48 protein-coding genes and 1 riboswitch (2 of these 49 cut by a window edge) are annotated in these 57,671 nt (G+C 35.4%); of the genes, 23 read left to right on the forward strand and 25 right to left on the reverse strand.

Features of this window, described 5'->3' with window-relative positions; genetic code table 11:
- Nucleotides 1–690 carry the start of an anthranilate synthase component I family protein gene (locus tag D7004_RS19490; RefSeq protein WP_123207500.1) on the reverse strand. It extends 708 nt beyond the left edge of the window, so 690 of the gene's 1,398 nt are visible here — the first part of the coding sequence; it begins with the start codon at nt 688–690; its stop codon lies off the left edge, out of view.
- A gap of 464 nt (nt 691–1,154) precedes the next feature.
- A complete protein-coding gene (locus D7004_RS19495; protein WP_123207501.1) occupies nt 1,155–1,598 on the reverse strand; it encodes a cytochrome B in 444 nt (147 codons plus the stop codon).
- Nucleotides 1,599–1,712: 114 nt separating this feature from the next.
- On the opposite strand from D7004_RS19495, the gene D7004_RS19500 reads away from it, so the two are divergent.
- The 6 genes from D7004_RS19500 to D7004_RS19525 all read left to right on the forward strand — a co-directional run bounded on the left by D7004_RS19500 (nt 1,713) and on the right by D7004_RS19525 (nt 12,492).
- Nucleotides 1,713–4,742: an amidohydrolase family protein gene (locus D7004_RS19500; RefSeq protein ID WP_123207502.1), complete on the forward strand. Its 3,030-nt coding sequence runs from the start codon at nt 1,713–1,715 to the stop codon at nt 4,740–4,742.
- Entirely contained in the window at nt 4,732–6,054 is a 1,323-nt protein-coding gene (locus D7004_RS19505; protein WP_244214389.1) for an amidohydrolase family protein, read from the forward strand. The genes D7004_RS19500 and D7004_RS19505 overlap by 11 nt, the downstream gene beginning before the upstream one ends.
- A gap of 159 nt (nt 6,055–6,213) precedes the next feature.
- A complete protein-coding gene (locus D7004_RS19510; RefSeq protein WP_123207503.1) occupies nt 6,214–6,963 on the forward strand; it encodes a hypothetical protein in 750 nt (249 codons plus the stop codon).
- 232 nt (nt 6,964–7,195) lie between these two features.
- Nucleotides 7,196–10,399, forward strand: coding sequence for a TonB-dependent receptor (locus D7004_RS19515; RefSeq protein ID WP_123207504.1), 3,204 nt, complete (start codon nt 7,196–7,198; stop codon nt 10,397–10,399).
- A 104-nt stretch (nt 10,400–10,503) separates the two neighbouring features.
- The gene (locus D7004_RS19520) at nt 10,504–12,258 is read left to right on the forward strand and encodes an ABC transporter ATP-binding protein (RefSeq protein ID WP_123207505.1); all 1,755 of its coding nucleotides are present in this window, start codon (nt 10,504–10,506) and stop codon (nt 12,256–12,258) included.
- Nucleotides 12,259–12,273: 15 nt separating this feature from the next.
- The gene (locus D7004_RS19525; RefSeq protein ID WP_123207506.1) at nt 12,274–12,492 is read left to right on the forward strand and encodes a PLD nuclease N-terminal domain-containing protein; all 219 of its coding nucleotides are present in this window, start codon (nt 12,274–12,276) and stop codon (nt 12,490–12,492) included.
- A 767-nt stretch (nt 12,493–13,259) separates the two neighbouring features.
- Here D7004_RS19525 and D7004_RS19530 read toward each other — a convergent pair.
- The 6 genes from D7004_RS19530 to D7004_RS19550 form a co-directional block, all read right to left on the reverse strand.
- On the reverse strand, nt 13,260–14,543 hold the full coding sequence (locus D7004_RS19530; RefSeq protein WP_123207507.1) for an MFS transporter: 1,284 nt from the start codon (nt 14,541–14,543) through the stop codon (nt 13,260–13,262).
- Between the two features lie 89 nt (nt 14,544–14,632).
- Nucleotides 14,633–16,738: an ATP-dependent DNA helicase RecG gene (recG, locus tag D7004_RS19535; protein WP_123207508.1), complete on the reverse strand. Its 2,106-nt coding sequence runs from the start codon at nt 16,736–16,738 to the stop codon at nt 14,633–14,635.
- Between the two features lie 5 nt (nt 16,739–16,743).
- Complete coding sequence (locus tag D7004_RS19540) at nt 16,744–17,646, reverse strand: EamA family transporter (protein WP_123207509.1); 903 nt, start codon at nt 17,644–17,646, stop codon at nt 16,744–16,746.
- A 2-nt stretch (nt 17,647–17,648) separates the two neighbouring features.
- Nucleotides 17,649–18,029, reverse strand: a complete 381-nt coding sequence (locus tag D7004_RS19545) for a RidA family protein (protein WP_123207510.1) — start codon at nt 18,027–18,029, stop codon at nt 17,649–17,651.
- Nucleotides 18,030–18,041: 12 nt separating this feature from the next.
- Nucleotides 18,042–18,179, reverse strand: coding sequence for a DUF6728 family protein (locus D7004_RS21205; RefSeq protein ID WP_341867694.1), 138 nt, complete (start codon nt 18,177–18,179; stop codon nt 18,042–18,044).
- A gap of 99 nt (nt 18,180–18,278) precedes the next feature.
- Complete coding sequence (locus tag D7004_RS19550) at nt 18,279–19,643, reverse strand: OmpA family protein (protein ID WP_123207511.1); 1,365 nt, start codon at nt 19,641–19,643, stop codon at nt 18,279–18,281.
- Between the two features lie 172 nt (nt 19,644–19,815).
- On the opposite strand from D7004_RS19550, the gene D7004_RS19555 reads away from it, so the two are divergent.
- Nucleotides 19,816–21,105, forward strand: coding sequence for an aminopeptidase P N-terminal domain-containing protein (locus tag D7004_RS19555; RefSeq protein ID WP_123207512.1), 1,290 nt, complete (start codon nt 19,816–19,818; stop codon nt 21,103–21,105).
- Nucleotides 21,106–21,126: 21 nt separating this feature from the next.
- Here D7004_RS19555 and meaB read toward each other — a convergent pair whose 3' ends face one another.
- Nucleotides 21,127–22,029, reverse strand: coding sequence for a methylmalonyl Co-A mutase-associated GTPase MeaB (gene meaB, locus D7004_RS19560; protein WP_123207513.1), 903 nt, complete (start codon nt 22,027–22,029; stop codon nt 21,127–21,129).
- Nucleotides 22,030–22,100: 71 nt separating this feature from the next.
- Between meaB and D7004_RS19565 the strand changes: the two genes are divergently transcribed.
- Together D7004_RS19565 and D7004_RS19570 are read left to right on the forward strand one after the other, a co-directional pair.
- Nucleotides 22,101–22,979, forward strand: a complete 879-nt coding sequence (locus D7004_RS19565; protein ID WP_123207514.1) for a glycosyltransferase family protein — start codon at nt 22,101–22,103, stop codon at nt 22,977–22,979.
- Nucleotide 22,980: 1 nt separating this feature from the next.
- Nucleotides 22,981–24,033 carry a glycosyltransferase family 4 protein gene (locus tag D7004_RS19570; RefSeq protein WP_123207515.1) on the forward strand — a complete coding sequence of 351 codons (1,053 nt, stop codon included), beginning with the start codon at nt 22,981–22,983 and terminating at the stop codon, nt 24,031–24,033.
- On the opposite strand, the gene D7004_RS19575 is transcribed toward D7004_RS19570, so the two are convergent.
- Nucleotides 24,009–25,205: a glycosyltransferase family 87 protein gene (locus D7004_RS19575; RefSeq protein WP_123207516.1), complete on the reverse strand. Its 1,197-nt coding sequence runs from the start codon at nt 25,203–25,205 to the stop codon at nt 24,009–24,011. The two genes, D7004_RS19570 and D7004_RS19575, sit on opposite strands and share 25 nt — an antisense overlap.
- A gap of 174 nt (nt 25,206–25,379) precedes the next feature.
- Here D7004_RS19575 and D7004_RS19580 point away from each other — a divergent pair, with 174 nt between their 5' ends.
- On the forward strand, nt 25,380–27,215 hold the full coding sequence (locus D7004_RS19580) for an ABC transporter ATP-binding protein (protein WP_123207517.1): 1,836 nt from the start codon (nt 25,380–25,382) through the stop codon (nt 27,213–27,215).
- Here D7004_RS19580 and D7004_RS19585 read toward each other — a convergent pair whose 3' ends face one another.
- The gene (locus tag D7004_RS19585) at nt 27,216–28,355 is read right to left on the reverse strand and encodes a glycosyltransferase family 4 protein (protein ID WP_167459542.1); all 1,140 of its coding nucleotides are present in this window, start codon (nt 28,353–28,355) and stop codon (nt 27,216–27,218) included.
- Between the two features lie 195 nt (nt 28,356–28,550).
- On the opposite strand from D7004_RS19585, the gene D7004_RS19590 reads away from it, so the two are divergent.
- The gene (locus tag D7004_RS19590) at nt 28,551–29,354 is read left to right on the forward strand and encodes a DUF5672 family protein (protein WP_123207519.1); all 804 of its coding nucleotides are present in this window, start codon (nt 28,551–28,553) and stop codon (nt 29,352–29,354) included.
- Here D7004_RS19590 and D7004_RS19595 read toward each other — a convergent pair.
- Nucleotides 29,351–30,226 carry a glycosyltransferase gene (locus D7004_RS19595; protein WP_123207520.1) on the reverse strand — a complete coding sequence of 292 codons (876 nt, stop codon included), beginning with the start codon at nt 30,224–30,226 and terminating at the stop codon, nt 29,351–29,353. The two genes, D7004_RS19590 and D7004_RS19595, sit on opposite strands and share 4 nt — an antisense overlap.
- A 206-nt stretch (nt 30,227–30,432) precedes the next feature.
- Here D7004_RS19595 and glf point away from each other — a divergent pair, with 206 nt between their 5' ends.
- Both glf and D7004_RS19605 read left to right on the forward strand, forming a co-directional pair.
- The gene (gene glf, locus D7004_RS19600) at nt 30,433–31,557 is read left to right on the forward strand and encodes a UDP-galactopyranose mutase (RefSeq protein ID WP_123207521.1); all 1,125 of its coding nucleotides are present in this window, start codon (nt 30,433–30,435) and stop codon (nt 31,555–31,557) included.
- Nucleotides 31,544–32,359 (forward strand): DUF4422 domain-containing protein, encoded by an 816-nt coding sequence (locus D7004_RS19605; protein ID WP_167459543.1) that lies wholly within the window; start codon nt 31,544–31,546, stop codon nt 32,357–32,359. The genes glf and D7004_RS19605 overlap by 14 nt, the downstream gene beginning before the upstream one ends.
- 4 nt (nt 32,360–32,363) lie before the next feature.
- Here D7004_RS19605 and D7004_RS19610 read toward each other — a convergent pair whose 3' ends face one another.
- The 5 genes from D7004_RS19610 to D7004_RS19630 all read right to left on the reverse strand — a co-directional run bounded on the left by D7004_RS19610 (nt 32,364) and on the right by D7004_RS19630 (nt 39,249).
- The gene (locus D7004_RS19610; protein ID WP_123207523.1) at nt 32,364–33,452 is read right to left on the reverse strand and encodes an acyltransferase family protein; all 1,089 of its coding nucleotides are present in this window, start codon (nt 33,450–33,452) and stop codon (nt 32,364–32,366) included.
- Between the two features lie 333 nt (nt 33,453–33,785).
- Entirely contained in the window at nt 33,786–36,863 is a 3,078-nt protein-coding gene (gene infB / locus D7004_RS19615) for a translation initiation factor IF-2 (protein WP_123207524.1), read from the reverse strand.
- 62 nt (nt 36,864–36,925) lie between these two features.
- Entirely contained in the window at nt 36,926–38,170 is a 1,245-nt protein-coding gene (gene nusA, locus D7004_RS19620; protein WP_123207525.1) for a transcription termination factor NusA, read from the reverse strand.
- Nucleotides 38,171–38,234: 64 nt separating this feature from the next.
- The gene (gene rimP, locus D7004_RS19625) at nt 38,235–38,699 is read right to left on the reverse strand and encodes a ribosome assembly cofactor RimP (RefSeq protein ID WP_123207526.1); all 465 of its coding nucleotides are present in this window, start codon (nt 38,697–38,699) and stop codon (nt 38,235–38,237) included.
- Between the two features lie 121 nt (nt 38,700–38,820).
- Nucleotides 38,821–39,249, reverse strand: a complete 429-nt coding sequence (locus tag D7004_RS19630; RefSeq protein ID WP_123207527.1) for a hypothetical protein — start codon at nt 39,247–39,249, stop codon at nt 38,821–38,823.
- Nucleotides 39,250–39,267: 18 nt separating this feature from the next.
- Here D7004_RS19630 and D7004_RS19635 point away from each other — a divergent pair, with 18 nt between their 5' ends.
- A complete protein-coding gene (locus tag D7004_RS19635; RefSeq protein WP_123207528.1) occupies nt 39,268–39,612 on the forward strand; it encodes a phage holin family protein in 345 nt (114 codons plus the stop codon).
- Between the two features lie 114 nt (nt 39,613–39,726).
- On the opposite strand, the gene D7004_RS19640 is transcribed toward D7004_RS19635, so the two are convergent.
- The 4 genes from D7004_RS19640 to panC form a co-directional block, all read right to left on the reverse strand.
- On the reverse strand, nt 39,727–40,866 hold the full coding sequence (locus D7004_RS19640; protein ID WP_123207529.1) for an acyl-CoA dehydrogenase: 1,140 nt from the start codon (nt 40,864–40,866) through the stop codon (nt 39,727–39,729).
- A gap of 161 nt (nt 40,867–41,027) precedes the next feature.
- Nucleotides 41,028–41,996, reverse strand: a complete 969-nt coding sequence (locus D7004_RS19645) for a lysylphosphatidylglycerol synthase transmembrane domain-containing protein (RefSeq protein ID WP_123207530.1) — start codon at nt 41,994–41,996, stop codon at nt 41,028–41,030.
- Nucleotides 41,997–42,005: 9 nt separating this feature from the next.
- Nucleotides 42,006–42,356, reverse strand: a complete 351-nt coding sequence (gene panD, locus D7004_RS19650) for an aspartate 1-decarboxylase (protein ID WP_123207531.1) — start codon at nt 42,354–42,356, stop codon at nt 42,006–42,008.
- Nucleotides 42,357–42,461: 105 nt separating this feature from the next.
- Nucleotides 42,462–43,307: a pantoate--beta-alanine ligase gene (gene panC, locus D7004_RS19655; RefSeq protein ID WP_123207532.1), complete on the reverse strand. Its 846-nt coding sequence runs from the start codon at nt 43,305–43,307 to the stop codon at nt 42,462–42,464.
- A gap of 149 nt (nt 43,308–43,456) precedes the next feature.
- Here panC and D7004_RS19660 point away from each other — a divergent pair, with 149 nt between their 5' ends.
- From D7004_RS19660 to glmS, 3 genes are all read left to right on the forward strand, one after another.
- Nucleotides 43,457–44,281 carry a glycogen/starch synthase gene (locus tag D7004_RS19660; RefSeq protein WP_244214390.1) on the forward strand — a complete coding sequence of 275 codons (825 nt, stop codon included), beginning with the start codon at nt 43,457–43,459 and terminating at the stop codon, nt 44,279–44,281.
- Nucleotides 44,282–44,302: 21 nt separating this feature from the next.
- A complete protein-coding gene (locus tag D7004_RS19665) occupies nt 44,303–45,736 on the forward strand; it encodes a DUF4270 family protein (protein WP_123207534.1) in 1,434 nt (477 codons plus the stop codon).
- Between the two features lie 132 nt (nt 45,737–45,868).
- Nucleotides 45,869–47,707, forward strand: a complete 1,839-nt coding sequence (gene glmS / locus D7004_RS19670) for a glutamine--fructose-6-phosphate transaminase (isomerizing) (protein WP_123207535.1) — start codon at nt 45,869–45,871, stop codon at nt 47,705–47,707.
- A gap of 65 nt (nt 47,708–47,772) precedes the next feature.
- Here glmS and D7004_RS19675 read toward each other — a convergent pair whose 3' ends face one another.
- Both D7004_RS19675 and mutY read right to left on the reverse strand, forming a co-directional pair.
- On the reverse strand, nt 47,773–48,210 hold the full coding sequence (locus tag D7004_RS19675; protein WP_123207536.1) for a single-stranded DNA-binding protein: 438 nt from the start codon (nt 48,208–48,210) through the stop codon (nt 47,773–47,775).
- A 77-nt stretch (nt 48,211–48,287) separates the two neighbouring features.
- Nucleotides 48,288–49,331 (reverse strand): A/G-specific adenine glycosylase, encoded by a 1,044-nt coding sequence (gene mutY / locus D7004_RS19680; protein ID WP_123207537.1) that lies wholly within the window; start codon nt 49,329–49,331, stop codon nt 48,288–48,290.
- Nucleotides 49,332–49,499: 168 nt separating this feature from the next.
- Between mutY and D7004_RS19685 the strand changes: the two genes are divergently transcribed.
- From D7004_RS19685 to D7004_RS19705, 5 genes are all read left to right on the forward strand, one after another.
- Nucleotides 49,500–49,802 carry an HU family DNA-binding protein gene (locus D7004_RS19685; protein ID WP_056093708.1) on the forward strand — a complete coding sequence of 101 codons (303 nt, stop codon included), beginning with the start codon at nt 49,500–49,502 and terminating at the stop codon, nt 49,800–49,802.
- A 10-nt stretch (nt 49,803–49,812) separates the two neighbouring features.
- Nucleotides 49,813–50,685 carry a tetratricopeptide repeat protein gene (locus D7004_RS19690; RefSeq protein ID WP_123207538.1) on the forward strand — a complete coding sequence of 291 codons (873 nt, stop codon included), beginning with the start codon at nt 49,813–49,815 and terminating at the stop codon, nt 50,683–50,685.
- Between the two features lie 281 nt (nt 50,686–50,966).
- Nucleotides 50,967–52,517 carry an Rne/Rng family ribonuclease gene (locus D7004_RS19695; protein WP_123207539.1) on the forward strand — a complete coding sequence of 517 codons (1,551 nt, stop codon included), beginning with the start codon at nt 50,967–50,969 and terminating at the stop codon, nt 52,515–52,517.
- Between the two features lie 113 nt (nt 52,518–52,630).
- Complete coding sequence (radA, locus tag D7004_RS19700) at nt 52,631–54,010, forward strand: DNA repair protein RadA (protein WP_123207540.1); 1,380 nt, start codon at nt 52,631–52,633, stop codon at nt 54,008–54,010.
- A 345-nt stretch (nt 54,011–54,355) separates the two neighbouring features.
- The gene (locus tag D7004_RS19705) at nt 54,356–54,820 is read left to right on the forward strand and encodes a DUF4920 domain-containing protein (protein WP_123207541.1); all 465 of its coding nucleotides are present in this window, start codon (nt 54,356–54,358) and stop codon (nt 54,818–54,820) included.
- A gap of 87 nt (nt 54,821–54,907) precedes the next feature.
- On the opposite strand, the gene D7004_RS19710 is transcribed toward D7004_RS19705, so the two are convergent.
- Together D7004_RS19710 and D7004_RS19715 are read right to left on the reverse strand one after the other, a co-directional pair.
- Nucleotides 54,908–55,972 carry a branched-chain amino acid aminotransferase gene (locus D7004_RS19710; protein ID WP_123207542.1) on the reverse strand — a complete coding sequence of 355 codons (1,065 nt, stop codon included), beginning with the start codon at nt 55,970–55,972 and terminating at the stop codon, nt 54,908–54,910.
- A gap of 128 nt (nt 55,973–56,100) precedes the next feature.
- A complete protein-coding gene (locus tag D7004_RS19715; RefSeq protein ID WP_123207543.1) occupies nt 56,101–57,066 on the reverse strand; it encodes a tryptophan 2,3-dioxygenase family protein in 966 nt (321 codons plus the stop codon).
- Between the two features lie 64 nt (nt 57,067–57,130).
- Nucleotides 57,131–57,192, forward strand: a riboswitch (Fluoride riboswitch).
- An 18-nt stretch (nt 57,193–57,210) separates the two neighbouring features.
- Here D7004_RS19715 and D7004_RS19720 point away from each other — a divergent pair.
- Nucleotides 57,211–57,671, forward strand: the start of a protein-coding gene (locus tag D7004_RS19720) for a voltage-gated chloride channel family protein (RefSeq protein ID WP_123207544.1). The gene runs 829 nt beyond the window's last position; the window shows 461 of its 1,290 coding nt (coding positions 1–461); the start codon lies at nt 57,211–57,213; the stop codon falls past the right edge of the window.

Consider the following 57,671-nt stretch of genomic DNA (forward strand, 5'->3'; position numbering starts at 1 on the left):
CTGTTTAAAAGCTCTTGAGGGCACAATCTGAAAAACATCGCCACGATAAATATGCTTTTGAAGCTTTTCTACTAACTGAATAAAGCCCTCATCGGTTAGGTTTGAAGTTTCTTCGCCTTTGGTTTGAAATTTATATTCAGGGTAGTTTTTATTCTGAATCAGGTATTCCATTTTTTCCAAACCACCTTCTTCTTCACCATCAAATGTATTTCTGAATAAAGTAATTTCGTTTTTGAAATGATCAATTGCAATTATGTATCGGTACAAATGGTATTGCATTTCAGGAATTTCTTCACCTTCGGGAGTTTCAGAAACGAATTTAATATCTTCAAAATGTTGAACGGCGTTCCAGGTAAAATAACCGAATAAACCGCTTGTAATAAATTTTATCTCCGGTATTTCCGTTTCTATAAATTTGTTTTTAAACGCAGATATTTGTTCTGTTAGGTTGTCAGCATCGGTTATTTCAACCGATCCGTCTGGAAAATAACTTTCCAACCTATTGCCTTTTAAGATGATTCCTGCAACTGGGTCTGCACAAACAAAACTCATTGAATTTTCGCGACTATGGTAATCGGAACTTTCCAATAAAATACTGTTCGGGTAAACATCGCGTAAACGCAAATAAATGCTTACTGGTGTTGTGGTATCGGCAAGTAATTTTTTATAAGTGGTGGTTATTTTAAACATTTTTTCTCTGTTGTCGACATTGCAAAATAAAAAGCTATAACGAAATTATTAATAAATAAAAAGCCCGACGTGTGGTTCTACGCCGGGCTTTAATGGTTCTTTTAAGTTTTAGGTTGATAAAAATATTTTCCTCATACGCAGCCGGCGCAATTCTGTTTTGAATTACTTTGCCAAAGCCATGTATGTATATTGTTAATCATGTGCGACAAAAATATAAAGAATTTTGAAAAATGGAAATATTTATACAAATAAGTTGAGTGATATTTAACCGCAAAGGTAGCAAAGTAAAATCGCAAAGAACGCTAAGCGGGATTTCTAGAACCATTTTACCACAGAGAAAATAAAAAAGAGGCCCAAAGCACATTAAACTTATATATTTTTCGCTGTGCCCTCTGTGAAATCTTGGTGTGCTCTGTTGTAAAAAAATCTTTGCTCAACTTTGTGCGCTTTGCGATTAAATGCCTTTAAGAAACTCCAAAGAAACTTCTTCCAGGTACATCTTTAACCATTAATAAAATGGTTACGATAATTATAATCAATGCTAAGCCAAAAAATATGGAGATGGTTCGGTGTTTGGCAACAGCATCTACCAGTTTTTTTGATTTTGAATTGCCGATGGTAATTAAAATAATGGCAATAATCATCATGCTGATGTGTTCCATTTTCCAATAGCGACCAACTGCATTGCTGCTATCTACTTTGTACCAATCGCCCATAAAGTAGAGGGCTAAACCAATTAGCAATTGAATGTGAGCGCTTATTAAAGTAAATACATTTAACTTTCTATCGCCTTCTGTATAGGTTTTATTACCTAACCAACCCGATAATGCTTTGATTACAGCTACAACTAATAGAATAAGAACAATATAGCGCCATCCAGAGTGGGCACTTTTTAAAATTTGATACATAGTTATGATATTTTGTTGGTCAAAAGTAACGATTAATTGTAAAAAATAGGTTAACAAGCAACTTCAACATTAATTTATATTAGTTTTAAACAAAATAAACCCCCTAAACATATTATGAAGAAAATTTTACTCGCCTTTGTGCTGGTATTTTCCTCTACAATTCTGTTTGCGCAGCAAACTACCTATCCGGTTAATGGTTCTTACGACACCAGACCAGGTATGTTTGCCTTCACAAATGCAACAATTGTAGTTAATGCCAATCAAACTCTAACAAATGCAACATTATTAATCAAAGGTTCTACCATTCAGGCTGTTGGCTCGGGTTTGGCTGTACCTAAAGGTTATGTTGTTGTAGATTTAAAAGGAAAATTTGTTTATCCTTCGCTTATTGATGCTTTTACAAGCTACGGAATTCCTGAGGTAACTGTTCAGGGTCGTGGGTTTGCAGGTGGCGGTCAGCGTCAATCCATTTTTGTATCCACCAAAAAAGGTGCTTACGGCTGGAATGAATCCATCCGTCCAGAAACCCAAGTTAAATCAATTTTTACTGTTGATAGTAAAAAAGCTGATGATCTACGTAAGGCCGGTTTCGGAAGTGTAAATTCTATAAGTCGCGATGGTATTGCTCGTGGTGTATCAGCAGCTGTAACTTTAAATGAGGGTTCTGATAACAACGTGTTTTTAAAAGACCAAACCGCAGCAAACTATTCATTTAACAAAGGGTCATCATCAAATGATTATCCAACATCGTTAATGGGTTCAATCGCATTGCTGCGCCAAACCTATTACGATGCTCAATGGTATGGCAAGCAAAAGGAAGAGTACAATATTTCGCTTGAAGAATTCGGCAAACAGCAAACAATGCCTCAAATTTTCGAGGTTGATGGTTGGGCAAATGTACTTCGTGCTGATAAAATCGCTAAGGAATTTGGCAAACAGTACATCATCAAATCTACTGGCGATGAATATCAAAGGATTAAAGAAGTTAAAGCTACTGGTGCAAGTTTAATTATTCCATTGGTTTTTCCTAAAGCTTACGATGTGGAAGATCCTGCGGAAGCTAGAAACATTACTTTAACCCAAATGAAAGCTTGGGAAATGGCACCAACAAATCCTGCTGCATTAGAAAAAGCAGGAATTAAGTTTGCTTTAACTGCTTTTGGATTAGATAATACCCGTGATTTTTGGGGAAATATCCGCACTGCGATTGAAAATGGTTTAACTGAAAAACAAGCCCTATCATCGATTACAGAAATTCCTGCTTCATTTTTAGGTATTAGCGATAAAGTTGGTAGTTTGGAAAAAGGCAAAGTGGCTAACTTTTTAATCTCATCAGATAATTTATTCAAAAAAGAAAACATCATTTTCGAAAACTGGGTGCAAGGTAAACGTTACATCGTTAATAAAATGGATGTATCAGATGTTCGTGGAAATTACAACTTAATCGTTGATGGCATTAGCGGTGGCTTGTTATTAAAAATTACCGGAACTACTGGTGGCTCAACAGCAGCTATCGAAAGAAGCGGGGTTGATAGTGTTAAAACAACGGCAACTTTTACCAGAAATGGCGATTGGGTAAGCATCAATTTTAACTTAAAGAAAAACCCAAAAGGCGATGTTCGCTTGAGCGGTTACTTAACCTCTGCTAGTCCTTTAACTTTTAAAGGTGAAGCAGCATTACCCGATGGAACTTTTGGCAAGTTTACTGCAACATATAAAGATGCGGCAAAAGAAATGCCTAAACGCGATGAACCAAAACCAACTTTAGCAGTTGGTACTTTACTTTATCCATTTGGTGCTTTTGGAAATGCAGAATTGCCAAAACAAGAAAGTGTATTAATTAAAAATGCTACCGTTTGGACAAATGAAAAAGAAGGTGTTCTTCAAAACGCCGATGTACTTTTAGAAAACGGAAAAATTAAAGCTGTTGGTAAAAATTTATCTGCAGGAAGCGCAAAAGTAATTGATGGTACGGGCAAACACGTTACGGCTGGAATTATTGATGAACATTCGCACATTGCCGGTAGCGGTGGTATTAACGAAGGTGCGCAATCTGTTTCAGCAGAAGTTCGCATTTCAGATATTATCAACTCAGAAGATGTAAACATTTATCGCCAATTGGCGGGTGGTGTTACAACTTCTCAAATTTTACATGGTTCAGCAAACCCAATTGGTGGCCAATCTCAATTAATTAAATTACGTTGGGGTAAAGCGCCTGAAGAATTAAAATTTGCAGGTTCTGATGGTTTCATCAAGTTTGCATTAGGCGAAAACGTTAAGCAAAGTAATTTTGGTACAGGTGCACGTTTCCCGGTAACACGCATGGGTGTTGAGCAAACTTTTGTTGATGAATTTACCCGTGCTAAAGAATACGAAAAAGCGATGAAAGTTAAAGGCAACAGCGTTCGCAGAGATTTAGAATTAGATGCAATCGTAGAAATTTTAAATAACAAACGCTTTATTACTTGTCACTCTTATGTGCAAAGTGAAATTAACATGTTAATCCATGTTGCAGATAGCTTGGGTTTCAAAATCAATACGTTTACACACATTTTAGAAGGTTATAAAGTAGCCGATAAAATGAAAGCTCATGGTATTGCAGGTTCTACCTTTTCAGATTGGTGGGCTTATAAAAATGAAGTTGCAGAAGCTATTCCTTTCAACGGAAAAATTATGCACAACGTTGGTGTAACAACTGCTTTCAACTCTGATGATGCTGAGATGGCTCGTCACTTAAATCAGGAAGCTGGAAAAGCCATTCTGTATGGTGGCGTACCGGAAGAAGACGCATTAAAATTTGTGACTCTAAATCCTGCCCGCATGCTTCATATTGATGATAAAGTAGGAAGTTTAAAACCAGGAAAAGATGCTGATGTGGTAATCTGGTCGGCAGCACCGCTTTCTATTTATGCAAAAGCAGAAAAAACTTTTGTTGATGGCATTGCCTATTGGGATATGGAAAAAGATGCTATAACCATCAAAACGCAACAAGCAGAGAAAGCTCGTTTAATTCAGAAGATGTTGGATAGCAAAAGCAGCGGCGTTCGCACACAACGTCCGTTTGGGAATGCACCACGCCTTTACAATTGCGAAACTTTAGAAGAATATTCAGCAGAATTAAATGAGAAAGAACATGCAAACTAACATAAAATATTTACTGGGTTTAGCTTTATCAGCATCAAGTCTGATGTGTTTTGCTCAAGCCAACATATCGCCTGCAAAAAAACAAACCAAAACCATCGCGATAACTGGCGCAACTGTACATGTAGGCAATGGAACAGTCATCGAAAATGGCACAATCCTTTTTGGTAATGGAAAAATTATATCGGTTACTGCCGGCGGACAAGTACCACAAGGTGATGTTATGAATATTAATGCGTCTGGAAAACACATTTACCCGGGCTTAATTGCGGCGACAACAAACTTAGGTTTAATCGAAACAGAATCGATAAAAGCAACTTTAGATTATCAGGAAATTGGTGATTACAATTCACACATTCGTTCTATTGTTGCGTATAATACCGATTCGAAAGTTCCGGCTACTTTAAGAAGCAACGGTATTTTGATGGCGCAACCAACACCTCAAGGCGGAACAGTTTCAGGAAGTTCTTCGGTTGTTCAGTTGGATGCCTGGAATTGGGAAGATGCTGCTGTAAAAACAGATGACGCCATGCACATGACCTGGCCAGTTACACCACGTTTTAGAGGAGGATTTGGTGGTTTTGGTAGAGGCCCGGCTACATCACCAGAATTGCTAAATGAACGTACACAAGCTGCAATTAGTCAACTAAATTCATTTTTTGCAGAAGCCAAAGCGTATTCAGAAATGGGCAAACCTGAGGTAATTAATAATCGTTTTGATGCCATGAAGAAAGTTTTTTCTGGCGCAGAAAAATTATTTATTGCTGCTGAAAGTCAGAAAGACATCGTTGCTGCTGTCAACTTTGCCAAAAAATTCGGCATTACTCCGGTAATTACCGGGGCTGATGAAGCTTATTTAGTTATCGATTTCTTAAAAGACAATAACATTTCTGTTGTGGTTAAACAACCTCATGCTTTACCAAACAATAACGATGATGATGTAAATATGCCATACAAAAATGCTGCTGTTTTAGCAAACGCAGGCTTAAATGTAGTACTGAGCATTGATGGTTACTGGCAACAACGCAACCTTCCGTTTATGGCCGGTACGGTTACCGCTTGGGGTTTGGATAAAGAAAAAGCTTTATCAACAATTACCCTAAATGCTGCAAAAGCAATGGGTATTGATAAAACTACCGGAAGTATAGAAACCGGAAAAGATGCTACTTTATTTATATCTGCAGGTGATGCTTTAGACATGAGAACCAATAAAGTTGAGCAGGCTTTTATTCAGGGAAGAGATATTAACCTGGATAATTTGCACAAACAATTGGATAAAAAATTCAGTGATAAATATACCGCTGAGAAAAAATAGATTTGATTTTTCTAATTTAAAAAACCTTCATCGATTAGTTTTGATGGAGGTTTTTATTTTATAAATTTAAAAACCAAAAGCTTATCACAAGAACTATTTATTATCTTCTTTAATTTCCTTCTCACTCTTCATTTTCTACAAATTTCAATCAAAAAAACAATGGAAAACCAAATCGCTAAGATGCAGAAGGAATTATCATTACTAAAATGGTATGCCGTTATTTTAACATTCACCTTTATTGCTAGTGGACTACTTGCCTTCAAAAAATCTGGAATGCAACATTTTGAGGAAATATCAGCCGAAAGAATTAACATAGTTGAAAAGAATGGAGCATTGAGAATGGTTATTTCCAATAAAAGCCGTTCGCCTGAAGTATTGGCCTACGGTAAAGGCTTTACGCCACCTATTCCCGGCGGAACACGTCCCGGTCTTATTTTCTTTAATGATGAAGGCACTGAAAATGGTGGACTCGTTTTTATGGGTGGCAAAGACTCTACAGGTAAATATTCTGCCACAGGCCATTTATCTTTCGACCAATACAATCAGAACCAGGTACTTTACCTACAATATGCAGATAGTAATGGTGAGCAAAGTACTGGTCTGCATATTGATGATTGGCAAACTTCTCCTCCATTTTGGCAATGGCGGGCAGCTTATAAAAAAGCACAAACACTTCCCGATGGTAGTGAAAAAGAGGCATTGTTAAAGAAACTGATGGAGCCAAAAAATGGGCAAAAAGCTTACGCCCAACGCGTTTTCGTAGGCAAAGATGAGGAGAAAACGGCAATGGTTATATTAGCAGATCGTATGGGAAAACCGAGGTTAAAACTACTGGTAGATTCGAATGGAGTAGCTAAATTAAACTTTCTTGACCAAAATGGTAAAGTAACCTATAGCTTACCTAAATAATCAATCCAATCGGTTTAGAAATATTATTCTTTATCTAATGTAAACCTATATAAAAATGAAACATTGGGCTTGAATCAACTGACTGCAAAATTCCATCGATCAATTTCGATTTTGCTTTTTATTTTAACATTAAGCCATAAAACCTACAATTTCACAATCATTTCTTAATCTAAAATCGAACTTCAGTTAACACGGTAACATCAACTTTGCACCATAAAATCAGAAACTAATTATGGTCAAAAATTTACTATTCGCAGTATTAATGCTGTGTTTTTGTGTTTCTAGTTCCCTAAAAGCACAAACTACGCAAGCATCCATTTCAGGTATCGTAACCGATGAACAAAAGAAACCAATTCCTGGTGCTTCCGTTCAAGTAAGAAACAATTCCACTGGTTTTACAACCAGAACATCAACCAATGCACAAGGTGAGTACACCTTTAAAGAACTTCCTTTAGGTGGACCTTATTCAATCAAAGCGCAATTTGTTGGTTTTGGTGAGCAAACCAGAAGCGGCTATATGTTAAACCTTGGCGATGTGGTAAAAGTTACCATTTCTATGCAAGAAGCTTCGCAAAATTTAGAAGCGGTGCAAGTGGTGGCATCAGGTTTAAGAAACAAAGTTCAAAACTTTGGTGCTTCAACCGAAATCTCTGCCAAAACAATGAATCAATTACCAGTAAATGGTCGTAACTTCTCAAATTTGATGGATTTATCACCATTAAGTCGTGGCGGCGGTATATCTGGTCAATTGGGTTCTTCTACAAATTATACTATTGATGGTATGAATGCTAAGAATCCAACATCGGCGGGTAGTACAACCAGCAGAAGTGGTGCGCCTTATTCCATTTCAATTGAGGCAGTGAGAGAATTTAAAGTGGTTACAAATCAGTACGATGTAACATTAGGTAGAGCGGGTGGTGGTACCGTTACTGCCGTAACAAAATCAGGTACGAATGATATCAGTGGAAGTGCTTTCGTTTATGGTCGTGCAGATTGGTTAGCCAGTCCTTATGACATCAGAGGTATTAAACGTGATAATGAATTCTCAACTTATCAATATGGATTTACATTAGGCGGACCTATCATTAAAGATAAATTACATTATTTTGTAGGTTTAGATCATCAAAAGGATTCCCGCCCGTTAATCATTGCTGATATTAATGGCCCTGCTGATGAAGCTAGATTTAGAATAACCAATTCTACATTAGCTAATTTCTTGGCAATTGCACAAACAAAATATGGTGTTGCAAACACAGAGCAATACGGTTCGTTTGATAAAAAACGTGGTTCTGATGCAGCGTTTGCCCGTTTAGACTGGCAAATTAACGACAGAAATTTGTTAACCATTCGTGATAACTATACAAACGATAGAAATCCTTTGGGTTTAGCAGATAATACAGCAATTAACTTTTATGAGAGTTATGGTAATGATAAGAATGTTGATAACAGCTTATTGGCTACATTACGTTCGACAATTAATAGCAAAGTAACTAACGAATTAAAAGTTCAGCATTTATATACATATCAGGCGAGTACACAAAACGACCAACTTTCGTTTGCAATTCCAAGAGCAATTGTTGGTAACGTGCAATCTACTTTATCTGACGGTTCTGCTGCAAATACTGCTATTCAAATTGGTGGTCACCGTTTTGGCCAAGAAGGTTTTACCAATAACGTTTTCCAATTGGTTGATAACTTCTATTACAACACCGATAAAATCAAATACACATTTGGTGTTGATGTAATGTACACCAATGCAAAATCACTTTATGGTAGCGAGGTAAATGGTCGTTTCGAATATACCAATTCTACAACGGCTTCATCATTGCAAAACTTTAATAACTTGGTTCCAAATAGATTCTATCGTGAAGTTCCACTTGTTGCAGACCCAACCGTTAAAGCTGGAATTTGGAATGTAGCAGCTTATGGCCAAATGCAAACTAAATTGGCTAAAGGCTTAGATTTCGTTGGAGGTTTACGTGTAGATTATAGTATCTATCCAAAATCGCCTTTAAACCAAGCCTTATTTAATGCTATTGGTGTTAGAACTGATAATGAATTGAAACAGTTTTTGGTTCAGCCAAGAATTCAATTTAACTGGGATATCAATGAAAACAGAACAGACTTTGTTCGTTTTGGAGCGGGTATTTTCGGTTCAGATATAAATAATTACATGACCATTAATAACCTAACCTTCGATGGTAAACACTTCGCTACCGTTGATGCTTTTGCAGGGGATGTACCAACACCTAACTTTATTGGTTATAGAAATGGAACGGTTGCCACGCCAACTTTAACAGCTCAACAAGTTCCTACAATTAATACGTACGCAGAAGACGCAAAGGTGCCGGTGGTTTACAAAGCGAATCTTTCATACAGTAAATTACTTACAGATAAATTTAAAGTTGGTATTACTGGCTATGTTACCTTAGGCCGTAACAATTATATGTATGTTGATAGAAATATGGCGGCAAACCCATACTTCACTTTACCTAACGAAGCCAACAGAGGTGTATTTGTTCCTATAATACCAGCAAACGGTGCGGCAGATTGGAAAACAGGTCGTTTAAGTAACGCTTTCGGTCGTGTGTTAGAATTAAACAGCAAGGGTAGAGTAAATCAATTTGCTGTTGTATTAGATGCAACTTGGAATTATTTCAAGGATGGAGAAATCTCAGCAAGTTATACATACAATGATTCAAAAGATAACACATCTTATAATGGTAACGTAGCCAATACAGCAACTTTATCATTACCTGTGAAAGATGACCCAAGAGATTTAAGTAAAATGAGCTATTCTGATAATCATTTCAGAAGTAAAGTTGTTGTTTATGGAACTTTACCAACATTTTATGGCGTTACAATTGGTGTTCGTTACTCTGGAATTGGCGGCACACGTTACAGTCTATTATCTGGCGTAAATAATAACGGCGATTTTGTTGCTACTAACGATTTAGCTTTCATTTTCGACCCAAACAACACAAGCGTACCACAAAACATACGTACTGGTTTACAAACTTTACTAAACAACCCGGCCGCGAGTCAAAGTTTAAAAGATTATATCACAAAATACGCAGGTCAGATTGCGGAGCGTAATGGTGGTATAAATGATTTCTTTGGTATTGTTGATTTAAGAATAAGCAAAAAGTTTAAGATTTATAAAAACCATACTATTGAAGTTTCCGGAGATGTTTTCAACTTAGGTAACTTACTAAATAAAAAATGGGGTGTAAACGAAACTTTAGGAAGTCAGGCTTTATATGCATTAAATGGCACACCTTTAATTGCTGCAACACCAACTACACCAGAAATTCCTGCAGTTCCGAATTACAACGCAACTACAAGATCATTTAATTACCGTGTAAATAACGCTGGTATCGTAATCCCATCAGGTAATCCTTGGCAAGCACAAATTGGTTTGAGATACGGATTTTAATATAGAAAGTTACATCTGTATCTTTCTAAAAAGTCATAAAAAAGGGGAATGGATTTTTATCCGTTCCCTTTTTTTATGTTTGCATTAACAAACAACAAAACTTAATGGGATTATTATTAGACTACCTGAAAAACCACAAGTGGATTGTGGCCTTGGCGTTATTGCTTGCAGGTGTAAATATTGGCTTTTCTTTAATGGATCCTTACTTTACCGGTAGGATTTTAGATTTATACATTAACAAACGAGCATCATTCACAAGTAAAAGCACATACATCTGGGGCGCTTTAGGTTTCATTGGTTTAGCCATTGGTGCTGCAATGATTTCGCGTATTGCTAAAAACTTTCAGGATTATTTTACCAGCGTTATCGTACAAAAAGTTGGCGCCAAAATGTATGCTGATGGTTTGCAGCATTCCTTAAAATTACCATATCAGGTTTTTGAAGACCAGCGAAGTGGTGAAACCTTAGGCATTTTACAAAAAGTTAGGTTAGATTCTGAAAAGTTCATCACATCATTTATTAGTGTGCTTTTTGTAAGCTTAATTGGGATGGTTTTCGTAATTGTTTACTCCGTTTCCATCAGCTATAAGGTAACGTTAGTTTATTTCGCTGCAATTCCAATTATCAGCTTTGTAAGCTGGTTCCTAAGCAGAAAAATTAAAACCATACAACGCTCTATCGTTGGCGAAACAACTGCGCTTGCAGGTTCAACAACAGAATCTTTAAGGAATATCGAATTGGTAAAAAGTTTGGGCTTGGCCGATCAGGAAATTGAACGACTGAACAAAACCACTTACAAAATTTTAGGTTTAGAACTTAAAAAAGTAAAATATGTTCGAAGCATGAGCTTTGTTCAGGGCACAACCGTTAACCTGGTAAGGAGTTCTATGATTGTGGTACTATTACTTTTAATTTTCGACAATACCATTTCTCCCGGACAATACTTCTCTTTTTTGTTTTATTCATTTTTCTTATTTGGTCCGCTGCAAGAATTGGGCAATGTAATTTTAGCCTGGCGAGAGGCTGAAGTATCTTTAGGTAATTTCAAAAAGATTTTAAGTACATCGGTTGATAAAAAACCTGCCAACCCAATATCCATTAAAAAGATTAAAGAACTCGCTTTTAAAGATGTTAGCTTTAAACACTTAACTGCAAATAGAAATGCACTTGAAAACATTTCCTTCGATACACATAACGGACAAACCATTGCTTTCGTTGGTCCATCGGGTTCCGGAAAATCTACTTTAGTAAAGCTTTTAGTTGGTTTGTATCCTGCAAGAGATGGCGAAATACTCTACAATGGTACACGAAGTAACGATATTGATTTAGATGCCTTACGCGAGAAAATTGGTTTTGTAACTCAAGATACCCAACTATTTTCAGGAACAATTAGAGAAAATTTGCTATTCGTTAATCCAACAGCAACCGATGAAGAGTGTTATAAGGTATTGAATCAGGCGGCTTGCCAAACTTTATTAGCTAGAGCCGATAAAGGTTTAGATTCGTTAATTGGCGAAGGTGGCGTTAAAGTTTCAGGTGGAGAAAAACAACGTTTATCTATTGCAAGGGCATTACTTCGTCAACCTGATATTTTAGTTTTTGATGAGGCTACTTCATCTTTAGATTCTATTACAGAAGAAGAAATAACCAAAACAATCAGATCAGTTTCTGATTTGACTGATCACATTACAATTTTAATTGCCCACCGTTTATCAACCATTAAGCATGCCGATGTGATTTACGTTTTAGAAAAAGGTCATATCATTGAAAAAGGTAACCATGAAGATTTAATTGCTCAAAATGGGTTATATCAGGCCATGTGGCGCCAACAAATCGGCGAGAGAATTGTTGAAGCTTAATAAATCTTCATCGCAATGGTATTAGCACAAGTAGAAAGCAGCAATCAAATTGCAATTATTATAATTATCGCAGCCATACTTTGGTTAGCTCTTATAATAATTGCATTGTATCATATTTCAAAAAATGCATCAATGGCATTTCCAGTAAAAGTAATTTGGTTTGTAATCATTTTACTGGCGCCATTTATAGGTTCATTGGTGTATCTCGTTTGGGGAAGAAATAAAAGTTTTTAATTTTTTTGCCTTAAAGAACAGCCTTGAAAATTTGGAAAGCAATGACAGAAATACTTCGGTTTGTTTCTGCCCCGTTATTCCTCCAAGCGCTATGAAAAATAGCGGCTTTCCGTACTACCGGGTTTAGTTTGCAAGGTATTTCGCTTTTTTTAACGTTTTGAATGGCAGACGTAAATAATTATGCTGGGCTGTGTTAATTAAACCTGACTGTACGAAAATACTTTTTGCTGAACTAACGCTTCATTTTTATTGCAGGAATTACCCAAAAAGATTGTAGGGAAGGCAGGATTGACATTAATCTTGCTACTGTAATTGCTTTTCAAATAATTTATATAGAATTAACATTCGCTAGAAAACTACTTTTTAATACATCATTATCGTTTAATTTTTACCTTAAAGAATTGGAAAGCAATGACAGATATACTTCGGTTTGTTTCTGCCTCGTTATTCCTCCAAGCGCTATGAAAAATAGCGGCTTTCCGTACTACTGGGTTTAGTTTGCAAGGTATTTCGCTTTTTTTAACGTTTTGAAGGGCAAACGTAAATAATTATACTGAACTACGTTAATTAAACCTGACTGTACGAAAATACTTTTTGCTGAACTAACGCTTCATTTTTATTGCAGGAATTACCCAAAAAGATTGTAGGGAAGGCAGGACTGACATTAATCTGAATACTGTAACTGCTTTTCAAATAATTAATATAGAATTACAATTTTGCTAGAAAAAAAGCTTTTAATCCGTGATAACTAATCATGAGACACACAACTAAATCTTACTCGTATGCTCGTTTATATCCTGCAAACTTAATTTCGTAAGTGATTTTGTTTTAAACCAGGTAATAAAAGCAATTCCAATTGTCATACTTCCGCCAAATACCACAGCAGGAACAGTGCGCATTAGTTTTGCAGTTAAGCCCGATTCAAATGCACCGATTTCATTTGAAGAACCGATAAACATACTATTTACTGCTGACACCCTTCCCCTCATTTCATCGGGCGTAAGCAATTGCATAATGGTAGAACGGATGATTACGCTCACGCTATCAAAAGAACCTTCTAAGAAAAGGAAAAATAGCGTTAAGTAAAAACTTTTTGATAGTCCGTAACAGATAATACTCAAACCAAAACCGGTTACTGCAATTAGTAGGTTTCGCCAAGGCTTATTCATTGGTGAAAATCTGGTCATGGCAAGCATGGTGATTACAGAACCTGCAGAAGCTGCAGCTCGCATAAAGCCTAAACCCTCCGGACCAACCTTTAAAATATCGTTCGCAAAAACCGGAAGCAAGGCAACCGCTCCACCAAAAAATACCGAGAATAAGTCCAAACTCATTGCCCAAACCATCATTTTGGTTTTAAACACAAATTGAATTCCTTCGGTTAAACTTTTTACAATTCCTTCTTTAGGTATAAAAGATGGCGGGTGAACATTCAGAAAGAAAATGCAAATCAGTGCGATAAAAATAAATGTGATGATAACGACATAAGTTACGGTTATCCCGAAGAAACCATAAATCAATCCTCCGGCTGCAGGACCTAAAATGGAAGCCATTTGCCAGCTGGAACTACTCCAGGTGCTTGCATTTGGATACAACTCTTTAGGTAAAATTTGCGCCATGAGCGAAAAAGTTGCTGGTCCGAAAAAACCCCTAGCTAAACCAATACCGAAAACCATAGAGTACATAATTGGCACAATGTATCCAACCGGTACATATCTATGCATGTAAGTAGTTGTTACCGCCAACATAATTAATGAGCACAGGAAAACACCAGAAAATATTTTTAATAGTAAGCCTCTTTTTTCACTTTTATCTGCAATGTAGCCGCCATACAAAGCAATTGTAATGGCAGGAATAGCTTCGCAAAGACCGATTAAGCCTAATGCCAATGGGTCTTTCGTTAAATGATAGATATAAATACCAAGTACAACAGCTTGCATTTGATAAGCAAACGTAAAGAAAAAGCGCATGCCGAGGTAAGACCTAAATTCTTTATAACGCAATGCTGCGTATGGGTCGGGTTTAGTTAAAATGGATTTAGAATCTGCCAATGAAGTGTGTTTAAATGCAAAACTAAGCTTTGAAAAACAAATAATAGAACGGAATAATAAATTTGTACAATAGTTACTACAAAATGATATTATGATATTTTATCAAAAGAAATTCCTCTTTCCAATTTTTGCAAATGCGCTTTAAGTGAAGAATGTTCTTGTTTTTCCAATTGGGGATCAGTTTCAAAAAGTTCGATAACGGTATTTCTAGCTTCGGATAATATAATCTGGTCTTTAGCTAAATCAGCCAGTTTTAAATCCAGCACACCACTTTGCTGTGTTCCGGTAATGTCTCCCGGACCTCTAAGTTGCAAATCTATTTCAGAAATTTCGAAACCATTATTGGTTCTAACCATCGTTTCTAAACGAACTTTCCCTTCTTTGCTCAGTTTATTACCGCTCATTAAAATACAAAACGAATGATCAGACCCTCGTCCAACCCTTCCACGTAATTGGTGTAATTGCGATAAACCAAATCGCTCTGCATTTTCGATAACCATAACCGATGCATTGGGCACATTTACACCAACTTCAATTACCGTTGTTGCAACCATTATCTGACTTTTACCATCAATAAACTGCTGCATTTCGAATTGCTTATCAGCATTTGGCATTTGCCCATGCACGATGCTAATTTGATAATCTGGTCTTGGAAATTGATAACTTAATTGTTCAACGCCTGCTTCTAGGTGTAGCAAATCCAACTTTTCACTTTCTTTTATTAAAGGATAAACGATATAAACCTGCCTTCCTTTTGCAATTTCCTGCTTCATAAAGCCGAACATCCTTAATCTTTGCCCTTCGAATAAATGCCTAGTTTCAATAGGTTTTCTTCCAGCAGGCAATTCATCAATTACAGACACATCCAAATCTCCATATAGCGTCATGGCTAAAGTTCTGGGTATTGGGGTAGCGGTCATTACCAAAATATGCGGTGGAATCGTGTTTTTCCTCCATAGTCTTGCCCGTTGTTCAACCCCAAAACGATGTTGCTCATCTATAACAACCAAACCTAAATTTTTAAATTGAACTTTATCTTCGATTAAAGCATGTGTACCAATTAAAACATCAATCTCACCAGATTCTAATTGCTCGTGTAAAATTGTTCTATCTTTCTTTTTTGTGCTTCCGGTAAGTATGGCAACCTTCACCAAATCATCAGTTACCAATTCGGTAATAGAAGCATAATGCTGCCTGGCAAGGATTTCAGTTGGCGCCATCATACAAGCTTGGTAGCCATTATCATTTGCTAAAAGCATGCTCATCAATGCAACCGCTGTTTTTCCACTTCCCACATCACCTTGCACCAATCTATTCATTTGTACACCACGCTGTGTATCAATCCGAATTTCTTTAACAACACGTTTTTGTGCATTTGTTAATTCGAAAGGTAAAAACTCTTTGTAAAAGCGATTAACTTTCTCGCCAACTTTATCAAACTTTACGCCTTTAAATTTTAACTGACGCAGTTGCTTATTGTGTAGCAATTGCAATTGTATAAAAAATAATTCTTCGAATTTCAATCGCCGTTCAGCTGCATTTAAATCTTGCTGGTTTTTCGGAAAATGAATGTTGAGTAAAGCGGTTTTTTTATCGCAAAGCTGATACTTGCTTAATATATAGTGTGGTAAATTTTCTTCCACCTGCGGAATAACCTGATCGAGTAATCCTGCAATTATTCTTTGCAAACCTTTCGAATCTAACGTGAATTTTTTAAGCTTCTCGGTAGAATTATAAACTGGCTGCAAGGTTAGATTTCCCCTGCCCGCGATTTTGTTATGATAAAGCTCCATTTCAGGGTGAGAAATACTAAACGTCCCATTAAATAACGATGGTTTCCCAAATGCAACATAAGCAACGCCAACTGTGATATTATCTTCCACCCATTTTAAACTCTGGAACCAAACCAATTCCATTAGGCCGGTATCATCTTTAAAAACCGCTACAATTCGTTTGGTTCTTTTCTCACCTACAACCTTCTTACTAATTACTCTTCCAATAATTTGGATGTATTGCGAATCGAAATTTATCTCATTAATTTTGAAATATTTGGTCCTGTCGATATATCTGAAAGGATAATGGGATAAAATATCTTGATAAGTGAACAGACCAAGATCTTTTTTTAAAACATCAGCACGATTTGGTCCGATGCCTTTTATAAACTCAACGGGGGTATTTAATATCGAGTTATACAATGTGGTTACTGTTTCTTGTAAAAAACACTTTTAAGCAATTGCAAATTAAAAATAAAAATCGATAACAGTAAAAGCAAGTAAGCAAATAGCTGGTGGATATCAATTTTCTCTTTAAAATAAAAAAATGCAACTGCAAAAGCAACTATTGGATTTAGGTAAATTAAGATTCCTAAAGCGGATGATGGCATCCCGACCAGCGCATAAGAATTTAAAAACAAAGGAATGATGGTAAATACAATAGCGATTAAAAATATGTGCCACCAAAAAAAGGTTTCAGTTGGAAAAGAATTACTACTAAACAAATACATCGGCAGCATTATTAATCCTGATATGATTAATTGAACACCAAGGAAATTAAATTTATCTACATTTTGGATAACCTTAAGCGTAATTACATAAAGTGCATAAGATGATGCAATAACAATTGCCCAAATTACTTCCTGTAATGAACCCGTAGCCAATAAAATAATACTTGTAAATGCAATTACTATCGCGATTACTTTAGTTTTAGTTAAGCGCTCTTTTAGGATAAGAAAACCACATAAAGCGGTAAGCAGTGGGCAAACCATATAAGCAAATGCAGCCGCTTTTAGGCTTACACTATTTACAGCATAAATATAGGTAAACCAATTGCCGGTGATTAGTAATGCAGAAAATATAGTGAGCAATAAGAGTTTTCTCTTTCCTTTTGATGTAAGCGATTTAACGTAGCTTATATCTTTTTTAAGTGCTTCTTTTCTGAATATAAGAATGGTTGTCCACACCATTAGGATGGAAATAAATATTCTATAATATAAAATCTCCTGAGGTGGGAAATATTTTATACTTCGAAGCGGGATAGACATTGTTCCCCAGATGATATACGGAATAATGCCAGCAAGAAAGTATTTGCTTTTACTTGCTGCCAAAATTATTTAACTATGGCTATGACAGAAATTTCTACATTAACGTTTTTAGGCAAAACAGAAACTTGCACGGTTTCACGAGCAGGAAAATCAGCAGTAAAATATTGCCCATAAATTTCGTTAACCTGAGCAAAAGTACCCATATCACTTAAAAAAATTGTAGATTTTACAACATTATCAAACGTCAAGCCAGCCTCTAATAACACTGCTTTAAGATTTCTCATAACCTGATGCGTTTCATCATCAATATTATTGATGTTTAATTCTCCACTCTCTGGGTTGATGGCTACCTGACCAGACACAAAAAGGAAATTTCCAGCTTGTACGGCCTGACTATATGGACCTATGGGTGCAGGTGCATTTGTTGTTGTAATTATTTTTTTCATAAAGTATTGTAGTTATTTAGCAAGCCATGGAATAAGCTTGTAGATTATGCCGGCAAGAAATACAGAAATAGCCAATGCATTGATAAAATGCATTATTTTCAAATTAATGTTATCTGGCCTGTTCGGATCTTTTTTCCTGAAGAAGTACATAATACAAACTTAGGTAAAAACCTTTATACAGAAAACTAAAAGGCATAAAAAAAGTCCCGATTTGCATCGGGACTTTTTTATAAACTTTATATTGAAATACTAGTTTCTAGCAGTTTCAACACGACGGTTTTGGATACGACCTTCTTCAGTATCGTTAGAAGCAATTGGATTAGCTTCACCATTACCTTTAGTAGCAACTTGACTAGCGTTAACACCAGAGTTTACTAAGTAAGTTTTAACAGAATTTGCTCTGTCTTTAGATAATTTCATGTTATATGCAGCAGTACCTTCGCTTGAAGCGTAACCGTTTACAGTTACTTTACCACCGTTTTCACGTAACACTGAAGATAATTTATCTAAAGTTGGATAAGATTCAGTTTTTAATACTGATGAATTGAAATCAAAGTTGATTTTTTCGAAACCAGTTACATTTGAAGCACTATCAACTGGTGCAGTCATTTTTGGAAGTGGACATCCTGAACCATCAACAGCAGTACCAGCAGGAGTTCCTGGGCATTTGTCGAATTGATCAGCAACACCATCACCATCAGTATCTTTTTTCAAATCTTCAACAGATTTTTCAACAGCAGAAACACGGTTTTTCAATGCTTCAACTTCTTGACGTAAAGTTGGATCTTTTAAATCATCATACATTGTAGCTAATGGGTTAGACCATTCCAAACTAGGTTTAGCAGATGAACCTAAAGAGAATTCTAAACCAGCATAACCGTAAGAGAATTTATCTTTAGTAGTTCCTTGAGCATAGATACCATCTAAGTTATCAGCATCAACAAAGTTCATAGTGTAACCTAAGTTAAAGTTAACACGCTCAGAAACTTTGAATTTAACACCAACACCAACTGGGATATACATAGCTTTTACGTAATCTTTAGCCTCATGTGGATCTCCAACTGGACCAGTAGCTCTACCTTTCCAATCAACAACATTACCGTTAGTGTAAGTTACTTTTGGCGCATAAGCCATATAACCAGCACCAGCTGTAACGAAGAAACCTACTGAGTTCTCACGACGTAAGAAATCGATAGAACCAACATTAACAACACCACGTAAATCTACAGCATATTGTAATTCAGTTTCAAATTCTCTAGCAGTTGCACTTCCAGGAGCGATTGGGCCTGTAGTAGCATCATTAGAACCTGATACTTTACCACGTACACCGTTTAATTCTAAAGCGAATGAGTGACCTAATTGTTTACGGATGTTTAAACCGTAACCTAAGTTAACATCCCATTTGTTGAAGTCATTTGAACCACCGATTGCAACAACTGGCGCTAAAACACCACCATTAACACCGATTGACCAAGTTCTGTACTGTCCTCTTCCACCAAAAACTTTGGTAGAAGAAGTCGTTGCAGGAGTTTCCTGAGCGACAGCAAGAGAAGCAACTCCTGTTAATGCCACTAAAGAAAGTGCAACACTTTTCTTTAAAGTAGAATAATTCATAATCTTTTTTTCTTTTTAAGGGTTAAACAATTTAATTGATTAATTTTTTAGTAACTGCAAAATTAAACAAAATATTAAAATTTCAAACTTTTATACAAACTCCGTTCCAAACTTCTTTACATTTAATGATTTTCTTACATTTGGCCACTACCCAATTTACATTATATTAGTTATGAAATATCCACGAATCAATCAGGATTTATTTATTTTAAACAGAAATAACTTTGTTAAAAAGCTAAAGAACAACTCATTAGCTATATTTCAGTCAAGCGATGAATTCCCGCGTAGCGGCGACCAAAACTATATCTTTAAGCAAAATCCGGATTTATTTTATTTATCAGGAATCGACCAAGAACAGACAATCTTGCTATTATACCCTGATTGTCCTAACCCAATGTACAGACAAGTCCTGTTTTTAAGACAGACAAATGATCATATAAAAGTTTGGGAAGGTTATAAATATACAAAAGAACAGGCAAAAGCTACATCAGGGATAGAAGCAATTTATTGGTTAGAAGATTTTGATAATATTTTGCACAGCATTGTGAACTATGCAGATAACATCTACCTAAATACAAATGAAAATGATAGGTATGCACACTCAGTACCCTATCGTGATATCCGCTTTATCTCAGAAATGCGCTCTAAGTATCCGCTACATCATTATGAACGCTCTGCACCAATAATGCGAGATTTAAGATCTACAAAATCGGAGATAGAAATTGAACTAACTAAAAAAGCTTGTGGTTTAACAAGGGATGCATTTTTGAGGGTTTTAAAATTTACAAAACCAGGTGTAAAAGAATATGAAATCGAAGCTGAAATTATACATGAATTTATTCGTAATGGCGCAACCGGGCATGCTTACACACCAATTATAGCTTCAGGGCATAATGCAAATATTCTTCACTACAACGATAACAATCAAGTATGTAAAGATGGTGATGTAATTCTATTCGACTTCGGTGCTGAGTATGCGAATTACAATGCAGATATGAGTCGTTCTATTCCTGTAAATGGAAAATTTACTCAAAGGCAAAAAGATGTTTATAACGCGGTTTTACATGTTATGAAAGAAGCAACGAAATTAATCGTTGCTGGCACTGTATTAAGCACCTACCATGAGGCAGTTGGAGAAATTATGTCAGAACAATTGATAAATCTTGGATTGTTATCAACTGCCGATGTTAAAAGCCAAAACCCGGCGTGGCCTGCTTACAAAAAGTATTTTATGCACGGCACATCTCATCACTTAGGTATTGATGTGCATGATTTTGCCGGTCGCTATGCGCCATTTTCCGAAGGAAATATTTTAACGGTAGAACCCGGAATTTATATACCCGAAGAAGGTTTAGGTATCCGTTTGGAAAATAATATTCTGATTACATCAACAGGAAATATTGATTTAATGGCTCATATTCCTTTAGAGGCAGAGGAAATTGAAGATTTAATGAACAGTTAATAGATTCCGAATTAAATAACTCTAACTGTTCTTCTCAAACGCTTCAGAAAAACGGTAGATGTTAAAATCATCTTTTTTCATGGCTTCGTGGATACTTTCACGAAGCCTATTTTTATCAATGGGTTTCATTTTATTTTGCTGAATGATTTTCCAGGCTTTTTCTGCGAATAAAAACGCTCTTATGAACTTTTGATTTCCTTCAACAGGCTTTACAATCCAATCACACAGTTCTGCAATGCCTTCATTTTTATCTGCTACGGTTTTTAAAATCGGAATAACTTTAGCCCCTTGATGAACGATTTTTTTAAGATTGTTGGCAAAAGTTGCAGCACCATCTCTATCCGCTTTATTAATGACAAAGCAATCGGCAATTTCCATCAAACCAGATTTTATATTCTGAATTTCATCACCCGATTCGGGTACTAAAACAACAATGGTTTTATCGGCTAAACCAGCAATTTCTACTTCTGATTGACCTACACCCACCGTCTCTACCAAAATTAAATCAAAGTTGGATGCTTTTAAAACATCAACCATTTCAATGGTTTTTGCAGAAATGCCACCCAAAGCGCCGCGTGTAGCAAGCGAACGAATAAAAACGTTCGGATTATTAAATTGTGCAGCCATTCTAATTCTATCGCCTAGTAGCGAACCAAAATTAAATGGCGAAGTTGGATCGATAGCCAAAATCGCAACACGTTTACCATCATTGGTAAATTGATTGGTTATGGCATTAACCAAGGTACTTTTACCAGCGCCCGGTGGCCCTGTGATACCCATAACTGGGACATTTTTCAGACTATCTAAATCTTTTAAAATTAAGTTTGCCGGTGAAATATCATTCTCTACCAAAGTTAAAACCCTGGCCAAAGTCTTATAATTTCCTTGCTTAATTTCGTTTAAAAGAGTTAGATGGGTATTCATCAATAAAACTATATTTGTACAAATAAACAAAATTATAACCCGGATATAAGCCAAATCCGCAAGAAATTTAAATGAAAGTTACCGGATTTACATTTATCAGAAATGCCGTTTCAAATGATTACCCCATTAAAGAAGCAATACTTTCGGTTTTGCCGCTGTGCGATGAATTTATAGTTGCATTGGGTAATTCTACTGATGAAACTTCCGCCCTTGTTAAAAGCATCGACCCAAAAAAAATTAGAACCATTGATACTATATGGGACGAAAATTTAAGAGAAGGTGGACGCGTATTTGCAGCAGAAACCAATAAAGCATTGGCTGAGGTATCAAAAGATACAGATTGGTTGGTTTATATTCAAGGAGATGAAGCCATTCATGAAGATTATCTGCCATTAATTAGACAAGAAATGGAAAAAGAGCTTCACAATGACAAAATTGAGGCATTACTTTTAAAGTATAAGCATTTTTATGGTTCTTATGATTATGTTGCAGAATCGCGTAGTTGGTACAGGCGAGAAATAAGGGTTATTAAAAACCTACCTGGAGTTAAATCTTATAAAGACGCACAAGGGTTTCGTATTTTTGATAGGAAACTTAACGTTAAACTTATTGATGCCTACGTATTTCACTATGGTTGGGTAAAGCCACCTGCTGGTTTGGTTAGAAAAGGAATAAATTTCAATTTGTATTATGATAAAAATGCAGTACAAGTTGATGTTCCCTCAAACGCAGAGTTTGATTATGGCAATGCTGATAATTTAAAACTTTTTAAAGGCACTCATCCAAAAGTTATGTTAGAAAGAGTAAATGCATTGAATTGGAAATTCTCCTACGACCCAAGTAAGATTAAAAGCACACATTCTTTAAGAGTTAGAATTTTAAATAAGATTCAAAAATATACTAACATTAGAATTGGAGAGTATAAAAATTATAAGATAGTAGCTAAATAATATGAAAATTGTTTTTGATTGTGAGCGGATGAAATATCCCTATACCGGACTTTTTGAATATTGCCACAAACTTGCATCTGCACTTAAATCTGCAGCCTCAATAAATGATGATGTAGTGCTCTATCTTCAGCAGAAAGATCAACACTTTTTTTCACGTTCATTTGATTTCATAAATCAGAAGAGCTTTCATAAAGTTTTATTTCCAGCATTTAGTAAAGACATAAAACTATGGCATACAACACATCAAACATCGTGGTATATGCCGCCTGGCAATCGAAAAGTTAGAAGGCTAATCACAGTTCATGATTTAAATTTTATTTATGAGGAAGAATCAGAAAAGAAAAGAGGTAGAAAATTAAAGAAGCATCAAGAACTAATAGATAAAGCAGATCATATTGTAGCGATTTCTGAATTTACCAAGCAGGATATTTTAAAATATTTGGTTGTTAAAAAACCGATTTCAGTGATTTATAACGGATGTGATTTTGAGGTTTATCCTGAATTTAACATTCCTGTTTATAAACCAACTAATTCATTTATTTTTACGATTGGCACTGTTATTCCTAAGAAAAACTTTCACACACTACCGTGTTTATTGGTTAATAATAATTTTCAATTAATCATATCTGGCAAAGAAAATGAGGATTATGTAAAGGAAATACTCGCTGAAGCAAAAAGATATGATGTTTTAGATAGGGTACACATTACAGGACCAATATCTAAAGAAGATAAATACTGGTATTATAAAAATTGTAGCGCTTTTGCATTTCCATCACTAGCAGAGGGTTTTGGTATTCCTGTTATTGAAGCCATGAATTTTGGAAAACCTGTATTCTTATCTACATGCACCTCACTGCCGGAAATAGGTGGCGAACACGCATATTACTTTCCAAATTTTGAGCCTAACAGTATGCAAAAAGCATTTGACCAAGGCATGGAACATTACAAAAATACACAACCAGCCGAAAAAATTAAGCAGCATGCTCAGCAATTTAGTTGGGAAACTTGCGCTAAAGCACATTGGGCGCTTTATAAATCTTTGGCAAACTCCTGATTGAGTTTCTGCATAGAAAGCTCTTTTTTGAAGTTAATGGTTAGCATTTGATAAATAATAAAAAACCAAACCATAACACAAGGCAAAGCCTTTAGCGAATAAATCCGAATAAAATACCTCACATCTTTCGGAACAATATCAGTCGGCGATAAACTGGTTATAAGAAATGCCAAGATGAGCAGTGTAATTACAAACCAGTTCTTTTTCGGTTGAATTACAAACCAAATTGCTATTCCTACAAATGCAATAATATAAGTTGGAGATTCTGAACCAGTACTAAATATTACGGTAAAAATTAGCGTAGAAGCCAGAAGCATTAGTCTGTATCCAACTTCCTTATACTGGTCTATCCGAATATAGGGTAAAATAAATAATGTAAGTCCACCCATTAACATAGGCCAATTAGGGATAGCTTTGTTATGTGCAACCCGCCTCACAAAGCCCATTAAAGAAATATCCTGAAAAGAATCTAAACTCGTATTGCTGTTATTCTTTTCAACCAAAGATATATACCACTCGTGATAGGTATTTAATATATATTGAGGAGATGAAAACAACATAGGTACAAAAAAGAGTAATGCCAGACAAAACAGACCGTATAAAATAAACTTTAGTTTATCCTTAGTAAAAAAGAAAAAAGCAAGCGCCACAATTCCGTACAGTTTCACCATTGTACCAAAAGCAATAAAAAATGCTGATTTAAAATTTTCTTTTCTGATAATGTAAGAGAAACTCAATAGAATGCTTCCGGTTAAGGCTACATTAAATTGATAACTAAAAAGCGAAGTTAAAGCTTCATGTGCGCATATATATGCTATAATAATTTTTGTATTTGTTTTTAAAGGTAAGCTGAAAATACCCCATAGAAGCACTAGAACATTAGCTACGTTCCATAAAACGGTTCCGGTCCAATCAGGTAGGATAGCAAATGGTGCAATAAATAAGGTAAAAGCTGGTCCGTAATGATTACAATCGAAATATGGATTTAAGGGCGAATTAAAATACAATGGCTTTAAATCAATTAAATGCCAAAAAGTATATTTAAAAATAAGATAATTGTTAAAAGAATGATGCAGATATTGCTTTACAGCCGCTACAACAGCTAATAAAATATACAAGCCGTAAACAATTTTTTGATTCAAAAGAAATTTGAATCTTATTCCATCTATCATTAGGGGTTTTTAATAAAGTGTAAAGATTCAATTAATTTTACATTTTTTAAAATTGATAATTTCATAGTTACAACTCGCGTATCTATCATAAAAATGTCCTTTCCACCGCAATCATTTAGGAGAGATTAAAATAAGTTATCTAAATGTTTAGCTTTGTTGTTTAGAGCATATTTAATGAAAATATATTTCCGATTATTATCTTTCGCAAAGCCAATAGAAAAATTTGCAATCCCTTACGTTATTGCTACTTTGTTATCAATTCTTTTTGGAACGTTTAACCTTGCATTGCTTTCTCCATTATTTGAAACTTTACTAAATGCAAATAAAGCTGTAGATAAAAGTAATAGTCTTACAAATAAAGCTGCCGAATCCATTTCTCTTTTAGGTAAATTAAGAGAATTAGTTAATGAATCCATTGCCAAAAATTCTATTGAAACAACCTTATTATATGTATGCGTAATTATTGTTATTTCTGTGTTACTATCTAATCTATTTAGATATTTTTCGCAACGCTACATGGAAGATTTAAGGGTTCATACGCTGCTCAATTTTAGAAAAAGAGTGTTCGATAATGTGATGAACTTACATGTTGGCTTTTTTAATAATGAGCGAAAGGGCGATATTATTTCGAAAGTAGCTTCAGATGTTCAAGTTGTTCAATTCACGGTTACAAATACCCTACAGGTAGTTTTTAAAGAGCCTGTTACCTTAATCATTTATGTAATTTTACTTTTTAATATTTCAGCAAAGCTTACACTTTTCTCACTTTTAGTTATCCCGGTTTCAGCTTTTATCATCAGTAAAATAGTTAAGCGTTTGAAACAACAAGCTAAAGAATCTCATGAATCATTTGCGAAAATGATTGGCTTTTTAGATGAATCTTTAAGTGGAATCAAAATCATTAAGGCGTTTAATGCGACAGAAAGAGTAAAAGATAAATTTAATAATGAAAATATTTTTTATTCTAACTTGACTAGAAAAATGGTTAGGAGACAGCAATTAGGATCCCCTGTATCCGAATTTTTGGGAGTTTTAATGATCGCAATTATTGTCTGGTATGGCGGAAAACTAATATTGCATAATGATGAAAATGCGCTCGCTGCTTCTGATTTTATTGCATATATCGCCATATTTTCTCAGGTTATGCGACCTGCAAAAGCTCTAACAGATTCATTTAGTGGCATTCATTCTGGAATTGCTGCCGGCGAAAGGGTATTAGAATTAATCGACACCAAACCCGAACTGGTAAATAAAGCCGATGCACAAAAGTTAAATATTTTTAACAAGTCGTTAATTTTTGAAAATGTTGCCTTTAATTATGGTGAAAAACAAGTTTTGAGAAATATTAATCTTGAAATAAATAAAGGTGAAACCGTAGCTTTAGTTGGCCCATCAGGCGGCGGAAAAAGCACTTTAATGGATTTAATACCAAGATTTCACGACCCGAAAGCTGGTACAATCAAAATTGACGGTTTTGACTATAAAGATTTAACTGTTGAAAGCATTAGAGCGAACATGGGTACCGTTAACCAAGAATCCTTCTTATTTAACGATAGTATTTTTAATAACATCGCGTTCGCTAAACCAGATGCTACAGAAGAAGAAGTTATTGCAGCGGCTAAAATTGCCAATGCACACGATTTTATTTTGAATACTGAAAGCGGTTATCAAACTTTTGTTGGCGATAGGGGCAACAAACTTTCTGGCGGACAAAGGCAACGTGTTTGTATTGCCAGAGCAGTTTTGGCCAACCCGCCAATTATGCTTTTAGATGAAGCTACCTCCGCTCTTGATACCGAATCTGAAAAACTGGTTCAAGATGCTTTGAACAACTTAATGAAAAACAGAACATCCATTGTTATTGCACACCGATTAAGCACCATTCAACATGCTGATAAAATTATCGTGATAGATAAAGGTGAAGTTATCGAAACTGGCAACCACCAACAATTAATTGCACAAAATGGTTTATACCGCCGCTTAATTGACATGCAGGCTTTTAATGATTAACTATTCTGATGCAACATAATCAATAGCTTTGCTTACCTTATCAATCACCACGTTCCAATTATAATTTTTTAACACATACTTTTTTGCATTGTTTTTGAGTAGCTCAAGGTCGGTTGATGGATTCATTAAATTATCGAGTGCTTTTGTAAAAGTTTCAGCATCTGAAAATAGATAGCCTCCTTGGCTATTCTCAATATGATCTTTTAACACTTCACTAAAATCATTTGCAATAACAGGAATTCCTGCCATCATACTTTCTAAGGTAACTAACGAAAGACTCTCATAAAAAGAAGGAATAATCAATGCTTTGGCATGTTGCAAACAATTAGCTTTTATCTCCTCACTTACAAATCCTTGTGGCAAAATGCTGTTGCTTACAGGAATATTCATGAATGATTGCCCGATTAGCATTAGTTTTAGGTTAGATATATCGGTTTTTTTATACTCAAGAAAATACTCAAACAGTATATCACATCCCTTCGCTGGATCTATCCTTCCAATATAAACAATATAGGGATCGCGAATACCCAAAGAATTCTCATTTTGATGTTTTACATACTCGTTTATCCCCACCCCAACCACATCGCTATAAATAGCTTCATTATGAAAGAGCTTATTTACAAAATGCTGTTCGGCCTTGGTATTATATAAAATTGCCTTTGGCAGTTTAAAAAAGGATTTAAAGTTAGGAAAATAGATAGGCGGTTCATCGTGAGCAGTTGGAATCAGTATTGATCGTTCTGGAGCAATCTGCAAACCATAAAAGGTTGGGAAGTATAAATAGGTAAAAAAAATTATCGCATCATAGTCTTGCTTATTATTGCTCAAAAAATCAATGAGCGAAGGTGAGTACGGCCCCTGCTGTTTTGCCCACTCTTTACCACTTTCCTCAGCATTATTATATTGACCAGGTAAGTTTTCAACAAAATTTAGCAAACCAAAAAACCGAAGCGTTTTTTGAAAAAAGGTTTTCTTTCTCAATTTACGCTCAATAGATTGGGTTTTCTTTTTATTTCGCTCTTGTGCTACTTCAAAACGCCTGATTTTAACCCCATTTATATTTGAAATACCTTTTTGATATTCATTTCGCCAAGTAGTGTAGTCTTTAGCACACGAAGTAATTACTTCAAGATTAAACAAAGGATTAAGTTTTTCTGCCAGGATTCTACAATGATATTCTGCACCGCCGTTAACCTCTAAACCGTATCTTTGTACAACAATTGCGATTTTTTTCATAAACTGTTTCTGTAATCACAAAGTTATATTTAATCTATTAATTAATATAACTTTGGAATTTTATAAAAAAATTGCTGTAGATTTTATTTCAACTGAAAAATGAGAAATAGCGTTACCATAGTTATACCATTGTATAAAGACTCGCTGAATGCCCTTGAAATAATTTCATTAGCTCAATGTTTTAAAGTTCTTGGTAGTTATAATATTGTTGCAGTCAAACCTAAATCTTTGATATTAACAAATTACGATTATAAGTTTAAAGAGGTTTACAGCTTTGATGATGACTACTTCAGCGATATTGCAGGATATAATAGGCTAATGCTTTCTCCGGTATTTTATGAACAATTTTTGGCAACTGAATTCATTTTAATTTATCAGCTGGATGCATTCATATTTAAAGATGAATTGCAAGAATGGTGTAATGCAGGCTATGATTACATCGGGGCTCCATGGCTTAGGGAAGCTGACTACCCAGATTTATTCAAAAAGATGAAGAATCAATTTATGGCTTATTTTCATACTAGATATAATTTTAAAAAGACAAATACAAATATCCCGAGCGATTTACAATTTGAAAATAAGGTTGGAAATGGTGGCTTTTCACTAAGAAATGTAAAGAAGTTTTACCATTTATGCTTATCTGAAGCAAAACTAATTGCAGACTACACTCACCAAAATTTCCATCGTTTTAATGAGGATGCTTTCTGGAGCGTAGAGGTAAACCGTAAATCGACGCGATTAAAAATTCCTAGCTATAAAAAAGCTGCGTACTTTGCAATTGAAAATAATGGATATTATGGCTTAAAGCTAACTAAAGGTCGTATTCCCTTTGGTTGCCATGCGTGGGATAAAAATATCGAATTTTGGCGACCAATATTTAAAGCTGAAGGTATAGAAATTTAATATCGTCCAATTATGATTTTTAAATTAAACAGTAAAAACCTAGGGAATCCCAGCACACGGTAAAGCCTACATTTCCAAAACACACCTGTTTTAGCCAATGCATTATAGTTTTCGGCTGACAGCATTTTTAATAAGGCTTTACAAGCCATTTTTTCTCCTCTTGCCACTTCTATTGCATCGAGGTTAGCAACATTTAGAGGAAGCTGCTGTTGATGTTTCAATGAAATTTGTATTGCCGATTTCAGCCAGTCTGCTGAATAGTTACCCTCAGAAAAATGGTCTATCAGAATATCAAAGGTGACCATTACCTTATGTTTTCTAGCAACCTGAAGCGAAAAATCAATGTCGTAACCATGAAATAACGGAAGTGTATTTTCATCAAATTTATTGGCGGTAGTAATACTTTTTCTTGCACACATCCAAACACCATCAATGCATGCTACCTGCGTTAGCTGCTCATTTTCAGAATTGAAGTATTCTTTCTTTGTTACACCTGTATTATATTTATAACGCTGTATAATATTTACTTTATTGGTTTTTGCTTCATTACCAGCAAAAGCACATCCACTTGGGGTTAGCGCCTTGTAAGTTGAACCTGCCACACCCAAAAGACCAATGGTTTCATCATGCATGATTTCGCATACTTTAGCTCCCCAATTAGACGTAAGCAGTTCTACATCTTCATGCATAAAGCAAAGTATATTATATTTCGCTTTGGCTGCACCAGAATTATAAAGTTCACATAAACCCTTTGTCCCATCAATGTTATCGAAACTGAACAATTCATAAGGTACGCCAATCGTATCGGCAATATTTTTTTTTACATTTTCTAACTGCAATCCATTAACAGAAGCTATTATAATTGATATCATTCCTTCAAAATTAAAATAAAAAAGTTCAGTTAAAGAAAATCAAATACCTTTGTTTGATACATCAACTTACAATATGGACTTAATTCCTATTATGTATAGCATTTAGATAAAATGATTACAACTAATATTCCTTAAATACCATTTAAGAAATTTACAATAAGGGCTTACATCCCAAATACAATTAAAAGAAGAATTGACCTTTTGAAATGCAGAATATCGATAATAAGCAGTATGATTATTTAATTGTTGGATCAGGACTTTTCGGGGCCACCTTCGCCCATGAGATGACTAAAGCAGGCAAAAAATGTTTAGTTATCGATAAAAGAGATCATTCAGGTGGCAACATCCATTGCAAAAAAATTGAAGATATCAATGTTCACTGGTACGGTGCACATATTTTTCATACAAATGATAAAACACTATGGGATTATGTAAATCAATTCGCAGAGTTTAACAGATACACAAATTCTCCCATTGCAAATTATAAGCAAACATTTTATAATTTGCCCTTCAACATGAATACTTTTTATAAGTTATGGGGAAGTAAAACACCTTCCGAGGCTAAAGCTGAGATTGCCAGACAAATTGAACATTTAAATTTAGACGAGCCTCAAAACCTCGAAGAGCAGGCACTAAAGTTAGTCGGTACCGACATTTATGAAAAATTGATTAAGCATTACACCGAAAAGCAATGGGGTAAAAAAGCAACAGAACTACCTGCTTTTATTATTAAAAGGCTACCAATAAGATTTACTTTCGATAACAACTATTTTAATGATAAATACCAGGGTATCCCAATAGGCGGATACAATAAGATTATCGACTGTATGCTTAAAAATAGTGATGTAAAATTAGATACAGATTTTTTTGAAGACAGAGCGTTCTGGAGCAGTCAAGCAAAAAAAATCGTTTTTACAGGCAAAATAGACAACTATTTTGATTTTAAATTCGGCGAACTCGAGTATAGAAGTTTACGTTACGAGCTTGAGGTACACGATACGGAAAACTTTCAAGGTAATGCAGTAATGAACTTTACCGATGCGGAAACTCCATATACCAGAGTTTACGAACACAAACACTTTGAATTCGGCACCCAGCCTAAAACTGTTATCACAAGAGAGTATCCTATTACCGACACTAAAAATGCCGAACCTTATTATCCCATAAATGATGAGCGGAATATGTCTGTCTTGAAGCAATATCAGCAATTGGCTGAATTAGAAAGCAATGTAATTTTCGGAGGTAGATTGGCCGAATACCGTTATTATGATATGCACCAGGTTATAGCTTCTGCATTAAAAAAAACAAAAAGTGAACTTGAAACTGAATAACAAACTGACCATATTTTCTGTCCACCACAAGGCATTAGCAGTGCCCGAATGCAATTATATTCAGCCTATACAGGTCGGGAAGATTTTTTCTAATCTTGAATTGGGATTTATTTCTGATGATGATGGAAATAATATCTCAGCAAAAAATAAAACCTTTAGCGAATTAACTGCGGTTTATTGGATTTGGAAGAATTTAGATAAAATAAGCAGTGAATTTATTGGTCTTTGTCACTATAGAAGATACTTCACATTACCTCAATTAAGGGTGAAGAAAAAATTATGGATTACTAAAGAAATTATCGACCAAAGAGATATTTACAATAGCCCATTTAGTACCGAAGGTTTTCAACTGGTATGTAGTGAAAGCTTAGAAACCGAGCTATTGAAAGATCTTAATTCAGGCAATGTTATCGTTCCTTCTGCTACCCAACTATTATTAGAGCCTGGTTTTACTGCTTCGATAAAAATGCATTATATCTATCACCACATTAAAGAAGATTGGTATTTAATGCGTGATACTGTTATTAAATTCCATCCAGAAATGGAACAAAATTTTGATATATTTTTTGATAGTGAAACAAAAATGCATTGCTATAATATGTTCATATCAAGCAAAGAAGTTTTTGGAAAATATTGCAGTTGGCTTTTCCCAATCCTATTCGAACTGGAGAGAAAGGTGAAATTATCTGAATACGAATATCAGCAGCGAATACTTGGTTTTCTTTCAGAAAGGTTATTTAACCTATATCTGTTCCACTATAATCTGCAAAAAGCTGAATACCCATTAATATTTTTCAATTAAGCAACTAACCTCCAACAACCCATCTCATTTTGGTTTTAAGAAGCAGCCGGGTTATTACGAATGCTATAAGATACACAACTAAAAATCTCAAAACCGAAGCTAAAATATTTTGTCCTACAGATAAGTATAGATAATTCCATCTGTTTGATTTAAAAATTTCGGGTAAAAGTCTAATAATTAAGATTTGGTGTATGAGGTATATCCCAAATGTAGTTTGTCGTGGTTTCAATTTGGTATCGATAAAACGAACCGCACCAATTTTTAGGAGCATTACAAACATGGTTAATGAATATAAAATATTTGAGATTCTTAGTGTATTATATTCATCTCTTGAGCCATGATGGATTAAGAAAATGACTTCGCAACAGGCAAATGCAAAGAAAGCTATATTCACAATAACAACATACTCCCACTTAACCTTCTTAACAAATGACATTACGTGATCGAAATACTTGTTTAGGTACACCCCTAACCAAAGGTAAAATACAAACCCAAAAAGTGCAGCAGAATGGTGCGTAACAAACCACTCATAATATAGGTTACAGCTGTAAACTAGCGATATAAGTAACAATATTAGTCCGAACCATAGTTTATATAAATACTTTTTAAACAATAATAAGATACTGATACAAATCAAAAAATTAAGTATAAACCAAAAGCTACTTTCAAAAAGGATATATCTAAATTCCTCAGAAAAATAACCAACAGGGTCTCCATTAAAAAAAGATCTGCCAAGCTTAATATTTAAAACGGCCTTATGAACGAGGTTTAGAATTACTAATATCATAATCCAGAATAACCATGGCTTAATGGTACTTTTAAACCGGCGAACCAGATATTGCATTGGTGTATATTCAGTAAACTTATAATTGATAAGAAAACCACCTATCAAAAAAAAAGCAATTGTAGCAAATTTCCAAAATTGCATGGATGCAACTTGGAGGTATAAATCTGTCTTATCTTCATATTTGATTCCCCAAAGTACTGCTGAGTGCTCGAATACAATTCCAACCATAGAGATGCATCTAATGGTATCTACAAAATTAAAATTCTTTTTTTCTTGCGTTGGTATCTTTCGTGTTTCGATTTCCATGTAAAGATTTTAGTAACTGGCCAAATATCAATAAAAAAAAGAGTTCCAAATTAATCGGAACTCTTTTAACATTTATGTATGTAAAATTTTACAGTTACTTTATCGCAATATATTGGATTCAACCAAGCGCAACTGCAAAGAAAATGAATTTCATTATCCGGATTATAAAATCTCTAAATTGATATTTTATTTAGCAGTTTCTGATTCTGAATAAGTATTTAAGTTTGCTTTGCTCTTTTAAAAAATTTCTGAGATGGGCAATGTTGACCTAAATATTTTTAACCATAAAAAAAGTGGCCTTTTGAGCCACTTTTAAAATATCACTTTTTAGAACTACAATTTCCTTGCAACTTCTACTTGTTCGTAAGCTTCTACGATATCGCCAACTTCGATGTTGTTAAAGTTTTGAATGTTTAAACCACATTCATAACCTTTCAATACTTCCTTAACATCATCTTTAAAGCGTTTTAACGATGCTAACTCACCTGTGTAAACTACAACACCATCTCTAACGATACGAATTTTGCTGTTACGGGTAATTTTACCATCTAATACCATACAACCTGCAATGGTACCAACTTTAGTAATTTTGAAAGTTTCGCGTATCTCTACGTTAGCCACAATCTTCTCTTCAAACTCTGGGTCTAACATACCTTCCATCGCCGATTTAATCTCATTGATTGCATCGTAAATGATAGAATATAAACGTATATCGATTTGCTCTTGCTCTGCCAGTTTACGTGCACCTGTTGATGGACGAACCTGGAAACCAATGATAATCGCATCTGAAGCCGAAGCCAATAATACATCAGATTCTGAAATCTGACCTACACCTTTACTAATAATATTGATTTGGATTTGCTCAGTCGATAATTTTAATAATGAATCGGCTAATGCTTCGATAGAACCATCCACATCACCTTTAACGATGATATTAAGCTCTTTGAAGTTACCAATTGCTAAACGACGACCAATCTCATCCAAGGTAATGTGTTTCTGAGTACGCAAACCTTGCTCACGTTGTAACTGCATACGTTTGTTTGCAATGTCACGTGCTTCAGTTTCACTTTCTAAGGCATTAAATCTATCACCTGCTGTAGGTGCGCCTTGCATACCTAATACTTGTACTGGTTGCGATGGCCCTGCGGAATCTACCTTCGCACCACGTTCGTTTGTTAACGCTTTTACACGTCCACTATAACTTCCTGCTAAGATTGGGTCTCCAACTCTTAATGTACCAGCCTGAACCAATACTGTAGTTACAATACCACGTCCTTTATCTAGTGCCGATTCAATTACTGTACCTGTAGCTCTCTTATTAGGGTTCGCTTTCAGCTCTAGTAATTCAGCTTCTAATAATACTTTATCTAAAAGTAAATCAACATTTAAACCGCTTTTGCTTGATATTTCTTGAGATTGATATTTACCACCCCAATCTTCAACCAAAATGTTCATTACCGATAATTGCTCACGTACTTTATCCGCATTTGCACCTGGTTTATCAACTTTAGTAAAAGCAAATACCAATGGAACACCTGCTGCTTGTGCATGGTTTATCGCCTCTTTTGTTTGAGGCATTACTGCATCATCCGCAGCAATAACAATAATTGCAATATCTGCTGCCTTAGCACCACGAGCACGCATCGCTGTAAACGCTTCGTGACCAGGAGTATCTAAGAAAGTTACTTTTTTGCCAGTTGGTGTAGTTACCATGTAAGCACCAATGTGCTGTGTAATACCACCCGCTTCACCGGCAACTACATTTGCTTTACGAATATAATCCAGCAATGAAGTTTTACCATGATCCACGTGACCCATAATTGTAACAACCGGAGCTCTTTCAATTAGGGTTTCAACTGCATCTTCTTCTTCAATAACGTTTTCCTCATCTTCATCAGGTTTAACGAATTGAATTTCATAACCAAATTCATCAGCAACAATTGTCAATGTTTCAGCATCTAAACGCTGATTGATTGACACGAACATACCCAGACTCATACAAGTACCAATAATTTTGGTAACTGGTACGTCCATCATACTTGCAAGTTCGTTTGCTGTAACAAATTCTGTTACTTTTAATATTTTCGATTGAGATTCAAGTTCATTTGCTGCTTCTTCTGCGTTATATGCAACATCATCACGTTTTTGACGACGTAATTTAGCACGTTGAGCGAATTTACCCGATTTACCTGCACCACTTAAACGAGCAAGTGTTGCTTTGATTTGATCTTGAATTTCCTTCTCAGTAGGCTCTTCTTTAGGTCCGCTTGGTGTAGCATTTCTATTTTGAAAACCTGGTCTGGTGTTGTTATTATTTCTATTTCCCTGATATGGGGTTCCACCGCCACCTGCTGGTCGGTTACCTTGGTAAGGCGTGCCACTTGCAGGTCTGTTACCTTGGTAAGGTGTACGAGGTTGCCCTGGCGCGCCACCTTGTCCTTGAGTAGCTGGATTTTGACCAGGCTGACCCTGACCACCACCATGCTGACCTTGTTGACCTGGTGCTCCTGGAGTTTTCTTGCGTTTACGTTTGCGTTTTGCCGCTTCGCTATCACTCGATGAGGCTACAGGACCATTTCTTCTATCAGGAGTTGTTGGTAAAACAATTTTACCAATAATATTCGGACCAGTTAATTTAACCGAACGGGCTTTCATAACCTCAGGTTCAGTGCTAACTGGTGTTGCTGGTTTAACTTCTGGTGTAGCTGGAACTTCAGCTTTCGGTGCTTCTGCTTTAGGTTGCTCTACAACTGGTTTTGGAGTTTCCTCTACCTTTGCAACTGGTTGTGGCGCTTCTGCTTTAACTTCAGGCTGATCTTTCTTAACTTCTATCGGCTTTTCCTCTACATTAGGTTGCTCTGCAACTGGTTTCGGTGCTTCTTCAACTTTCGGAGCAGGTTCTGGAGTTTCTTCCTTTTTAGCTGGTCTTGTTTTAGAATTAAGATCGTTTAAATCAATTTTACCTACAATTTTAACACCCGGAAGACTACCATCATCGGCTTTATCTTCTGTTTTAGTTTCCTTTACAGGTTCCGCAACAGGAGGTGTTTCTACTTTTGGTGCCTCAGCTTTAGGTTTCTCTACCTGTGGAGCGAACGATTGAGTATTTTTGATTAAAATCTCTTCGTTTTTCTCAAAATCGGTGTTCTTTTTCGGTGCTTCAGCTGGCTTTTCGGTCTCAGGCTCGTCACGACGTATTTTACCAATCACTATTTGTTTGGCTTCTTCTCTTACGATCTTATCTCCCTGATACTCTTTTAATAAGGCATTATACATATCGCCCGAAAGTTTAAACATAGGGCTTTTCTCGGCTGAGAAACCCTTTTTGTTTAAAAACTCTACGGCCGTACCCATGCCAATATTAAGTTCTTTAATAGCTTTAATTAAAATGATTGGTTTGTCGTCTGACATTTAGCTCCTGTTATTGTTTTTATTTTAATACAAAAGTAGTGTTTATTTGGCAATTACACCACTTATTCAAATTCTGACTTCAAAATTTGAACCACTTCTTTAATGGTTTCTTCTTCAAGGTCGGTGCGTTTTACTAAATCTTCTACCGTAAGTGCTAAAACACTCTTAGCAGTATCGCAACCGATAGCCTTTAATTCGTCGATAATCCAGCTATCAATCTCATCTGAGAATTCTTCTAAATCAACATCTTCATCTGTTTCTTCACCAGCTTCGCGGTAAACATCAATTTCATAACCGGTTAATTTACCAGCAAGTTTAATATTATGCCCACCACGGCCAATCGCCAATGATACTTGATCAGGTTTTAAATAAACCGATGCGTGTTTAGTATCATCATCTAATTTAATAGAAGTAATTTTTGCCGGACTTAAAGCACGTGTAATATATAATGAAGTATTATTTGTGAAATTAATCACATCAATATTTTCGTTTTTCAATTCGCGAACAATACCATGAATACGAGATCCTTTCATACCTACGCATGCACCTACCGGATCAATACGATCATCGTAAGATTCTACAGCAACTTTGGCACGTTCTCCTGGTTCACGAACAATTTTCTTTATGGTAATTAAACCATCGAAAATCTCTGGAACTTCTTGTTCAAACAAACGCTGTAAAAACTCAGGTGCTGTTCTTGATATAATAATTTTCGGGTTGGCATTAATCATTTCTACTTTAGAAATTACTGCTCTAACAGAATCTCCTTTTTTGAAATAATCTGCAGGAATTTGTTCTGTTTTCGGCATTAAAAGTTCGTTACCTTCATCATCCAAAACCAAAGTTTCTTTTTTCCATACCTGATAAACTTCACCCGATACCACTTCACCTACTCTATCTTTATATTTTTTGAAGATTTCGTCTTTTTCTAATTCTAACACCTTAGAAACTAAAGTTTGGCGAGCAGCTAATATTGCTCTACGACCGAAACTCTCTAAAGTAATTTGTTCGATATAGTCATCTCCAACTTCTAAAGTATTGTCTAATTTAGAAACTTCAGCAAGTTCGATTTCTAGGTCATCATCTTCAGAAAATCCGTCTTCCATTACTTTTCTCGTTCTCCAGATTTCCAAATCCCCGTTATCAGGATTTACAATAACATCACAGTTTTCGTCTGTTCCGTATTTTTTACGCAACATGCTACGAAAAACTTCTTCCAACACACTAATCACCGTTGGGCGATCTATATTTTTGAAATCCTTAAACTCCTGGAAAGAGTCGATTAAATTAATTGTTGTAGTACTCATTTTTTACCATGATTAAATAGATTTGTAGGGTTACAAGGTAATCTCGTTTCGCTCCTAAATCGTATTACTTAAAACTTATTAATACACTTGTTTCTAATATATCATTAAACGGAACAGATGTTTGTACTGAAACCGCTTTTTTACCTTTTTCTTTAACTGATTCTTCAATCAGAATATTATTATCGGTAACCTCTAAAAGCTTACCTTCTTTTTTTTGTCCGCCTGCAAATTTAATGCTGATAGAACGGCCAATGTTTTTATTATACTGGCGGATAAGTTTTAATGGCTCACCAACACCAGGAGAAGAAACTTCTAAGTTATAAGCTTGTTCTATGGTGTTTTCTTCTTCTAAATGAAAACCAACATGCCTGCTAATGGCTACACAATCTTGTATGCTTATACCTTCATCGCCATCCACATTAATAATTAATTTATTGTTTGGCAACATTTTTACTTCAACCAAAAAAAGTTCTGGTCTGTCTGCAATTTTCTCTTCTACGAGCGCTGTAACTCTCTTTTCTACCTGCATATTTTAATCTGATTTCATAGAAAAAGGGGACATTGTCCCCTTCTCTTTTCTTCGATTACGATGCAAATGTACATAAATTTTAGAAATAATCAAACTCTAATACAGGAATTTACACGTAAGACTATCTTTTTAGCGTTTGTTGTTGCGGCTCTAAGTTGTGTTTTATGGTGCCTTTAAATAGCTTGCCTCCGTTTGCGAATTCTACACCAATATAACTTTCGACCAAATATTTTTTACTTTTTAAAAATGATTTTTGAGGTGAAAAAATAAGAGAATCGCCGCTAAGAATTGTCTTGCCTAAAATATTTATTTCATCCTGCAAACTATCTGTATCGCCCGGTGTTAATAAAACCGAAATAAAATCGACAGAATCTGGATTGGCCTGGTAAACTTTTTTAATTTCGAATAAACTAGCTTCATCAATATTTTTAATTATGATTGAGCTGCTGTCGGCAGAAAACTTGATGGTTGGCTTATTGTTTTTACTCTTACAGGAAGCTATATTTATTGCAACAACAAAAACAAACAAATATTTAACAGATTTAAACATTTTACTAAATTAAACATTATGAGATTAATTATTGAAATCCTTTTGATGGGATTAGCCGTTTTTATCGGTGCGAAACTGGTTCCGGGTGTAACTGTAGATGGTTATGGAAGTGCAATTATTGCAGCTGTATTAATTGCATTGGCGAATGCTACAATTGGATTCATTTTAAGATTATTAACTTTTCCGGTAAATTTTCTAACGTTAGGGTTAATGTCATTCATCATTACAGTACTAATGATTTTATTGGTTGATAGCATGATGACATCATTTAATACTACAGGATTTTTTGCAGCCGCATTTTTAGCGATTGTAGTAGCGCTGATTAAAGCAATTTTTGGTGCAATTGCTGGAGATAAAGAATAATTCAGTTTACAGTTTTTAGTAATCAGTTGGCAATATAAATCCAACTGATTGCTTTTCGGTTCTAAGTTTTCAGTTGGCTTTTTGAACTGCCAACTGAAAATTGCCAACTGAAAACTACCTGATAACTTCCCTAGAAATTACCATTTTCTGTATTTCAGAAGTGCCCTCGTAAATCTGCGTAATTTTCGCATCACGCATTAAACGTTCTACATGGTACTCTTTCACAAAACCGTAACCTCCGTGAACTTGAACTGCTTCTATAGTAACATCCATAGCTACTTTTGATGCAAATAGTTTAGCCATAGAACCAGCCTGTGTATAAGGTAAACCTTGATCTTTTAACCATGCGGCTTTATATACCAATAACCTGGCAGCTTCGATTTGCGTTGCCATGTCTGCTAATTTAAAAGCAATTGCCTGGTGTTCTGAAATTGGTTTTCCGAAAGATTTTCTGGCTTTAGCATATTGTGTTGCCAATTCGAAAGCACCTTGGGCAATACCTAATGCTTGTGCAGCAATTCCAATTCTACCACCTTCTAAAGTTTTCATTGCGAACTTAAAGCCAAATCCGTCTTCACCTATTCTATTCTCTTTTGGTACTTTCACATCGTTAAACATTAATGAGTGCGTATCAGAACCACGAATTCCTAATTTATTTTCTTTCGGACCAATCGTAAATCCTTCCATACCTTTTTCAACAATAAAAGCATTAATGCCTTTATGCCTTAACTCAGGATGGGTTTGTGCTATAACCAAATAAGTTGAAGCAGAACTCCCATTAGTAATCCAGTTTTTTGTTCCATTGAGCAGATAATAATCGCCTTTATCTTCGGCTGTTGTGCTTTGAGAGGTTGCATCAGATCCAGCTTCTGGTTCTGATAAACAAAAAGCACCAATTTTTTCGCCAGAAGCCAGAGGTTTAAGGTATTTCTCTTTTTGCGCCTCACTTCCATAAGCCTCTAAACCATAGCAAACCAGGGAGTTATTAACAGAAACAACAACAGATGCTGAAGCATCGATTTTGGAAAGCTCTTCCATTACCAACACATATGAAATTGCATCCAATCCGCTTCCATTATATTTTTCAGAAACCATCATTCCTAAAAACCCAAGCTCTCCAAGCTTTTTAATTTGTTCGGTGGGAAATTTCTGATGTTCGTCTCGCTCGATAACACCAGGTTTTAACTCCTGATTAGCAAAATCTCTGGCAGCTTGCTGAATCATTATCTGTTCTTCACTTAATTCGAAATGCATAACATTTATGTATAAAAGGTTAGTATATCAAAAGTAGTATTTATTGTTCGAAAATACTATGGCTGCATAGTATTTATTTTGTAATTTACTCGGTAAAGCAGAATGCCTTCATTGCGAACCAGTCCATTCTTGCTAATATGATTTGGATGTAATTAGCTTTTTTACTTTTTAGAAATCACAAAAATTAAACTTAAGCAACCCAATATTATGGTAAGTAAAAATTGTGACGAATGCAGGATGGTTGCATAAGCCAATCCATCTTTAAAAGGAATAGCATATAGCACTAGCGCTTGAGCAACCATCCAATGAAAAACCCCAATACCACCTTGAACAGGTGCAACCATGGCAAAACTTGAAAATACAAGGGCAGTAAAAGCAACATTAAAGCCTAAACCTGAAGTAATCTGAATTGCCGAGAACGCTAAATACATGGAGAGCCAATAGAAAAACCATATCCCTAATGTGTAAGCGATAAAAAGCGATTTGTTTTTTAAGTTGCTATAAGAATTGAATCCTTGTTTTAAACCAACGTAAACCCTTAAAAATTTTTTATTTAGTGCCTGTCTTATAAAATATATGGCGGCGGCAATGAGACTGAGCGACAGTACGATTAGTAAAATCGACCAGAAATAATTTATCGAGTGGATTTTAGCAACAACATTAACGTAAATGGTTTTGAAAAGAAAATCGGAAACCAAATCGTATTGACAAAGCAACATCAGGAATGCTGATAAAAGCAGCATAAATATATCAAACAACCTTTCGGTAATTACAGTGCCAATGGAGGCAAACATGGGCACCTTTTCTGATTTTAACATAACCGAACAGCGACCGATTTCGCCAAAACGTGGAAGTACCAGATTAGCCAGATAGCCAATTATTACAGCATGATAAGTATGCCAAAAAGTAACCTTGTAATTTATAGATTGATATAGCATACGCCATCGTAGCGCACGAAGAACATGAGCTATCCATACTGAAATGGCCGAAAACACAACCCAAAGAAAATTTGCGTTCTTAATTTCTTCCCAAATCTTTTCTAAATCCTGCCCGCTAAATGCGAAATACAAAATACCTATTCCAATTGCAAAAAGGACAAGGTATTTTAGTACCGATTTAAGGTTCAACATCAAGTTGTTTTATTTTAGCAAATGATTATTATCATCAGGAAAAACAAGTATCGGATTGTATTTTTTGGCTTCATCAATTGGCAAAGCACCGTAAGACATTATAATAAGTACATCACCAAGTTGTGCCAAACGAGCAGTTGCGCCATTTAAACAAATGGTTCCAGTACCTCTTTCTCCCTTTATAACATAGGTTTCGAAACGGGCACCGTTATTATTGTTAACAATCTGCACCTTTTCATTAGCAATAATGTTGGCTGCATCCATTAAATCTTCATCAATCGTAATACTGCCCACATAATTCAGTTCGGCTTGTGTTACTTTAACACGGTGTATTTTAGATTTTAATATCGTGATAATCATTTGGCAAAGTTAGCAATAAAGTTATAATGAATTAGTGAATGATTGAATGTTGAAATTAGAGAATAGTTAAACATTCAATCATTCACTCAATCAAAATTCGTTCATTTATTTAATAATCATATTATCTATCAGCCTCGTAGCACCAACTTTTGCGGCAACTAAAGCAACCAATTTATGCTCTGTTTTGGATGCTGCAGCCTGTAACGTATCACCATTAGCAATTGTAAAGTAATCCAATTCAACACCCTCAATACCATCATAAAATGATTTTGCTTGTTGTTCCAATTCACTTAGCGGAAAAGAATTAAAATTATCAACAACAAATTGTAACGATTTACTTAATACAAGTGCATTTTTTCTATCCGTTTCGGATAAATGAATGTTTCTGCTGCTCATGGCCAAGCCATCATCTTCTCTAATAATTGGACAAGTGATGATGTTTATCGGCAGTTTGAAATGCTCAAGCATATTTTTAATCATTAAAACCTGCTGGTAATCTTTCTGCCCAAACATGGCAACATCGGGTTCTACTGCATCAAAAAGTTTTTTTACAATTTGAGTTACACCTTGGTAATGACCTTTTCTAAATGCACCTTCCAATAAAAATTCTGCATTACCTAAATCGATATGCCAATTTTCATCTCCGCCAGCCGGATACATCTCCTCTACGTTTGGCATAAATACGGCATTGCAACCAGCTTCATCAAGCATAGCCAAGTCGTGCTCAATTGGGCGGGGATATTTTTCGAGGTCTTTCGGATCGGTAAACTGTGTTGGATTTACGAAAATGCTACAGATAATAACATCTGCATTTTCTTGCGCCAATTTAATTAATGAAATATGGCCATTGTGCAAAGCACCCATTGTGGGTACAAGAGCAATTTTTTTACCCGCTGCTTTTAGTGGTTTTAAATAAGCTTTAAGCGCTGCTTTGGTTTTTAATACTTCCAAACTTAACGATATGAGTTGAGGGGGTAAAGGTGTAAATTAATCTAAACGAAACCAAACAAATGCCGTCGATATTGATAAATAGTATTATTATTCTTATCTTTGCAGCTCATTATCTTTTAATTAACTTAATTTTTTCTTTGAATATGGAGATGGCAAAAACGAAGCTGCTGATTGTTACACACGAGATGTCGCCTTTCCTCGAGCTTACTAAAATTTCTGAAATTACTCGCCAATTGCCACAGGCTATGCAAGAAAAAGGATTCGAAATCCGCATCTTGATGCCAAAGTTTGGTAACATTAACGAGAGAAGAAATCGTTTACACGAAGTAATACGCTTATCTGGAATGAACATCATAATTGATGACAACGATAACCCTTTAATCATTAAAGTGGCTTCTATTCCGGCTGCACGTATGCAGGTTTATTTCCTGGATAATGAAGAGTATTTCCAACGCAAACAGGTTTTTGCTGATGCAAGCGGAAAATTCTTTGATGACAATGACGAACGTACTATCTTTTTCTGTAAAGGTGCATTAGAAACCGTTAAAAAATTGGGTTGGGCACCGGATATCGTTCACTGCCACGGCTGGATGAGTTCATTAGTACCTGCTTACATTAAAACAACCTACAAAAACGACCCAACTTTCAAAAACTCGAAAGTTGTGTATTCTGTTTACGAAGGTGGTTTTACTGAAACTTTAAATGCTAACTTCTATAAAAAAGCTGTTATGGCTAACATGACAGAAGACGATACAAAAGCATTTGAACCCGCAGATGTAAATAGCTTACATGTTGGAGCGATAACACACTCAGACGCAGTAGTTTTAGCAGATGAAAACTTAGATAAAGATCTGTTAAAATTTGTTAAAGATTCCAATAAGCCAACTTTAGCTTATAACTTAACCGATAATTTCGAAAACTTCTACTCATTTTATGAAGAAATCTCGAATGAAGAATTGGTTTCTGTTGCTTAATTAGGTATTATTATTTTAAATATGAAATTTACAAAACAAGACTTATTAACCCTGTTGATAGGTCTTTTTCTTTTTGCATCATGTAAAAACCCCAATGGTGTTGGCTTAGATGTTGACCCAAATTCGGTTATACAAGGTACTTTGGTAAACGATCAGCTGGTTACTTCTCAAACGGTTAAAGAGCCTGATTTTATTACTTCTACGCTAAGTCAATATCCACTAGGCTACATTACCGACCCTGTTTTTGGTAAAACTGAAGCAAGTGTGGGTATGACAGTTTGGCCGTCTGAACTAAATCTTGATTTTACATCTGCAACTTTAGATTCAGCAGTTTTGGTTTTAAACCTTGGCACTCAGTTCTATGGAGATACAACTTCTTCAAGATACAGTATAGATGTTTATCAATTAACAGCGCCAATTGCAAAATATAAAGCTTCTGATGCTATACCCCATAGCGCAACACTTTTAGGAAATTTTAACAGTAGAATTTTTCCTACTACGCCAATTAAAATAACTGATATTGTTAAAGGTGGTAAAGACACACTTAAAACGGTTAAAGCTCAAATTCGAATTCCTTTAAATAAAGCTTTTATACAAAGTAACATTTTGAGCTTACCCACTACTGGAACATCTACAAATGATAAGTTTGCTCAGTATTTTAAAGGTTTATATGCTGAAGTAAACAAAACATCATCAACTGGTACAGGAGGTGTAGCATTTTTAGATTTTGCTGGCACAAACTCATATTTACAATTGGTTTATAAAACCACGAGTACATCTAATGTTATAGATACTTTGTTTAAAAACTTCCCTATTAATACAACTACGGGGCAGATTGTAACAGCTAACATTAAACATGATTATACCGGCACAGCTGTTAAAACTCAATTGGATAATCCCGGTTCTACTACCAGTCCGACGCAATACGGTATAACATACTTGCAGGCTTTAGGTGGTGTTAAAACAAAAATTTCATTCCCTAACCTTAAAAACTTTACAGCTACCTACGGAAAAGCTATTGTTAACAAAGCAGAATTGGTGGTTGATTTAAGTTCAGGGACTTTTGCTTATCCATTTAATGCTCCGCAAAGATTGTCGCTTTACCGCTGGGATATTGCAGAACAAAATGTAAACGTTCCTGATCACGATCAGCAAGGAACAACATCAACTGGTGCGACTAATGCTGGAGATACCAGAGCTAAAGGTGATGCTGAGTTTGGTGGCTATTACGATTCACTTAAAAACAGATATGTGTTTAACGTTTCAGCATATGTACAAGATTTGATTGATGGAGCCAAAGTTGACTACGGTACATTTTTAGCACCAACTAATTTTCTTGCCACACCGTTCGATCTTGGTCCTTCGGGTTCATCTGCAGCAAGAGCTGTTATTGGTTCATTTGGTAACACAACAAACCGATTGAAACTGAATATTTATTATACGAAGGTTAATTAATAACACTACAATATATGTAAACCCGTTTGGCATCACCAAGCGGGTTTTTTTATGAACTTTTTTGTTTAAAATATTCATGTTTGGTTTAAACAAACGTTTGTTTATTATATTTGGTCAAAATAAAATTAATATATGTGTGGAATAGTAGGTTATATTGGCTATAGAGAAGCATGGCCAATTGTTTTAAAAGGACTTAAAAGATTAGAATATAGAGGTTACGATAGTGCTGGTATAGCCATTATAAATGAAGGAGGTCAGAACATTTACAAAAAAGTTGGTAAAGTTGCAGCACTCGAAGAATTTGCGGAAAGTCAGGATAAAACTGGTACAATTGCTATGGGTCATACCCGATGGGCTACGCATGGCGTTCCTTCTGATCGTAATTCGCATCCACATACTTCAAATAACAATAAACTTTCCATCATTCACAATGGAATTATTGAAAACTACGCCACACTAAAAGAAGAACTTATTTCCCGTGGCCACGAATTTAAAAGTGATACAGATACCGAAGTTCTCATTCATTTAATAGAAGAAATTCAAAAAATTGAGCAAACTGATTTGCTTGAAGCTGTTCGATTGGCATTAAAAGAGGTTACTGGTGCTTATGCAATTGTAATAATGGATAGAGAAAATCCTGATCAACTTATTGCAGCTAGAAAAGGTAGTCCGATGGTTATTGGTGTAGGTAAAGGCGAATACTTTATTGCTTCTGATGCGACACCAATAATTGAATATACTAAAAACGTAATTTATCTTAACGACCATGAGATTGCCTTAGTTACTAAAGATGATTTATTGGTTAAGCGCTTAGATAATGTTGTTCAATCACCTTTAATTCAAGAATTAGAGTTGAAGCTAGAGATGTTGGAAAAAGGCGGCTTCGACCATTTTATGTTGAAAGAGATTTACGAACAGCCAAGATCCATCAGAGATTGTATGCGTGGTCGTATTTACCCGGAAGAAGGCAAAGTGCAATTGGGTGGCATAAAAGAATTTGTAGAGAAACTAAAAAATATTGATCGCATTATTATTGTTGCATGTGGAACTTCATGGCACGCAGGCTTAGTTGGTGAATATTTAATTGAAGAATATGCCCGTATTCCGGTTGAGGTAGAATATGCTTCTGAATTTAGGTACCGCAATCCAATCATTACCGAGAAAGATGTGGTGATTGCCATATCACAATCGGGAGAAACTGCAGATACAATGGCAGCGATTGAAATGGCAAAAGAGCGAGGCGCTACCATTTTCGGTATTTGTAATGTTGCAGGTGCATCTATACCAAGGTTGAGTCATGCAGGTGTTTACACCCACGCCGGACCAGAAATTGGCGTAGCATCAACAAAAGCATTTACGGCACAAGTAACGGTTTTAACTTTGATGGCGTTTTACATGGCTCAACAAAAAGGAACCATCACGCAGTCTAAATTAATTAGTTTATTAACAGAACTTGATAGCATTCCTGATAAAATTCAGATTGCACTGGAATCAAATGATATTATAAAAGAAGTTGCTGCAAAAATTAAAGACTCTAGAAACTGTTTATTTTTAGGTAGAGGTAGTGGTTTTCCAGTTGCGTTGGAAGGTGCTTTAAAGCTTAAGGAGATATCGTACATTCACGCAGAAGGTTATCCGGCAGCAGAAATGAAACACGGACCTATTGCCTTAATTGACGAAGAAATGCCTGTTGTTTTCATAGCTACACAAAATTCATCATATGAGAAGGTAATTAGCAACATACAAGAAGTTAAAGCACGTAAAGGGAAAGTTATTGCAATTGTTACCAAAGGTGATACAGAGGTAAAGAAAATGGCCGATTACTGCATCGAAATTCCAGATGCTGATGAAGCTTTTTTGCCGTTATTAGCCACTATTCCATTGCAACTTTTATCATACCATATCGCTGTAATGAGAGGCTGTAACGTAGATCAGCCTAGAAACTTAGCTAAATCGGTTACAGTAGAATAATTATTTTAAACAGAAAGAGCCACGGAAATATCGTGGCTCTTTCTGTTTAAATGTATTCTATTTAACTAAAATGGCAAATCGCCATTCACATCATTAGGCTGTATGGTAAATTCATCTTCAATCTTCGATTCGTTATTTTGAACATGATTTACAGGTTGACCCGGCTCGAAATCACTTTTTCGGCCAAGCATGGTGAAATTTTCAGCTACAATTTCAGTAACATATTTTTTAACCTTCTCCTTATCTTCAAAAGATCTGGTTCTTAATTTCCCTTCAATATATACAAGTTTACCCTTTTGCAGGTATTTTGATGCAACTTCAGCCAAACCTCTCCATAAAACTATGTTATGCCATTCGGTTTGTTCAACACGTTTACCATCTTTGTTATACGTTTCTGATGTAGCTAAAGGGAAGCTTGCTACGGTAACGCCTCCATCTAAGTGGCGCACTTCTGGATCTTTACCCAGGTGCCCAACTAAAATAACTTTGTTAATCCCAGACATAAAATATTTTTTTTGGTTAGTTTTTTATAAACGGTGATCAATACTTCATCAAAGGTTAGTTACTCCTTTTTTAGCGCTTAGAAATTCTCATCAATAAAATTTCTTATCACGTTTGGTTGAGGTAATTCATCCAATGTATTTAAAAGAACCCAATTAAGTTCCTTTTGTTTACTAAAGTTAAATATATAATTTTTTAAACCAAAAAACTGTACATGGATAATTTGGTGTGTTAATAAGTGCTTTTTATAGCTGATAAAAGTAATTTCAGTACTATCGCCAAATTGATTTTTAATTGCAGTGCGAAAATCTCCATCCATGACTGTGCAATTCATTTCGGTTTCTATACATGGAAAATCGTAGAGATGTTGCCAAATATCTTTTGCCTGTCTTTCTCTTACTAAGATTTTATCATCTTCAACACAAACAAAATAATTAAAATATCTATGTTTTTTTTCTGCCTTTGCAAGCTTTACAGGCAATTGATTTACAACAGAATTATTGTAAGCAAAGCAATCTAATCTTAGCGGACAAATCCCACAATCTGGAGATTTTGGTTTACATTGAATGGCACCAAACTCCATTATCGCCTGGTTATACAAAGCAGGATCTTCTTTGTAAAGCATCTCATTAGCCAATTTAAAAAACTGCTTTTTACCTTCTTGAGAATTTATAGCCGTATCAATTCCGTAATACCTTGCTAAAACCCTAAAAACATTTCCATCAACTACTGCTCTTGCTTCGCCAGATGAAAAAGATGATATTGCTGCTGCGGTATATTCGCCCACACCTTTTAGTTTAATCAAATCATCATGAAGTGTTGGGAAAACGCCATTGTAATTATTCATAACAATTTGCGCTGTTGCATGCATGTTTCTACCACGAGAATAATAACCTAAACCTTGCCATAATTTAAGCACTTTAGCCTCAGTTGCATTTGCAAAATCATTAACTGTAGGAAAATTACTTAGAAAACTGTTAAAATAAGGCAAACCTTGTTCTACCCTCGTTTGCTGTAAAATTATTTCAGATAGCCAGATGGTGTATGCATCAGTTGTATGTCGCCAGGGTAAATCTCTTTTATTTGCCTGATACCAGTTTATAAGTTCGAATTGGAATGTCATTGCTGCAAATAACGGTGTAATTATTTGTTTAAAAAAAAACTTGCAATAGCCTGATATAGCGACAAATAAAAAAATCATCTTTTATTTCCCTATCTCATTAAAAAGCAATACTTTTGCAACCCCAAAACACTGATAATTAAATACACAATATATAATAAATAATAAAATATGACTAAGGCAGATATTATTTCAGAAATATCAACAAAAACCGGAATTGAGAAGGTTGATGTGCAGGAAACAGTTGAGGCATTCTTCAAGGTTATCAAAACTAGCATGATTGGCGGCGAAAATGTATATGTTAGAGGCTTCGGAAGCTTTGTTGTTAAAAAGAGAGCTCAAAAAACGGCTAGAAATATCTCTAAAAACACTGCAATAATTATCCCTGAGCATTTTGTTCCAAGCTTTAAACCTGCAAAAGTATTTGTAGATAAAGTGAAAAACAACAGCAAAAAAATACAAGTAGAAGCTTAAATCCATACACGTGAACAGTAGCATCAGATTAAAACAAACCATCATTATCGGAGCGATTTTATTGCTTGTTGCCTTTCTGTTTACAAGAGATATTAAAGGTTTAGTAAAACCTACTGAAGAAAATGGCAAAACAGCAGCTCCTGGTCAGGTATCAGAATCGGCATCAGTTTCTTCAGGTTTAAATATCCAAACAACATCTGAAGCTGCTAAGAGTGCAATAAATAAAAGTTTAGTAACTGATATTGCTGCACTTGAAAACAAGTATAAAGATGCAACAGGTGCCGAAAAAGTTGAACTTGCGCAACAGTTAGCTCAGAAATGGGATGACGTTGAACAATTAACTCCATCAGCACTTTATTTAGAAGTTGTTGCAGAAGCAAAACCATCATCAAAAAACTGGTTGGCATCTGGTAACAAATTTTTAAAAGCTTTTGAAAGTACGCAAGATAGTTTAGCACAACCTGCTTTATTGCAGAAAGCCAATACATCTTTTACAAAAGCATTAGCGTTAGATAAAGAAAACATAGATGCCAAAACTGGCTTAGGTGTTACGATTGTTAATGGCTTAGGTGCACCAATGCAAGGTATTGCAATGTTGCTCGAAGTTGTAGCAAAAGAACCTAAAAACATAAAGGCAAATATGAATCTTGGCTTATTCTCTATAAAATCGGGTCAGTTTGACAAGGCAATTCCTCGTTTCAATACGGTGATTGCTACAGCTCCAACGCCCGAAGCTTACTTTTATTTAGGTACGGCTTTAGAAAATTTAGACAAAAACAAAGAAGCTATTGAAGCTTATTTAAACAGTAAAAAATTAGCAGCAGACCCAACTTTGGCATCATTTATTGATAAAAAAGTGGCTGAACTAAAGAATAAAAATTAATTAACGGATTAATAAAAACATTTAAAACTAAAAATTATGCCAAGCGGTAAAAAAAGAAAAAGACATAAAATGGCTACGCACAAACGTAAAAAACGTTTAAGAAAAAACAGACATAAGAAAAAATAGATTCTTATTTTGATTTAGCTTTTTAAACCTCATAGTAAAAACACTATGAGGTTTAAGATATTTATATACTTTTTTAGTATTTAAAATTTTGGCAAATCACTGTTTCTGTTTACTATCCATTTGTTAATAGGCGAATAGCCTTAAATCTGTAGCTGTTGGTAAAAGAATTAATTATAAATTCGACTCCTGCCGGAGTTACCATAGCGTTGATTGAAGACAAACAACTTGTTGAGCTTCACAAAGAACAAATCAATAATAACTACGCTGTAGGCGATATTTATTTGGGCCGCATTAAAAAAATTATGCCCGGCCTAAATGCTGCTTTTGTGGATGTAGGTTATGAAAAAGATGCATTTCTGCATTATTTTGATTTAGGCCCGCAGGTAGAATCTTTAATCAAGCTAACTAAGATCAAGCGTAATGGCTCGGTTACAGGCACATTATTAGATAATTTAAAGCTTGAAGCCGATATAAATAAGGCAGGCAAAATTTCTGATGTGCTCAGTAAAAACATGCTCCTTCCTGTACAAATTGCTAAAGAACCAATTTCTACTAAAGGGCCTCGTTTAAGTTCCGACCTATCAATTGCCGGCAGGTATGTGGTACTGGTGCCATTCTCCAATACCATATCCATATCAAAAAAAATAAAAAGTAATACCGAACGTAATCGATTAAAAAAGATTATTGAAAGTATTAAACCTCAAAATTTTGGGGTAATCATCAGAACCGTTTCCGAAGGAAGAGGCGTTGCCGAATTGCAAAAAGATCTATTGGATTTAGTTGCTAAATGGGAAACCTTTACAAAAAAACTTCCTTCTGCTGAGCCTTCAAAAAGGGTTTGGGGTGAAATGGACAGATCATCAACGTTAATTCGTGATATTCTGAATCCTGATTTTACGAACGTTTACGTGAGTACACCTGAACTGTTTGATGATATACGTTCTTATGTGCATGATATTTCTCCAGAAATGGAAAAAATAGTAAAGCTTTACAAACATAAAGAACCCATATTTGAACATTTCGGCATCGAAAAGCAAATTAAAAATGCCTTTGGTAAAACCGTAAATTTACCAGGTGGTGCTTATCTGGTTATAGAACATACAGAAGCGCTACATGTTGTTGATGTAAATAGCGGTAACCGTACTGCCAGTAAAGAAAATCAAGAAGAAAATGCTTTACAGGTAAATAAAGAGGCGGCTAAAGAAATTGCCCGTCAATTGCGTTTACGTGATATGGGCGGTATTGTTGTAATCGATTTTATCGATATGCACAAGCCAACAAACCGTAAAATGCTATTCGATTACCTGCGTGAATTGATGTTGCTTGATCGTGCTAAACACACCATTTTACCTCCAAGTAAATTTGGTTTAGTACAAATTACAAGACAACGCGTTCGCCCGGAAATGAACATTGTTACGGTAGAAAAATGCCCGGCATGTGGCGGTACAGGTGAAATAAAGGCAAGTATTATCTTAATGGATGATATTGAAAATAACCTGAACTACATTTTAAGAGAACAAAATGAAAAAGGTGTTACACTTTGCGTTCACCCATATATTGAAGCATATATAACTAAAGGCATTTTTAATTTACAACGCCGTTGGTTCTTCAAATATGGTCAGTGGATTAAAGTAAAAACCCAACCATCTTACCATTTAACTGAGTTTCACTTCATTTCAGCAAAAGATGAAGAGATAAAACTTTAAATACTTGATAGCAAAGAAGCCTGATTTTTATAAGTCAGGCTTTTTTGTTTAAAAATGATTTAGTTTTTGCCACCAGTAAAATCTAAATTCGTAAATCTAAAATCGAAATTAAATTGGCAAAAACAAAAACAGCATATTTCTGTCAGAGTTGCGGCTACGAATCTGCAAAGTGGTTGGGTAAATGTCCTTCATGCAATCAATGGAATACCTTTGTTGAAGAAATTATAGAAAAAAACCCAACGGCTGTGCCAACCTGGAAAAATGATACAGCACCTGCAAGAAAGTTAAGTAAGCCAAGCAAAGTAAATGATATTCAAAGTTCGCCAGAGCGCCGAATGTTAACTGGCGACAAAGAATTAGACCGAGTACTTGGAGGTGGATTAGTAGAAGGTTCGTTAATTTTAATAGGTGGCGAACCTGGTATCGGTAAATCTACCTTAATGCTTCAATTAGCTTTAAATTTAAAAGGCAAAAAGCTGCTTTACGTTTCTGGCGAAGAAAGTGAACAGCAAATTAAAATGCGGGCAGAAAGAATTACGGAATCTCCATCGGCCGATTGCTATATTTTAACAGAAACATCAACTCAAAATATTTTCAAACAGATTGAAATTCTCGAACCAGAAATTTTAGTTATCGATTCTATTCAAACACTTCACTCTGCACACATAGAATCTACCCCCGGAAGTGTTTCGCAGGTACGCGAGTGTACAGCAGAGCTGCTACGTTTTGCAAAAGAAACGGGTACACCTGTATTTTTGATAGGGCATATTACAAAAGACGGCGCCATTGCTGGTCCAAAAATATTAGAACACATGGTTGATACGGTTTTGCAATTTGAAGGCGACAGACACCACGTTTACCGGATTTTACGATCAATAAAAAATAGGTTTGGAGCAGCCGCTGAATTAGGCATATATGAAATGCAGGGAAGTGGTTTACGAGAAGTTTCCAATCCTTCAGAAATTTTATTGACACAGCGTGATGAAGAATTGAGTGGTATTGCTATCGCTGCAATGCTTGAAGGAGCAAGACCAATGCTGATAGAAACGCAGGCTTTGGTTAGCACAGCAGCTTATGGTACACCGCAACGTTCGGCCACAGGTTTTGATACCAAGAGGATGAACATGCTTTTAGCGGTACTGGAAAAACGCTGTGGTTTCAGATTAAGTACTCAAGACGTTTTCTTAAATATTGCTGGTGGAATACGAGTAGAAGACCCCGCTATCGATTTAGCGGTTCTTATCGCTATAATTTCATCGCATCAGGATATTGCGGTTTCATCTAAAAATTGTTTTGCTGCCGAAGTAGGCTTATCTGGTGAAATTAGAGCGGTTAACAGAATTGAGCAACGAATTGCTGAAGCAGATAAACTTGGCTTTGAAACCATATATATTTCTAAGTACAACTTAAAAGGCATCAATATTGAAAAATATAATCTGGAGATTAAGGCAGTTAGCAAAATTGAAGAAGTTTTTGGTCTGATATTCGGCTGATTGGCAAAAACAAATGGGGAATAGATTCAACATATTTCCACAATAAGGTGAATATTTTCCCCAATTACCCAACTCAATAATTTTTGGCACGATAAATTACTTTTCATAATTAATTGATAAACAATTAATTATAATCTATCAAGCCACTTCAATAAGTTTGGATTAACATTTGTCTAATACATTGTGTTGTACATCATGGGATGTGATCTATAACAATAGGGATGATTTTCCTCGTTAGTGAGAGCTAACGAGGATTTTTTTTGCCTATTCAATTTTCGGAAAATTTTAAATACTTTTGAACCAGATAATTACGGAAAGCTTTTATAAACTATTAGATATTACATTATGAAAAAAATAATTTTTAGTCTCGGATTCTGTTTAATAGCTGCATTCTCTTTTGCACAAACTGAATTAAGCGGACAAAAGTTTGGCGATGCAGTATCTCCAGGCAATATTAAACCTGCTGCCAAAATGGAAGCTGCTATGAATGGCAAAGATACTGCTGATATGAAAATTGAAGGCAAAGTAGTTGAGGTTTGTAAAAAGAAAGGTTGCTGGATGACTTTGGAAATGCCAAATGGAGAGCCAATGCGTGTTACCTTTAAAGACTATGCTTTTTTTATGCCTATGGATATTGTTGGCAAAAAAGTGGTTTTGGATGGCATTGCAAAAAAACAGAACATATCGGTAGAAACACTGCGCCACTATGCTGAAGATGCAAAAAAATCTCCGGAGGAAGTTGCAAAAATAACAGACCCGAAAAAGGAATTAGCTTTTGAGGCTAAAGGTGTTGTTATCCTTGATAAATAAGCTTAAAGACTAATGCTTAAAGACTAAAGCAAAAATGCCCTAAACTTTGAAGGTTTAGGGCATTTTCTTTTTGTAAACTATAATTATTTATAATATCCAGTTCCATCCAAATTCATCAGAGGCTAAGCCGTAACGGATATCGTTTAATTTCTTTGCGATGCCATTAGAGATTGTTCTGGTTGATGAATCTGTAAGTTTATAGGTGTTGCCCAAATAACCAATTTCGCCAATTTGCGTAACCGTCGCTGCAGTACCTGCAGCAAATGCTTCGGTTAAACTGCCGTTTTCAATCCCCTCTATAACTTCTTTAACAGACACTCTACGTTCTTCAACTTCCACGCCTGCATCTTTGGCTAATTTTATAATCGTATCGCGAGTTACGCCATCTAAAACCGTACTACGAATAGATGGAGTTATTAGTTTACCATTGATTACAAATATTAGATTTGCTGTACCAGCTTCTTCAATGTATTCGTGGTTAATTGAATCTGTCCATATCAATTGATCGAAACCTTCTTTTTTAGCTTGTTCAAACGGATATAATGAGCGAGCATAGTTACCTGCAGTTTTAGCAAAACCAACTCCACCTTCATCAGCTCTTGTATATTCAGTTTCTATCTTCACTTTTAAAGCACTGCTATAATACGGACCTGTTGGCGTTGTAAGCAATGCAAACTTATACATATCGGATGCTTTAACACCCAAATATGGGTCGGTTGCAAACATTACCGGACGAATGTACAACGCATAATTTTCTTGTGATGGCACCCATTTTTCATCAATATTGATTAATGCTGCCAAACCTTGCATAAAAATTTCCTCAGGGATGCTTGGCATAGACATCCTGGCTGCGGATTTATTAAAACGTTCGAAATTTTTATCTGCACGAAATACACTTATTTTCCCATCTGGTTGGCGATAGGCTTTTAAGCCTTCAAAAATGGCCTGTCCGTAATGTAATGCAGAAATTGCCGGGCTCATTGGAATCGGACCATAAGGTAAAATCTGCAAATTCTTCCATTCGCCATCTTCGTAGTCGGCAGTAAACATGTGGTCGGTAAAAACTTTACCAAAAGGTAATTGCGAAAAATCTGTAACTGATAAACGTGTAGCTTCAGCTTTTACAATATTTATATCTAGAGTTTCGATCATGATTATATTAATTAATAATTGATGGATAGTATTCAATGCGAATGCGGCATAATTTATATCTTGTATCTATCCGTTTTAATTTTTGCAAATTACGAAAAAACGAACGATCTTAATAGCATTTCAAGATATTAATCTTTGTTCTTTAGTGTTTTAAGCACACTAAGCACCCAACCTTTACCCCATTCTTCCATTTGTTCATCCGTCCATAAAGAGGGATAAAAGATTCTTTTTTGAAAACGCGGAGGCAAATATTTCTGCCAATTGGTTCCACCTGTTGCAGCAACATCTATAGGATCCTTTTCGAGATAACGAACTGCAGACTTGTAATGTGCTAGCGGCCATTCTACATTTACATATAAATCTAACTTGCGAAGTTCATTTGCCAACACAGAAACATCATAACCATTCGCTTGGAACTGTTGATATAAAGCAGAAAAATTTGTTGTTACTCTATCTTTCGCTAACTGAAGAAATTGAGCAGAATACTTTTTAATAAACTGTTTTAAAGTTAGTGTTTGCTTACCAGATGAAAGTTCTGTAGCACCAAACTTCCAGTAAATATTTTCAAATTGTTCTTCTAAAGTGGCATTGCTTAATTCTACCCTTTTAGTTTTTTCAACCAAACGAATAAAATCTGTAGCGCATATTTCTATCATTCTGTACTGGCCTGATTGAAAACCACTTGCCGGTAAAAGCGACATTCTGAACTTTAAAAACTGCTCCTTTTCCATTCCATCAACCATCACTTCGAAAGATGTTGTTAAGGCATTAAAATAAGCGTTTATCCTTTTTACACGAGCCGTAAAAAAATCAATTGTCAAATTTTCATGCTCTGCTATTTGCTTACACTCGTGTAAACACAATTTAAAGTATAGCTCAGTAATTTGGTGGTACATTATGAAAATTTCTTCATCAGGGATTGGTGTTTTAGGGCTTTGTAAACTTAAAAGTGTATCCAAATGGATGTAGTCCCAATAGGTAAGAAAATCGGCATAAAGTAAGCCATCTAAATAAGATGCCATATCCTGCCCCATGGCTGTATATTTTTCTTGTAGTTGATTGAGTTTATCTTTTATTTCGGGCGTAAAATCCATAGTGCAAAGTTAATATTCCAAAATTGATAAACATATTTTGTGCTAAATTGTAAATTTTATACATTTGGGCAATGGCGATGGGGTACCGCCAAAACCGCCAAACAGGCTGATGACTCCTACGATTTTACTTAAAATTGATTTATAATGCCTGTTAAAAACTTAACGGAAGGTAATCTTTCGTACTTACATCGTTTCCAAAAATTAGAATTTGGGCTATTGTTAGCAAATAGCTTAAAATGGTTATTTTTCTCTGCGCTACTTGGAGGAATTATAGGGTCGGCCTCTGCATTGTTTTTAGTCGCTTTAAATTTAGTAACCGATTATCGTGAACAAAATCAATGGATAATTATTTTTTTACCCTTGGCTGGTTTACTCATTGGCTTGGCCTATCACTATTGGGGAAAAGAAGTTGTAAAAGGAAATAATCTTTTAATTGAAGAACTTCAAAGTCCGAAGAATATTATTCCAATAATAATGGCTCCGCTTATTTTTGCAGGAACAATAATTACCCATTTATTTGGTGGCTCTGCAGGGCGTGAAGGAACAGCGGTTCAGATTGGAGGTGCATTTGCCGATCAGTTTACAAAAGTATTTAAGCTTAAGCC

The sequence above is a fragment of the Pedobacter jejuensis genome (assembly GCF_003725795.1).
Taxonomy (GTDB): domain Bacteria; phylum Bacteroidota; class Bacteroidia; order Sphingobacteriales; family Sphingobacteriaceae; genus Pedobacter; species Pedobacter jejuensis.

What these genes read in the sequence shown, in the direction of transcription:
- D7004_RS19495 (WP_123207501.1), bottom strand. Translation starts at nt 1,598, where the DNA reads ATGTATCAAATTTTAAAAAGTGCCCACTCTGGATGGCGCTATATTGTT.
- D7004_RS19500 (WP_123207502.1), top strand. Translation starts at nt 1,713, where the DNA reads ATGAAGAAAATTTTACTCGCCTTTGTGCTGGTATTTTCCTCTACAATT.
- D7004_RS19505 (WP_244214389.1), top strand. Translation starts at nt 4,732, where the DNA reads ATGCAAACTAACATAAAATATTTACTGGGTTTAGCTTTATCAGCATCA.
- D7004_RS19510 (WP_123207503.1), top strand. Translation starts at nt 6,214, where the DNA reads ATGGAAAACCAAATCGCTAAGATGCAGAAGGAATTATCATTACTAAAA.
- D7004_RS19515 (WP_123207504.1), top strand. Translation starts at nt 7,196, where the DNA reads ATGGTCAAAAATTTACTATTCGCAGTATTAATGCTGTGTTTTTGTGTT.
- D7004_RS19520 (WP_123207505.1), top strand. Translation starts at nt 10,504, where the DNA reads ATGGGATTATTATTAGACTACCTGAAAAACCACAAGTGGATTGTGGCC.
- D7004_RS19525 (WP_123207506.1), top strand. Translation starts at nt 12,274, where the DNA reads ATGGTATTAGCACAAGTAGAAAGCAGCAATCAAATTGCAATTATTATA.
- D7004_RS19545 (WP_123207510.1), bottom strand. Translation starts at nt 18,029, where the DNA reads ATGAAAAAAATAATTACAACAACAAATGCACCTGCACCCATAGGTCCA.
- D7004_RS21205 (WP_341867694.1), bottom strand. Translation starts at nt 18,179, where the DNA reads ATGTACTTCTTCAGGAAAAAAGATCCGAACAGGCCAGATAACATTAAT.
- D7004_RS19550 (WP_123207511.1), bottom strand. Translation starts at nt 19,643, where the DNA reads ATGAATTATTCTACTTTAAAGAAAAGTGTTGCACTTTCTTTAGTGGCA.
- D7004_RS19555 (WP_123207512.1), top strand. Translation starts at nt 19,816, where the DNA reads ATGAAATATCCACGAATCAATCAGGATTTATTTATTTTAAACAGAAAT.
- meaB (WP_123207513.1), bottom strand. Translation starts at nt 22,029, where the DNA reads ATGAATACCCATCTAACTCTTTTAAACGAAATTAAGCAAGGAAATTAT.
- D7004_RS19565 (WP_123207514.1), top strand. Translation starts at nt 22,101, where the DNA reads ATGAAAGTTACCGGATTTACATTTATCAGAAATGCCGTTTCAAATGAT.
- D7004_RS19570 (WP_123207515.1), top strand. Translation starts at nt 22,981, where the DNA reads ATGAAAATTGTTTTTGATTGTGAGCGGATGAAATATCCCTATACCGGA.
- D7004_RS19575 (WP_123207516.1), bottom strand. Translation starts at nt 25,205, where the DNA reads ATGATAGATGGAATAAGATTCAAATTTCTTTTGAATCAAAAAATTGTT.
- D7004_RS19580 (WP_123207517.1), top strand. Translation starts at nt 25,380, where the DNA reads ATGAAAATATATTTCCGATTATTATCTTTCGCAAAGCCAATAGAAAAA.
- D7004_RS19590 (WP_123207519.1), top strand. Translation starts at nt 28,551, where the DNA reads ATGAGAAATAGCGTTACCATAGTTATACCATTGTATAAAGACTCGCTG.
- D7004_RS19595 (WP_123207520.1), bottom strand. Translation starts at nt 30,226, where the DNA reads ATGATATCAATTATAATAGCTTCTGTTAATGGATTGCAGTTAGAAAAT.
- glf (WP_123207521.1), top strand. Translation starts at nt 30,433, where the DNA reads ATGCAGAATATCGATAATAAGCAGTATGATTATTTAATTGTTGGATCA.
- D7004_RS19610 (WP_123207523.1), bottom strand. Translation starts at nt 33,452, where the DNA reads ATGGAAATCGAAACACGAAAGATACCAACGCAAGAAAAAAAGAATTTT.
- infB (WP_123207524.1), bottom strand. Translation starts at nt 36,863, where the DNA reads ATGTCAGACGACAAACCAATCATTTTAATTAAAGCTATTAAAGAACTT.
- nusA (WP_123207525.1), bottom strand. Translation starts at nt 38,170, where the DNA reads ATGAGTACTACAACAATTAATTTAATCGACTCTTTCCAGGAGTTTAAG.
- rimP (WP_123207526.1), bottom strand. Translation starts at nt 38,699, where the DNA reads ATGCAGGTAGAAAAGAGAGTTACAGCGCTCGTAGAAGAGAAAATTGCA.
- D7004_RS19630 (WP_123207527.1), bottom strand. Translation starts at nt 39,249, where the DNA reads ATGTTTAAATCTGTTAAATATTTGTTTGTTTTTGTTGTTGCAATAAAT.
- D7004_RS19635 (WP_123207528.1), top strand. Translation starts at nt 39,268, where the DNA reads ATGAGATTAATTATTGAAATCCTTTTGATGGGATTAGCCGTTTTTATC.
- D7004_RS19640 (WP_123207529.1), bottom strand. Translation starts at nt 40,866, where the DNA reads ATGCATTTCGAATTAAGTGAAGAACAGATAATGATTCAGCAAGCTGCC.
- D7004_RS19645 (WP_123207530.1), bottom strand. Translation starts at nt 41,996, where the DNA reads ATGTTGAACCTTAAATCGGTACTAAAATACCTTGTCCTTTTTGCAATT.
- panD (WP_123207531.1), bottom strand. Translation starts at nt 42,356, where the DNA reads ATGATTATCACGATATTAAAATCTAAAATACACCGTGTTAAAGTAACA.
- D7004_RS19660 (WP_244214390.1), top strand. Translation starts at nt 43,457, where the DNA reads ATGGCAAAAACGAAGCTGCTGATTGTTACACACGAGATGTCGCCTTTC.
- D7004_RS19665 (WP_123207534.1), top strand. Translation starts at nt 44,303, where the DNA reads ATGAAATTTACAAAACAAGACTTATTAACCCTGTTGATAGGTCTTTTT.
- glmS (WP_123207535.1), top strand. Translation starts at nt 45,869, where the DNA reads ATGTGTGGAATAGTAGGTTATATTGGCTATAGAGAAGCATGGCCAATT.
- D7004_RS19675 (WP_123207536.1), bottom strand. Translation starts at nt 48,210, where the DNA reads ATGTCTGGGATTAACAAAGTTATTTTAGTTGGGCACCTGGGTAAAGAT.
- mutY (WP_123207537.1), bottom strand. Translation starts at nt 49,331, where the DNA reads ATGACATTCCAATTCGAACTTATAAACTGGTATCAGGCAAATAAAAGA.
- D7004_RS19685 (WP_056093708.1), top strand. Translation starts at nt 49,500, where the DNA reads ATGACTAAGGCAGATATTATTTCAGAAATATCAACAAAAACCGGAATT.
- D7004_RS19705 (WP_123207541.1), top strand. Translation starts at nt 54,356, where the DNA reads ATGAAAAAAATAATTTTTAGTCTCGGATTCTGTTTAATAGCTGCATTC.
- D7004_RS19710 (WP_123207542.1), bottom strand. Translation starts at nt 55,972, where the DNA reads ATGATCGAAACTCTAGATATAAATATTGTAAAAGCTGAAGCTACACGT.
- D7004_RS19715 (WP_123207543.1), bottom strand. Translation starts at nt 57,066, where the DNA reads ATGGATTTTACGCCCGAAATAAAAGATAAACTCAATCAACTACAAGAA.